The organism is Rhizobium sp. FG113, from assembly GCF_057809895.1.
This window is the reverse complement of record NZ_JBMDKV010000028.1, coordinates 1-50,565: the sequence shown is the minus strand read 5'-3', so window position 1 is coordinate 50,565 and position 50,565 is coordinate 1. Positions and strand designations below refer to the sequence as shown.

39 protein-coding genes and 1 pseudogene are annotated in these 50,565 nt (G+C 56.9%); 23 read left to right on the top strand and 17 right to left on the bottom strand.

Features of this window, described 5'->3' with window-relative positions:
* Positions 1–36 precede the first annotated feature (36 nt).
* The 5 genes from ACODTZ_RS33340 to ACODTZ_RS33320 all read left to right on the top strand — a co-directional run bounded on the left by ACODTZ_RS33340 (position 37) and on the right by ACODTZ_RS33320 (position 5,281).
* Complete coding sequence (locus ACODTZ_RS33340) at positions 37–591, top strand: YoaK family protein (protein WP_489031275.1); 555 nt, start codon at positions 37–39, stop codon at positions 589–591.
* 144 nt (positions 592–735) lie between these two features.
* Complete coding sequence (sufB, locus tag ACODTZ_RS33335; protein WP_489031273.1) at positions 736–2,205, top strand: Fe-S cluster assembly protein SufB; 1,470 nt, start codon at positions 736–738, stop codon at positions 2,203–2,205.
* Between the two features lie 52 nt (positions 2,206–2,257).
* Positions 2,258–3,013 carry a Fe-S cluster assembly ATPase SufC gene (sufC, locus tag ACODTZ_RS33330; RefSeq protein WP_489031271.1) on the top strand — a complete coding sequence of 252 codons (756 nt, stop codon included), beginning with the start codon at positions 2,258–2,260 and terminating at the stop codon, positions 3,011–3,013.
* Positions 3,014–3,024: 11 nt separating this feature from the next.
* Positions 3,025–4,296: a Fe-S cluster assembly protein SufD gene (sufD, locus tag ACODTZ_RS33325; RefSeq protein WP_489031269.1), complete on the top strand. Its 1,272-nt coding sequence runs from the start codon at positions 3,025–3,027 to the stop codon at positions 4,294–4,296.
* A gap of 61 nt (positions 4,297–4,357) precedes the next feature.
* Positions 4,358–5,281 (top strand): LysR substrate-binding domain-containing protein, encoded by a 924-nt coding sequence (locus tag ACODTZ_RS33320; protein WP_489031267.1) that lies wholly within the window; start codon positions 4,358–4,360, stop codon positions 5,279–5,281.
* A 32-nt stretch (positions 5,282–5,313) separates the two neighbouring features.
* Here ACODTZ_RS33320 and ACODTZ_RS33315 read toward each other — a convergent pair whose 3' ends face one another.
* The 6 genes from ACODTZ_RS33315 to ACODTZ_RS33290 all read right to left on the bottom strand — a co-directional run bounded on the left by ACODTZ_RS33315 (position 5,314) and on the right by ACODTZ_RS33290 (position 11,762).
* Entirely contained in the window at positions 5,314–5,826 is a 513-nt protein-coding gene (locus ACODTZ_RS33315; protein WP_489031265.1) for a Dps family protein, read from the bottom strand.
* Between the two features lie 247 nt (positions 5,827–6,073).
* Positions 6,074–7,045 (bottom strand): hypothetical protein, encoded by a 972-nt coding sequence (locus ACODTZ_RS33310; RefSeq protein ID WP_489031263.1) that lies wholly within the window; start codon positions 7,043–7,045, stop codon positions 6,074–6,076.
* A 39-nt stretch (positions 7,046–7,084) separates the two neighbouring features.
* Positions 7,085–7,534 (bottom strand): DoxX family protein, encoded by a 450-nt coding sequence (locus ACODTZ_RS33305; RefSeq protein WP_489031261.1) that lies wholly within the window; start codon positions 7,532–7,534, stop codon positions 7,085–7,087.
* 39 nt (positions 7,535–7,573) lie between these two features.
* Positions 7,574–8,788, bottom strand: a complete 1,215-nt coding sequence (hemA, locus tag ACODTZ_RS33300; protein ID WP_489031259.1) for a 5-aminolevulinate synthase — start codon at positions 8,786–8,788, stop codon at positions 7,574–7,576.
* Positions 8,789–8,999: 211 nt separating this feature from the next.
* On the bottom strand, positions 9,000–10,067 hold the full coding sequence (gene hemH / locus ACODTZ_RS33295; protein ID WP_489031257.1) for a ferrochelatase: 1,068 nt from the start codon (positions 10,065–10,067) through the stop codon (positions 9,000–9,002).
* A 222-nt stretch (positions 10,068–10,289) separates the two neighbouring features.
* Positions 10,290–11,762: a catalase gene (locus ACODTZ_RS33290; protein WP_489031255.1), complete on the bottom strand. Its 1,473-nt coding sequence runs from the start codon at positions 11,760–11,762 to the stop codon at positions 10,290–10,292.
* A 401-nt stretch (positions 11,763–12,163) separates the two neighbouring features.
* On the opposite strand from ACODTZ_RS33290, the gene ACODTZ_RS33285 reads away from it, so the two are divergent.
* Positions 12,164–13,132, top strand: a complete 969-nt coding sequence (locus ACODTZ_RS33285) for a helix-turn-helix domain-containing protein (protein WP_489031253.1) — start codon at positions 12,164–12,166, stop codon at positions 13,130–13,132.
* A 9-nt stretch (positions 13,133–13,141) separates the two neighbouring features.
* Here the strand turns inward: ACODTZ_RS33285 and ACODTZ_RS33280 are convergent, their stop codons facing one another.
* Positions 13,142–15,925 (bottom strand): winged helix-turn-helix domain-containing protein, encoded by a 2,784-nt coding sequence (locus tag ACODTZ_RS33280; protein WP_489031251.1) that lies wholly within the window; start codon positions 15,923–15,925, stop codon positions 13,142–13,144.
* Between the two features lie 267 nt (positions 15,926–16,192).
* Here ACODTZ_RS33280 and ACODTZ_RS33275 point away from each other — a divergent pair, with 267 nt between their 5' ends.
* From ACODTZ_RS33275 to ACODTZ_RS33260, 4 genes are all read left to right on the top strand, one after another.
* Positions 16,193–17,542 (top strand): MFS transporter, encoded by a 1,350-nt coding sequence (locus ACODTZ_RS33275; protein ID WP_489031249.1) that lies wholly within the window; start codon positions 16,193–16,195, stop codon positions 17,540–17,542.
* A 237-nt stretch (positions 17,543–17,779) separates the two neighbouring features.
* Positions 17,780–20,632: an ATP-binding protein gene (locus tag ACODTZ_RS33270; protein WP_489031247.1), complete on the top strand. Its 2,853-nt coding sequence runs from the start codon at positions 17,780–17,782 to the stop codon at positions 20,630–20,632.
* A gap of 111 nt (positions 20,633–20,743) precedes the next feature.
* On the top strand, positions 20,744–21,646 hold the full coding sequence (locus tag ACODTZ_RS33265; protein ID WP_489031245.1) for a helix-turn-helix domain-containing protein: 903 nt from the start codon (positions 20,744–20,746) through the stop codon (positions 21,644–21,646).
* 253 nt (positions 21,647–21,899) lie between these two features.
* The gene (locus ACODTZ_RS33260) at positions 21,900–23,132 is read left to right on the top strand and encodes a hypothetical protein (protein ID WP_489031243.1); all 1,233 of its coding nucleotides are present in this window, start codon (positions 21,900–21,902) and stop codon (positions 23,130–23,132) included.
* Between the two features lie 15 nt (positions 23,133–23,147).
* On the opposite strand, the gene ACODTZ_RS33255 is transcribed toward ACODTZ_RS33260, so the two are convergent.
* The gene (locus ACODTZ_RS33255; RefSeq protein WP_489031241.1) at positions 23,148–24,206 is read right to left on the bottom strand and encodes a LysR family transcriptional regulator; all 1,059 of its coding nucleotides are present in this window, start codon (positions 24,204–24,206) and stop codon (positions 23,148–23,150) included.
* A 303-nt stretch (positions 24,207–24,509) separates the two neighbouring features.
* Between ACODTZ_RS33255 and ACODTZ_RS33250 the strand changes: the two genes are divergently transcribed.
* From ACODTZ_RS33250 to ACODTZ_RS33220, 7 genes are all read left to right on the top strand, one after another.
* Positions 24,510–25,475, top strand: a complete 966-nt coding sequence (locus ACODTZ_RS33250; protein ID WP_489031239.1) for an agmatinase — start codon at positions 24,510–24,512, stop codon at positions 25,473–25,475.
* A gap of 21 nt (positions 25,476–25,496) precedes the next feature.
* On the top strand, positions 25,497–26,354 hold the full coding sequence (locus ACODTZ_RS33245; protein ID WP_489031237.1) for a transporter substrate-binding domain-containing protein: 858 nt from the start codon (positions 25,497–25,499) through the stop codon (positions 26,352–26,354).
* Between the two features lie 12 nt (positions 26,355–26,366).
* Positions 26,367–27,026 carry an amino acid ABC transporter permease gene (locus ACODTZ_RS33240; protein WP_489031235.1) on the top strand — a complete coding sequence of 220 codons (660 nt, stop codon included), beginning with the start codon at positions 26,367–26,369 and terminating at the stop codon, positions 27,024–27,026.
* A gap of 2 nt (positions 27,027–27,028) precedes the next feature.
* A complete protein-coding gene (locus tag ACODTZ_RS33235) occupies positions 27,029–27,736 on the top strand; it encodes an amino acid ABC transporter permease (RefSeq protein ID WP_489031233.1) in 708 nt (235 codons plus the stop codon).
* A gap of 162 nt (positions 27,737–27,898) precedes the next feature.
* Positions 27,899–28,738 carry a hypothetical protein gene (locus ACODTZ_RS33230; protein ID WP_489031231.1) on the top strand — a complete coding sequence of 280 codons (840 nt, stop codon included), beginning with the start codon at positions 27,899–27,901 and terminating at the stop codon, positions 28,736–28,738.
* Positions 28,738–30,933, top strand: coding sequence for a UvrD-helicase domain-containing protein (locus tag ACODTZ_RS33225; RefSeq protein WP_489031229.1), 2,196 nt, complete (start codon positions 28,738–28,740; stop codon positions 30,931–30,933). The genes ACODTZ_RS33230 and ACODTZ_RS33225 overlap by 1 nt, the downstream gene beginning before the upstream one ends.
* A 370-nt stretch (positions 30,934–31,303) precedes the next feature.
* Entirely contained in the window at positions 31,304–32,035 is a 732-nt protein-coding gene (locus tag ACODTZ_RS33220; RefSeq protein ID WP_489031277.1) for an alpha/beta hydrolase, read from the top strand.
* 63 nt (positions 32,036–32,098) lie between these two features.
* Here ACODTZ_RS33220 and ACODTZ_RS33215 read toward each other — a convergent pair whose 3' ends face one another.
* Positions 32,099–33,040: a VOC family protein gene (locus tag ACODTZ_RS33215; protein WP_489031227.1), complete on the bottom strand. Its 942-nt coding sequence runs from the start codon at positions 33,038–33,040 to the stop codon at positions 32,099–32,101.
* Between the two features lie 216 nt (positions 33,041–33,256).
* On the bottom strand, positions 33,257–33,982 hold the full coding sequence (locus ACODTZ_RS33210) for an HD domain-containing protein (RefSeq protein ID WP_489031225.1): 726 nt from the start codon (positions 33,980–33,982) through the stop codon (positions 33,257–33,259).
* 77 nt (positions 33,983–34,059) lie between these two features.
* Here ACODTZ_RS33210 and ACODTZ_RS33205 point away from each other — a divergent pair, with 77 nt between their 5' ends.
* Entirely contained in the window at positions 34,060–34,671 is a 612-nt protein-coding gene (locus ACODTZ_RS33205) for a TetR/AcrR family transcriptional regulator (RefSeq protein ID WP_489031223.1), read from the top strand.
* Between the two features lie 32 nt (positions 34,672–34,703).
* Here the strand turns inward: ACODTZ_RS33205 and ACODTZ_RS33200 are convergent, their stop codons facing one another.
* On the bottom strand, positions 34,704–35,600 hold the full coding sequence (locus ACODTZ_RS33200; protein WP_489031221.1) for a LysR family transcriptional regulator: 897 nt from the start codon (positions 35,598–35,600) through the stop codon (positions 34,704–34,706).
* A gap of 109 nt (positions 35,601–35,709) precedes the next feature.
* On the opposite strand from ACODTZ_RS33200, the gene ACODTZ_RS33195 reads away from it, so the two are divergent.
* From ACODTZ_RS33195 to ACODTZ_RS33185, 3 genes are all read left to right on the top strand, one after another.
* Positions 35,710–36,861 (top strand): alpha/beta fold hydrolase, encoded by a 1,152-nt coding sequence (locus ACODTZ_RS33195; protein ID WP_489031219.1) that lies wholly within the window; start codon positions 35,710–35,712, stop codon positions 36,859–36,861.
* Between the two features lie 370 nt (positions 36,862–37,231).
* Positions 37,232–37,399 (top strand): hypothetical protein, encoded by a 168-nt coding sequence (locus tag ACODTZ_RS33190; protein WP_489031217.1) that lies wholly within the window; start codon positions 37,232–37,234, stop codon positions 37,397–37,399.
* Positions 37,400–37,633: 234 nt separating this feature from the next.
* Positions 37,634–38,284, top strand: coding sequence for an HD domain-containing protein (locus ACODTZ_RS33185; RefSeq protein ID WP_489031215.1), 651 nt, complete (start codon positions 37,634–37,636; stop codon positions 38,282–38,284).
* An 88-nt stretch (positions 38,285–38,372) separates the two neighbouring features.
* Here ACODTZ_RS33185 and ACODTZ_RS33180 read toward each other — a convergent pair whose 3' ends face one another.
* The 5 genes from ACODTZ_RS33180 to cas13a all read right to left on the bottom strand — a co-directional run bounded on the left by ACODTZ_RS33180 (position 38,373) and on the right by cas13a (position 48,386).
* Positions 38,373–39,302: a 3-hydroxyacyl-CoA dehydrogenase NAD-binding domain-containing protein gene (locus ACODTZ_RS33180; RefSeq protein WP_489031213.1), complete on the bottom strand. Its 930-nt coding sequence runs from the start codon at positions 39,300–39,302 to the stop codon at positions 38,373–38,375.
* 223 nt (positions 39,303–39,525) lie between these two features.
* Positions 39,526–40,485, bottom strand: a complete 960-nt coding sequence (locus ACODTZ_RS33175) for a GlxA family transcriptional regulator (protein WP_489031210.1) — start codon at positions 40,483–40,485, stop codon at positions 39,526–39,528.
* Between the two features lie 632 nt (positions 40,486–41,117).
* A complete protein-coding gene (locus tag ACODTZ_RS33170) occupies positions 41,118–43,202 on the bottom strand; it encodes a hypothetical protein (RefSeq protein ID WP_489031208.1) in 2,085 nt (694 codons plus the stop codon).
* 466 nt (positions 43,203–43,668) lie between these two features.
* Positions 43,669–44,070, bottom strand: a complete 402-nt coding sequence (locus tag ACODTZ_RS33165) for a hypothetical protein (protein WP_489031206.1) — start codon at positions 44,068–44,070, stop codon at positions 43,669–43,671.
* A 263-nt stretch (positions 44,071–44,333) separates the two neighbouring features.
* On the bottom strand, positions 44,334–48,386 hold the full coding sequence (cas13a, locus tag ACODTZ_RS33160; protein ID WP_489031204.1) for a type VI-A CRISPR-associated RNA-guided ribonuclease Cas13a: 4,053 nt from the start codon (positions 48,384–48,386) through the stop codon (positions 44,334–44,336).
* Positions 48,387–48,543: 157 nt separating this feature from the next.
* Between cas13a and ACODTZ_RS33155 the strand changes: the two genes are divergently transcribed.
* Entirely contained in the window at positions 48,544–49,596 is a 1,053-nt protein-coding gene (locus ACODTZ_RS33155) for a hypothetical protein (RefSeq protein ID WP_489031202.1), read from the top strand.
* Between the two features lie 196 nt (positions 49,597–49,792).
* On the opposite strand, the pseudogene ACODTZ_RS33150 reads toward ACODTZ_RS33155, so the two are convergent.
* A pseudogene (locus tag ACODTZ_RS33150) lies at positions 49,793–50,004 on the bottom strand (CrpP-related protein).
* A 157-nt stretch (positions 50,005–50,161) separates the two neighbouring features.
* Here ACODTZ_RS33150 and ACODTZ_RS33145 point away from each other — a divergent pair.
* The coding region (locus ACODTZ_RS33145; RefSeq protein ID WP_489031200.1) for a hypothetical protein at positions 50,162–50,565 on the top strand (404 nt) is incomplete at its 3' end.

Below are 50,565 nucleotides of genomic sequence, written 5' to 3'. Positions count from 1 at the left end.
TCACGGATCAACTGATTTGGAAATCCCGAATCTGGTTTGGCGCGACACGCTTTAGGCATCAACGTCGCGACAGGGCAATGGTCGGAGGCCGTTCGACATCTCATGCCGATCATCGCCTTCTTTTTCGGCGTGCTAGCAGCATTCTGGGTACGAAACCTAGCTTCACCAAAGGGCGAAGAATGGATCGGCTTGATCAGCCTTGGGCTTGAAATTGCCGTCCTGCTCGCCGTTGCCTTTCTGCCGCGAGGCTTTCCGGATACACCGATCATCCTGGCGGTCTCGTTCGTGGCTTCGGTTCAGAGCTCAATCTTCACCAAGCTAGAGCAATGGTCCTATAACTCAGTGATCGCAACCGGGAATCTTCGTCGAGCCACAGAGTCGCTGTTCAACGGCTTCAGTCAGCACGGCGACAAAGCACATCTTGAGCAGTCAAGGAAATTTGCCGCCGTCTCGTTCAGCTTTTGTTGCGGCGCCGGCGGCGGCGCATTGGCGACTGCTTTTGCTGCAAACGGTGCGGCAATCGGAGCGGCCACCCTGCTGGCAATAGCGTTTGTAATGTGTGCTTACTCCTTCAACCTTCTCAGAAAGTAATTTCGAGCCTGCGGGCTTCGCGAACTGTGCCAATCCAATCTGTCGATATTATTAGGCTGTCTCTATTAATAGATTGCGCAATATGTATTTCACCTATTAATTGGCGTCTGGCATAAATCTCCCAACAGACAAGGGAGTTTAAAGATGCCAGCTGTTCAAGAGACCGTCGACCGCGTACGCGAGATCGACATAGACCAGTACAAATATGGGTTCGAGACCGTAATCGAGATGGACAAGGCTCCGCTCGGCCTCTCGGAAGACATTATCCGCTTCATATCGGCAAAGAAGAACGAGCCGGACTGGATGCTGGCAAACCGCCTGGAAGCGTACCGCCGCTGGCGTACAATGGACGAGCCCGACTGGGCGCGCATCGATTACCCCAAGGTCAACTTCGACGAAATCTACTACTACGCCGCGCCGAAGAGCACGCCTGGTCCGAAATCCATCGACGACGTCGATCCCGAACTGCTGAAGGTCTACGAGAAGCTGGGCATCCCGCTCCGGGAACAGGAAATACTTGCTGGCGTTCAGAGCTCGAAGATCGCCGTCGATGCGGTTTTCGATAGCGTTTCCGTGGTCACGACGTTCAAGGAAGAGCTGAAGAAAGCCGGCGTTATCTTCATGTCGATCTCGGAGGCAATTCGCGAACATCCGGAGCTGGTCAAAAAGTACATGGGTTCCGTCGTTCCCATGACTGACAACTACTATGCGACGCTCAACTCCGCGGTCTTCACCGACGGATCGTTCGTATTCGTACCAGAGGGCGTTCGCTGCCCTATGGAGCTGTCCACCTACTTTCGTATCAACGAGAAGGGAACGGGCCAGTTCGAGCGAACCCTGATCATCGCCGAGAAGGGGGCCTACGTTTCGTATCTGGAAGGCTGCACGGCACCGCAGCGCGACGAGAACCAGCTGCATGCGGCTGTTGTCGAGCTGGTCGCGATGGAAGACGCGGAAATCAAGTATTCAACCGTCCAGAACTGGTATCCGGGCGACTCGGAAGGAAATGGCGGCGTCTTCAATTTCGTGACGAAGCGTGGCGACTGCCGCGGGGACCGATCCAAGATCTCGTGGACCCAGGTGGAGACGGGTTCGGCCGTCACATGGAAGTATCCGTCCTGCATTCTGCGCGGCGATGAAAGCAGAGGCGAGTTCTATTCCATCGCCGTGTCGAACGGGCATCAGCAGATCGACAGCGGCACGAAGATGATCCATCTCGGCAGGAACACGTCGAGCCGTATTGTCTCGAAGGGCATCGCCGCCGGCGTCTCGCAGAATACCTACCGCGGAAAGGTCTCCGCACATCGAAAGGCCGTCAATGCGAGAAACTTCACCCAGTGTGACTCGCTTCTGATCGGTGATCGATGCGGCGCGCACACCGTGCCCTACATCGAAGCGAACAATTCCTCCGCGCAGTTCGAACACGAAGCGACGACTTCGAAGATATCGGAGGACCAGCTGTTCTACTGCCTTCAGCGCGGCATCCCCACGGAAGCTGCAATCGCTTTGATCGTCAATGGCTTCGTGAAGGAAGTCCTACAAGAGCTTCCGATGGAATTCGCCATCGAGGCCCAGAAACTTATCAGCATATCGCTCGAAGGCAGCGTCGGCTGAAGCCCGCGTCGTCGATGGCCAGCGCCGTCCCAAATAGTCAAGGAACACGAAAATGTTGGAAATCAGAAATCTGCACGCACGCATTGCCGAAGACGGCACCGAGATCATCCGCGGTCTGAACCTGACGGTCAAGGCTGGCGAGGTGGCCGCAATCATGGGGCCTAATGGCTCCGGTAAGTCGACGCTCTCCTATATCCTCTCGGGACGGGACGACTACGAAGTCACGGAAGGCGACATCCTCTATAACGGCGAAAGCATCCTGGAATTCGACGCCGCAGAGCGTGCGGCAAAGGGTGTTTTCCTTGCCTTCCAGTATCCGGTGGAAATCCCGGGCGTCGCCACGATGCAGTTCCTGAAGGTCGCAATGAACGAGCAGCGCAAGTCGCGCGGCGAGGAGGAGCTGTCCACGCCGGAATTCATGCGCCGAGTGAAGCAGGCGGCCGAGAAATTGCAGATCAACACGGACATGTTGAAGAGGCCCCTGAACGTTGGCTTCTCCGGCGGCGAAAAGAAGCGGGCTGAAATCCTGCAGATGGCGCTCCTGCAGCCGAAGCTCTGCATCCTCGACGAGACCGACTCCGGCCTGGACATCGACGCACTGAAAATCGTCTCCAATGGTGTCAACGCCCTGCGCTCGCCGGATCGCGCGACGATCGTCATCACGCACTACCAGCGCCTGCTGGACTATATCGTGCCCGACACGGTCCATGTTCTCTACAAGGGACAGGTCATCAAGACGGGCAACAAGAACCTCGCACATGAGCTGGAAGCCCATGGCTATGCCGATGTCATCGGCGCCGCTGCTTAAGGAGCGATAACATGAATATGCAGATCAGACCGCAGGTCACCGGAGCCGAAAGGGCTCTGGTGGACGCATTCAATCACCAAGCCGTCATGACCGTCGAGAGTGCCGATGTTTCCCAGGCCCGACGGACTTTGTTCGGCGAAATTGTCCAAAATGGCTTTCCCACCCGCAGGAGCGAATCCTGGCACTATACGGACTTGAAGAGGTTGCTGACGGTCATTCCGCCTGTCGCCGTCGAGGCCGTGCCAATCCTGGCTCCGCTGGTCGAAGGGTCGAGCTCATTTTCCATCTTCGGCGACCGGACCTTCGAGATCGGTATCAGCAACGAGATGGAGAGCGAGCCGCTCCAGACCGAGCTTCTCGATGGTTCTGCAAGCGGTTCCCTGTTCGCGATCGGCGACGACGACTTCATCGGGCAGGTCAACGGCAGCTTCGCAGGCAGCGGACAGACCATCTGGATCGAGGACTACACCAGGCTGACGGCCCCCATCGAGCTCCAGCATCAGCATGGAGGCGGGAGCTTTCACGCACGGACCCGTGTCGAGGTCGGCCGCGGCGCGCATGCCACCATTCTCGAACGCCACGCCAACGTTTCGGACGCCGATGCTTTCGTCACTACTGTGAGCGAGCTCAGGGTTCAGGAAGAGGCGGAAGTCGTCTGGGTCGTTCTCCAGCAACAGGGCGATAGGGATAGCCATCTGGCGCAGCTGCGCGTCGACCTTGGCAAGAATGCCAAGTTGACGATCTATGTGGTCAACGCCGGCGGAAAGCTTGTCAGACAGGAACTGCGGGTTCGAGTCGGCGGGCAGGGCGCAGATCTGCAGGTACGCGGTATCAATCTGTTGGCGGGCGACTCGCATTGCGATACCACGCTGATGCTCGACCACGCGGTTCCCAATACCACATCGATCGAGATCAACCGAAGCGTTGTCCTGGACAAGGCTCACGGGGTTTTCCAGGGTATGGTCCGCGTCGCCCCGGACGCGCAGAAGACAAACGCAAAGATGTCCTGCAATACACTTCTGTTGTCGGACGACGCCCAGTTCTCGGCCAAACCCGAGCTTGAAATCTTTGCTGACGACGTGCAATGCGGCCATGGAGCTACCGTGTCAGACATCGATGCAAACCACCTCTACTACCTTATGGCCCGCGGAATTCCGGAACGGAAGGCTAGGGCGCTTCTCGTACACGGCTTCGTCGCTGAAATGCTTGACGAACTGAAGGGCGAGGAGATTGGCGAGCGGCTGTCAGAGGTGGTTGAAAACTGGCTCTCGCGCCATGCATAGGGTATCCCTGCCTCGGCCTTCGGTCCTTCGGCCGATGCAGGGACTTCAAGGAGTATACAGGATGGCGCCGAATTCCATGAGCACTGGGAGTCTTTCGCTGAGAGACTTGGAGTACGTTGTCGCCATCGCCGACGAAGGGAGCTTCGTCAAGGCCGCAGACCGGTGCAACGTCTCTCAGCCATCGCTGTCGACGCAAGTCCGGAAGCTGGAAGACTTACTGGGTGTGTCCCTGTTCGAACGAACAACTCGCCGGGTACTGATCACTAAGCGAGGGCAGGCTTTCATCGAGCAGGCCAGGCGCGTGCTGGCGGAGGCCCGCACGATGTTGAACCTCACCAAGCAGACGTCCGAGCCTTTCACGGGCCCACTGCATCTTTCGGCCATCGCCACACTCGGCCCCTACTTGTTTCCTCGCGTTCTGCCTGATCTACGAAGAACGTATCCTGGTCTGTCGCTCGTTCTGGGCGAGGGGCTGACAGCCGATCTTCTGGCAAAGCTCGAGGACGGAGAGGTGGACGCGATACTGGTGTCGTTGCCACAAAACGAAAGCTGGATGGATTCCCGAGCACTTTTCCAGGAGCCATTTCTCATGGCGTCGCCTGCAGACAGGCCCGCGATTCGTAACGGTGGACAGACTTGGGAGACGATGCCCGCCAGCGAGCGCTTGCTGATGGAGGAGGGGCATTGCTTGCGTCAACAGGCCCTGGAGGCATGTGCGTTTACCGAACGCTCGAACCGCCATGGCACCAGTCTCGAAACGCTGAAATACATGGTGGCGGCTGGTGAGGGCTCGACGCTTGTGCCCAAGCTAGCCACTGCGAAAGCCGATCCGATTTCGTATTCGCCGCTCCCCGTCGACGTCTATTCGAGGACGATCGGGCTCGCCTGGCGGCGTAGCGACCCGAGGGGCGACCAATTCGAGGCGATCGCACAGACGCTATCCGGGATCGCCATGGATCTGAATCTTGGTCTCATAGCCGTTTAGGCGGGTCGCGAACGCAGCCCGCCTAAACGATATCATGCCTGGGACATTTCGAAGAGGAACCAGAGGCGTTCTTCGCCCTCGTCGATCCAGCCCTCAAGGATGCCGACGCTGGCGACGTCGCCATGATCGTCGCAAACCGAACGGGCGTCGCGAAGGGCCTGAACCAAGGCTTTGTTGTCTTCGAGAAGTTCGGTGAGCATCGCCTGCGGCGACATATGGTTCTCGTCGTTATCCGCAATGCGGGTCAGGCTTGCGATGTGGCCGATGGAGCGTAGGGTTGTGCCACCCACCTTCCTCACCCGCTCCGCAAGTTGATCCGTAGTCGCGAAGATCTCGGCACCCTGCGCGTCAAGCATCAGGTGATAGTCACGGAAGTGGGGGCCGCTGATATGCCAATGGAAGTTCTTCGTCTTCACATAGAGGGCGAACATGTCGGAAAGGAGCTGCGTCAAAGCTCCGGAGATCTGGCGAACCGCTTCGTCCGGGAAGCTCGAGTAGGTGCGGGCGCGGGCGGCAGGCCTTGCGGCGACTGCGGTGTCGGTCATAGCGATCTCCAATCGTCTGTCTGAAATTTCCGGTTTTACGATAGGCGGCCGGAAGCTCGCGACTAAGCGCCAGACACAAGGTGCCTTAACGGCATCCGACCGCCGTTTGCCTCTCGACGCTATGATCCTGGCTCTGATGCCGATTGTACGAAGCTGCGGTCCTTATAACATGATCACCGCAATCCGATTTTGATCGATGGAATAAGCTATGATGTGCGCGCACGCAGTCGCCGCTATGCATGGGTTCTCAGGCTTGCCGGACCGACACCACCGAGTTTCGCGCCAGATTCGTCATACATCCCGGCGATATCACCGAGAACCCGTCGACTTGATTTGTCGACCGTTTCCGAAGCCCCAGCCTTAGCTCGCGCTGCCGCGCGAAGGTGAAATCCTTTGTCGCGCTGACGGGCCTGCGGTCGCTTGAGAGCATCTCGTATTCGTCGATGTACTGGATCGGCAGCGCCGCGTACTGCCAAGTCGGGTGACTTCGCTGAATTGCTGTCGCCAGCCGCTCGTCGAACTCCTCCGGGTTCCAGATAACGATACATGTATCGACGCCAGTTCCGCCTTCCGCGAATTCTCCGATGAGGCGAAGGTCCAATTCCGTGGACCATGAGGACAGCCAGTACGGCATAGAAGTCCGAGTGTAGCGGAGGTCGCTTAAGGGGGTGATCGCCTCGCTCGTGGGACCAACCACGCTGACGGTCTGCCCCGGAGAGGACTTGTGGCGCCGAAGCTCGTCGTCCTTTCTGGCCCCGTTGAGGGCGGCATTATCGAATCCTTGCGCCGTTCCGAACCAGATCTCACCCTCGGAAAGAGTTCTCGCGAGATAGCGACGCTCGCCGACCCGGGCCCAATGATTGGATCTCGTCGCGCTGGCGTTGGTCAGCTCCGGAATAAGAGGGATGGGATCAGGAACGTCGGGCAGCTCGATCCCGGCTATCTCCCGCCGCCCAAGTTCCTGCTCGGTCTGGAAAAGCATCCTGAGCCACCACCACGAGCAGTTATGCCCCGCCTTTGTCGATTCCCCATCGCGGGTGGGGTTGACGAGCCAGACGATCGACGACGCGATCTCGCGGTAGCGTTTGACGAGTGCACCAGCATCGAGGTTCCTCAACTTCAAGGTCTGAGCATCGATGAGCGTCCACAGTTCGGTATCAAATGCCTTGTTGCCTCGTCTCTCTTCGACAAGGGCCGTCAATTTTTTCCTGGTGTCCAATTTCAGCCTCTTTACGCGCGCGCGATGTCGTCGCTGGAGCTACCACTTCGGACCCCACGCCCTCTGTTTGATGTCGTACCAAGCTACGAGGAAAAAAGCTCCCACCAGGCCGATATGCTCGAAAAATGCACTTGTCTCCGCGAGGCGCCCGCTTCCTGATGGCAGCTCCCAGTAGCGGAACGCGAGGAACGTCACCATGAGTGTGTACGTCGACAGAATCGCCGCCCCGACCCAACGCAGCCAGCCAAACACCACCATCGCCGACGCCACCAGCTGGAAGCCAATAATGACAGCAGCCATAACTGGCGCTGGCGACAGGCCAAAGCGGGTCATTTCGATGACCGCACCTTCGAAATCGAAGAGCCTAGCGATCGCAGCATGCAGATAGGCGGCGCATAGCGCGGACAGTGCGACCGTCAGGAAGGAGCGGCTTATGACCTTCTCGTCCGTCAATGTCTTTGGTCGATTGATGTAGGTGATCTGAGTCATGCGGCTCTCCTTTGTGCAGAGCACCCTCGTGATGGCGTTTCAGGCGACTTTTCGTGCCAAGGCACAGCGTGACCAGAGCGATCCAAGCGCGCGGCCGAGATGCTCGATATCCACGTCACAATGCACGGGGGTCGGCGTTATGCGCAGTCTCTCGGTGCCTTTGGGAACGGTGGGGTGATTTATCGGCTGCACATAGACGCCGAAGCTGTCGAGTAAGACGTCAGAGATCCACTTGCACTTCGAAGCGTCCCCGACCATGACGGGAACGATATGGCTCTGGTTCCTCAAATGCGGGATGCCAGACGCATCCAACATCGTCCGCGTCCTTCTGACCCTGTCTTGGTGACGATGGCGCTCGAAGGTGCTCCCCTTCAAATGTCGAATGGCGGCCGTTGCTCCCGCAGCGACAGCGGGCGGCAGAGCCGTCGAGAATATGAACCCCGATGCAAACGATCGCACGAAATCGCACAGGGCAGCCGACGCTGCGATATATCCGCCCATAACACCGAACGCCTTCCCAAGAGTGCCTTCGATGATTGTCAGGCGTTCCATGAGCCCGTCTCGTTCGGCAATGCCGCCGCCTCTTGGGCCGTACATGCCGACAGCATGGACCTCGTCGAGGTATGTCATCGCTCCGTATCTATCGGCCAGATCGCAGATCTCCTTGATCGGCGCGATGTCTCCGTCCATCGAATACACGGACTCGAAGGCTATAAGTTTCGGCGCATTGGGATCGGCTGCTGCCAGCTTCGCTTCGAGGTCGCCAAGGTCGTTGTGACGCCAGACCACCTTCGGACACTTCGCATAGCGGATGCCTTCGATCATCGAAGCGTGGTTCAATTCGTCAGAGAAGATGATCAGGTTGGGTATCCGGGCACCAAGTGTGCCAAGTGTCGCCCAATTGGAGATATACCCAGACGTGAATACGAGCGCGGCCTCCTTTGCGTGTAGGTCGGCCAGTTCCCGCTCGAGGAGGACATGATAGTGCGTCGTGCCGGATATATTCCGCGTCCCGCCGGCTCCTCCGCCGCAATGGTCGATGGCGTCTTTCATTGCTTCCACGACGACCGGGTGTTGACCCATCCCAAGGTAGTCGTTCGAACACCACACGGTAACCTGCTGCGGGCCATCGGGGCCATAGCGTGTCGCTCGGGGAAAGCTTCCGCGCTGACGTTCGAGGTCGGCGAATACCCGGTAGTTTCCAGCATTCCGGAGCTTGTCGAGCTCGTTGTTGAAAAATCGTTCGAAGTCCATGGCAGGCGTCCGTTGACTGGGCCTCGTGGCCGATTGTGTATGTCGGGGTGGACCTCGCCATTGAAGAGCCGATGGACCACCAGGATTAGGTCGGATACGTGCGAGTGCTTGCTGACAGTGGTGCTTTGCTTGGATTTAGAGCGGCAAAACCTTCTCCGGTCTTGTTACAAACCGGAGAATTTTTGTACGCTGTTTCCGCCACACACCACTGTCAGAGCCATCCGGCCAGTTCGCGCCGCACTACCGCGTCGATCACCGCCATCCCTGCTGCGGTATCGTTCAGGCAATCGATCCGCACGAACTGCTCGCCGCCGCCATCGAGGAAGTACTGGCAGTTCTCAATGCCGATCTCCTCGATCGTCTCGAGACAATCCGCGGAGAAGCCCGGAGTAATGACCGCCAAGCGCTTGACGCCCTTGGCCGCGAGACTTTTTATCGTGGCATCGGTGTATGGCTGTAGCCATTCGGCAGGACCGAACCTGGATTGGAATGTTACGAGCAGCTGGTGGTTGCGCAGGTTCAAGCGCCTCCTCAGCAGATTTCCGGTTTGGATGCATTGGTCATAGTACGGATCGCCCTTGCTGTGCGTGTCCTTCGGCATTCCATGGAAGGACGCAATGATGACTTCTGGATCGATCTGAGCCTGCGCTAGGCGGGTCTCGATCGACTGCGCGAGAGCTTCGATGTAGTCGTCATCGTCGTAGTACGCAGGCGCGACCCGCAGGACAGGCTGATGTCTCAACTTCGCCAGGGTCTCGAAAGCCTTGTCACAGGCAGTCGCGGAAGTGGCGGCTGAATACTGGGGATACAGAGGCACCAGCAAAATTCGGTCGCAGCCGGCATCGACGAGGTTCCGGATCGCGAATTCCAGCGAAGGATTGCCGTAACGCATGCCCCACTCGACCATAACCTCCATTTGTCCGGGTTCGTAGCTATCGAGGAGGGACTTGCGGAGCTGTGATGCCTGGTTACGGGTTGTGGTCTTCAGCGGGCTCTCGTTTTGCTCGAAGTTCCAGATCGTTTCATAGTCGCGCCCCTTCCTTTTTGGGCGGGTCGTCAGTACCACCCCATGTAGAATAAGCATCCAGAGCCACCGGGGTGTCTCGATAACACGTCTATCGGACAGGAATTCGCGCAGGTAACGGCGCATCGACCAGTAATCGGTGGCGTCGGGCGTCCCAAGATTGCTCAGGACGATGCCGATCTTGCCCTGCGGCATCTGCCGCTGTCTCGGCTGTATACGGCTGATGGGAAAATTGACCACGTTCAGGGTTTCCATCGTTTCTCTCCGTGTGCTGTGCACACCTGGTGTCGGCCGAGCATGTCGCAGCGGAGCCGCCGCGCGAGGCGCCGTGGTACGGTAGGCGTTCGAACTCTGCCGAAATGAATTCCGTGACCGCCCTGGGGTTGGCGTCTGGGAGGGGTACAGATTGCCAGCGGGGTAGGGCGGTCACGGTTGGTAAAGCCCCCGCCGGATGGCGAAGGCAATCACTCGCTGGCGCTATTCGCTGGCTTCCGAGTATTCAAATGTCTCAAGGCCGCGGATCTTGGCCACAGCGTTGGCGACGCCCCTGCCATAGGCCTCATCGGCCTTCGAGCAGTTGTCGATGTGTCGCTGGATAGTGCGATCCGTCGCCCCGTTGATGGCGCGTGCGGTATTATCGAACAGAACCTGCTGCTGTGCCGGGCTCATCATCCTGAAGAGGTTTCCGGGCTGGGAATAGTAGTCGGTGTCGAGACGGTGGTCGTAACGGGCGGCATTGCCGTCGATTTTCATCGGCGGTTCGGAGAAGTCGGGCTGAGCCTGCCATTCGCCGTAGCCGTTGGGTTCATACGACCTACGGCGCCCGCCGTTGCCGTCCACACGCATCGCGCCATCGCGGTGGTAGCTGTGATACGGGCACTTGGGCGCGTTGACCGGAATCTGCGAGTAATTCACTCCGAGACGATATCGCTGGGTGTCTCCGTATGAAAACAGGCGGCCTTGGAGCAGCTTGTCCGGGGAGAAGCCGATTCCGGGCACCACCGAGCTTGGTGCGAAAGCGGCCTGCTCGATTTCCGCGAAAAAGTTCTCGGGGTTCCGGTTCAGCTCGAACTCGCCTACCTCGATGAGAGGGTAGTCCTTCTTCGGCCAGACCTTGGTGATGTCGAACGGGTTCAAGTGATAGGTATCAGCCTCGATTTCCGGCATGATCTGGACAAACAGGGTCCATTTCGGGAAGTTCCCCGCCTCAATGTTGTCGAACAGGTCGCGCTGGCTGCTCTCGCGGTCGGTGCCGATCAGGGCCGTCGACTCTGCATCGGTCATTGTCTCGATGCCTTGCTGGGTCCTGAAGTGGAACTTGACCCAGAAGCGTTCGTTCGAGGCGCTGATGAAGCTGAACGTGTGGCTGCCGAACCCGTGCATGTGACGCCAGCTCTTTGGGATGCCGCGATCGCTCATGATGATCGTTACCTGGTGCAGCGCCTCAGGGAGGTGTGTCCAGTAATCCCAGTTGTTCTCGGCAGAGCGCATACCCGTACGGGGGTCACGCTTGACGGCATGGTTCAGATCCGGGAACTTGAGGGGATCGCGGATAAAGAACACAGGAGTGTTGTTCCCGACGATGTCCCAGTTGCCTTCCTCGGTGTAGAACTTCATCGCGAAGCCGCGGATGTCGCGTTCGGCGTCTGCTGCTCCGCGTTCTCCAGCAACCGTCGAGAAACGCACCATCATTTCGGTCTTCTTGCCGACCTCGGAAAATATCTTCGCGCGAGTGAAGCGGGTGATATCGTGCGTGACGGTGAAAGTCCCAAATGCGCCAGCACCCTTGGCATGCATCCGGCGCTCGGGAATGACTTCACGGTCGAAATGGGCAAGCTTCTCCAGCAGCCACACGTCCTGAAGAAGGGCGGGACCACGCGGGCCAGCGGTAATGATATTGTTGTCGTCGACGACCGGAGCGCCGAATGCTGTCGTGAGTTTGTTGCTCATCTCATCCTCCAATGGGGGTGACGGTCCTGCGACCGACCAGGCCTCGTGGGCTGGCGATGATTGATCTACGCTTTTCGCGTTCGGGTTAGAAAGACATATACCAAATCGAATTAATAGGATGGAACTAATAATTTCCGGAATCTATTTTTATTGATGAATAAATGCGACGCCTTTTGGTGATGCTTCCCGATGTTGGGGCAGCCGCCAACCAGAAGATCGCGTGCAATTGCAGGTGTCGGAGCCGTGAACTGTCGACACGCTGGCATTGGTGATTTTAACGGCGCGTCTAATTTTTAAACACTCAGCGCGCCGTTTTAACAGTTTTTAACACCTGGTAACTTGGCCAACCGACCCCTTTTTCGCAGGCTACCCCTCAATTAATGGGGATGGCGAAGATGGGAATGGCATTGCGTGCCAGCACTGATGGAATGGGTCGCCTCAAGGCGGCTCCACATGGCCCGTCATCCTTCCGGGACGTTTCGGGCATATCGCACCGTCGCGAGGAAAAGTTCAAGATTGTCGAGGGCGGACGACTGGTCCAGCAGCATCGGCGAAACTGGACCAACGCAAACGCCACCGTCTACGATATCGAGTGCGAAAATGCCCTCAACATCGATTTCAATCCAGTTCGGCCCATGATCCTCTGGGCCGCCGAAGAAATCGGTGGCAGGTTGGAAGTCGTATCCGCCCCACAGATTGCGCTTGCCGATAGGGGAAGATCGAAGACAGAACCGATGAGCGTCATACCGGGTGGGTTCAAGGCAAGAGCCCGGAGCCACTCAATGCGCTACTGCAGACTTTTCTCGCTGGATCTGGAGGAGAAACACCTTGGCGCGTTCGTAAGGGCTGGCGTAGCGAGCAATGAAAAAGTGTCGCCACGCCTGATGTTCCTCGACACACGCATGGCAAAAATATGCCAGCTCCTGATCCAGGAATGCGTCGAAAGTCAATCCAACGGGATTGGCTATTCCGACAATCTAGTCAATGCTTTACTTCTAGCTCTTGCCAATCTGACAGAAGTCGAAGACGCTCCGGCCAATCTCGGCGGTCTCGCGCCCTGGCAACTTCGTCGTGTTCAACGCTATATGCTCGAAAACATGACGCGGCGCGTGGGCAGCGGCGAGCTGGCGGAACTCGCCCAGCTGTCGGTCACGCACTTCCATCGGGCTTTCAAGACCTCGGTGGGATGCGCGCCGCACCAATGGCTGATCAGCGCTAGGATCGAGGAGGCCAAGAAGCTTCTGGTATCCGGCGAATCTGCCATAGCCGAAATCGCGCTTTCGTTGGGATTTTGCGACCAGGCCCATTTCACACGGCTATTCACCAAGGGGGTCGGGGCGACGCCTTTGGCTTGGAAGAACTCCCTTTGACCGCTACGGTCAACACATCTCCAAGAGCGATGTCGCCCGCCTGTAGTCTACGCTGCCAAACCCTTCAGTCAGATCCGGAAGGACTGCTTCGATCGCCGCCCTGGCTTGCTGATGCTGTCCGGTGTTCAGGTGGAGCCGAGCAAAGCTGATCGCCGTCCGCAGCTGCCATGCCTTCGCTCCTTGAACGAGAGCGAGTTCCCGGCTCTGTCCAAATAGTTTTAGAGCGCTGTCGAAGTTTCCCTTCCGAGCTTCGATCTCTCCCGTAGCCCTGATCAATTCGGGCTTGCTCCAGCTAAGTTCCGACCTGCGTGGCCTTCTGATCATCCACTCTTCGGTGAAGCCGTCACCAAGGACCGACATGAAGTCGAGTTGGACACCGCGGACCCAGTGCGTTTGATCGTCTGCGCGCAAGTTGATGCTATCGATCACTTCTGCGCTCATTGGCTGCATTTTAAGCTTGTAGTATTTCGCGTAACTCCCCCAAGCAGCTAGGGAATGACGTTCCGTCAACATAAGCAGTTCGTCTACCAGAGGCATTGCGGCTGAACTGCCGTATGTCATGAAAATCAGCGGACAGGCGTATGCGGCGAGTAATTGGCAATAGGATACTGCATTGTTCATGACACGGGCATCAGCGACACACTCGCCGATTTCGGACATTGCCCGATCGGTCTTGCCCATCAGCCATTCGCATAGGCAGTGCGCCGCTCTCAACACGACTTGGTGTTGATCGTAGCTTGAGCCCGCATTGCGAACATCCTGACGCGCGTCGAAATTTCCCATAGCCGCCCTGAAATGCATGTCGCACTGTTCCAGTTCGCCTGCGAAGAGAGAGCTGTGGGCGAGGGTCCTGTGTTCTACGAAGCTGCCGGGCCCACCGGGAATGTGTTTGAAGCGCTCACCTAACCGAAGGGCGAGATCATACTCACCTTCACTGAAATGCGCAGGTCCCAGCGCCGATGTGGCCCTCATCTCCAACGCCGAGTCGCCGACCCTTCGTGCAATGTCGGCCGCCTTCAAGAGAGCTTGTCGCGCCCCGCTTTCCGGAACGTTGCCGCGCATGTGCCACAGTACCAATCCGAGCGAGCAATAGAGGCTTGCATCAAGGCGCTCGTCCTCGACGTTGCGATTCAGTTCGATGGCGAAATCAAGCAGATCACGGTATTCCGATATCAGCCCGACGGTCAGGAAGAGTATTGCACCTGAAACTATGAGTCTGATCGCGAGGTGTGCGTCGCCTTGGGGCGATCCGGCCCAGCGAATAGCTCGTCGAACGTCCGCGATTTTATGCCCGTACATCTCTCGCCAGCTGGGCCCGGCTCCATACGGCCAGTTGACCTCGGCTTCCTGCAAGACTGCAATGCAATCCAACGCATGTCGACGTGAGACCTCGTTCGTCAACTCTGTCTCATCGAGCCTTCCCTTTGCGAATTCGCGCGTCATCTCCAGCATTCGAAAATGCTGCTCGTCGCCGATAATGAGAGTCGATAGAACCGATTTCGACGCGAGGCCTGCGATGTGTCGTGCTATCGTGGTGCCATCGTCCCCGTCGCGGCTTGCCACTCGAACGGCTGAGGTCAGTGTGAAGCTATCGGAAAATACGGATAGCGACTCCAGAATTGTGCGCTCGTGAGCTTCCATGAGGGCATAGCTCCACTCGATCGTGGCCCTCAGGGTCTGATGCTTCGGTAGTGCCGTCCGCCGCCCGTTCGTCAAAAGCGAGAAGCTATCGCCCATCTTGGCCGCCAGATCGACGAGCCCGAACTCATGTACGCGCGACGCGGCGAACTCGATCGCCAATGGTATGCCGTCGAGCCTGCGACAGAGTTCGGCGACTATCGACGCGTTGTCTTCCTCGAGAGCGAACCCGGAGACATTCGTCCTAACTTTATGGATGAAGAGCTCGACAGCGGGATTCTGCGAGACGGTAGCGAGTGATACCTCATCCAGGGCGGAGGGTGTCGGCAAGGGTTCCAGCGCATGGACAGTTTGACCACGGACCTGGAGCAGCTCTCTGCTGGTGGCCAGCACGGTGGTTTGCTGAGTGGATGCGAGAACCGAGCCGATCGCATGGGATGCCTCGCTGAGCAGATGCTCGCAATTGTCCAATATTAGTAGGCTCTGGGTGCCCTGAAGGTGCGAAATCACTTTGGAAAGCGGGTCAGCGGCGCGTACGCCGATGTCCAGAGCAATCGCGATGTTGGTGGCAATAAGGTCAGGACGATCGATGGCCGCGAGGTCGACCCAGTACACGCCATCGGGAAAATCAGCTGCGGCCTCCGCCGCAGCGGCTTTCGAGACCGTTGTCTTCCCGACGCCCGCGAAACCGATGACGGTTACAAAACGGTTCTCACGAATTTTCTGAGCGAGCGAGGCGATCTCCTGATCCCGTCCGATTATCTTCGCTATGGGAGCTGGCGCAGAGTGTCTGGGGCGCAAGACGCTACCAGCCGGCCGAATTACGCTTTCGGTCTCGGTTCGGCTCATCTCGCCTTCGAACAGATATCCTTCACCGGGCACAGTCGCTATGAATTCGGTATCAGGGAATGCTTGCCGCAGGGCCTTCCTGAGGCCTGACACGTGAATTCGCAGGGAACTCTCGTAGACGTGCCGTCCTTGCCAAACGACTTCAGAGAGCTTTGCCTGTGCGACGACCTCTCCAGCGCGCTCGATCAGCGCGACCAGGATGTCGAACTCGCGCGTCCCGAGGACGATCAGCTTCCCCGAAGTCTCGAGCCGCCGCCTTAAGGGAAGAAGGCGGAAGGGACCGAATTCGAAAATGACTTCCTTCATTGCCATCCGTTTTGCGGTCGCAAGTTAAAAACTGCCGCGTACTCGCTGATAGGTCTGCCTTGATTCTTATTGGCTCAGAAACTGTCAAGCTTATTGGCAGCCTTCTTGGTCTGCTGCGATGACAATTTCGTCGCCCGGCCGCAGTCTCGTTCGATTGCATAAAGATGTAAATCGGCTGCTTTAACAGAACTTAACTTTGCGGACTCGCTGCGCTGCAATAACCGGATGAGATCGCTAAGCGGGTCGAAGTCACGGCAGGGTCCTCGAATGAATTTCACTCAAACTGAGGCCGAAGACGCCCGCGAACCGTTGGAGCAGCTTGATCGGTTGCCGCTCACAAAACTGCATGCCTTCATCCTGGTCGGCTGTTGCGTGGGATTTTCATTCGACCTCGCCGAAATCGCTTTCGGCAACATTCTTTCGGCAGTGTTCTCGGCGACATCCCACTCGGACTGGGAATTATCGCTGCTTCTTTCGTCGGTTTACGCGGGAGCAGCGGTAGGGGCGCCGCTGCTAGGATTTTTTGCCGACAGGTTTGGACGTCGGGTCATTCTCTTTTTGGCTATGGCGTTGTTATCCGTCGTCTCCCTCACGGCGGCACTGTCCTCCGGTATAGCAGGCTTGATCGTGTCCCGTCTTGTCGCGGGGATCTCCCTTGGCGCGTACCCTCCACTGATGTTCGCCTATCTGACCGACATACTTCCCCCTGGTCGACGAGGGCCATTGGTGGTGTCGGCCACCGCTATTGGCTACCTTGGCCCTCCGGCTCTGATCTTTCTCGTACGGGGGCTCTCGTCCTCGCCTCCGCTCGGAATCGAGGCGTGGAGGTGGGGTTTCCTCGTAGCGATGGTCGGGGCGGCGGGATGCGCCTTAGGCTTCCTGGCGATGCCGGAGTCACCAAGATGGCTGATCGCGAGAGGTAGGATCGCCGAGGCGCGTGCCGTTATCTCTCGCTTCAGAAAGTCGGCAACGGTTCTTGCGACTTTTTCGCCAATGCCAACGTTCCAACCGGACGCGGCTGGCGACCGATCTGTATCCAGATCGCGAAGCCTGTGGCGTGAAGCAATTTTCCTCTTGGCTATCTACGTCCTGACGCCTTGGGCAACCGTCGGCTTCCCCCTGCTAGCTGGTGCCGTGCTGGTTCAGAAGGGAGTAAACGTACAAGATTCGCTGCTATTCATTGGGATATCGACTTTCGGCCCAATTCTCTGCACCTTGGCTGGCGGTCTCTGGGTGGACCGGATCGAGCGTCGAACATTTCTGATCGTGAATGCGGTGGGGATGGGCGCTATGGGGCTTGCCTTCGGTGCGACAGACGCTTCGATCGGTCTCGTCGGTACGTCCCTGCTGTTCAACATCATCTTGGCATTCTTCATGCCCATACTGATCCTGTACGCCGCCGAGGCGATTACGACCCGCAACCGAGCGAAACTCACGTCGTGGGCGTGGGCGGCAAACCGGGTGGGTTCTGCTCTCGTCCCGATAGCTCTGCTGCCGGTCCTCCACAATTACGGCCCTCTGCCGATGTTTGCGATTGTGGCCGCGACCTTGGCACTTTTTGTAATCGTGCTGCTCCTCTTCGGTGATCGAGGGTCGGCCGGGCGTGTCGTTGGCTAGTGTCGTATGGCGCCAGCCCACAGTCACGTCGCAGTATGCTTCTAAAAAGGTTCCGAACAAAAACCGCCGTTTTTGAACGCCATTACCATAATCGATCATTGAACATGATCCGAGGCCGTCTCGTCGAACCAGCGCACTTGCGAATCCGATTGCAAAAATCGATACGGTATTCGTATTATAAGCCTCCTACATTTTTTTATGGCGCATCAATGCCAGTCTGTAAGATGGATGAGTTCATTGAGCGAGACTGCAGAAAACATATTTGCCAGCCCCATAGAATTGAGGGGGGCACAGGTCGCCTCCGCTTCGACTGGGAGCGGCTATGAGTTCGGACGTTTCGTCTTCTTCCCTGAACGCAAGGTCCTCATCGGCGATGGCCAGGAAACACGTCTCGGCAGCCGCGCAGCGATAATACTCACGCTACTTGTGGAGCGTGCGCACGAAATCGTCACGAAAGAAGAGATATTGGCAGCCGCTTGGCCGTCGACGCGGGTTGAGGAGGGCAACCTCCGGGTTCAGATCGCAACACTGCGAAAGATGCTTGGCGATAGTTCCGATAGGCCGGAATACATTACGAATGTGGCTGGCCGAGGCTACCTTTTTCTAAGCCCTGTCGCCCAGAGGAAAGACTCGCGATCCGCGACCATTCCTCGCCTTCAGAGGGCCAATTCAGGACAAAACTCCCTTCCAGCGCCTATGGGCAAGGTTATCGGACGTAGAGATGCGGTCGAGGACATAACAAAGCTCGTGGGAGAGAACAGGCTCGTGACAGTGGTCGGTCCGGGCGGTATCGGAAAGACGACTGTTGCTCTGGCAACAGCACAACAGCTTGCCATGGCATTCGAACACGGAATGTTCTTCGTCGACCTTGCCGCGGTCACGGATGCGGCAGAGATGCCCTATGCCGTTGCAACCGCTCTCGATGTCTCGGTGGAGGCCGATGATCCGTTGGGCAGCCTTGTCGCCTATCTTCGAGATCGGCAGGTCTTCATGCTTCTCGACAACTGCGAGCACCTCATAGACGAGGTCGCGCTTATGACCGAAACGCTGCTCAAGTCCGTCCCGGATCTCCGCGTCATGGCGACGAGCCATGAGCCCCTTCGAGTGGAAGCCGAGTGGCTGTTTCGCTTGCCGCCCCTCATGCTGCCAACAGACGAAGAGATCGGTTTGAAGGATGCCCTTCGGTATCCTTCCGTGCAGTTGTTCGTGGAGCGGGCGACAGCAAACAATCAGGATATCATGCTCGATGATAGCGATGCGCCGTTCATCGTCGAAATTTGCCAAAAGCTGGATGGCATCCCGCTTGCCATCGAAATTGCCGCGTCCCGTGTAGGTGTGTTCGGGATAGAGGGTCTGGCGGGACGATTGGATGACAGCCTTGATGCGCCAAATGTCGGGCGCCGGAACGCTGCGCAACGTCACCAGACAATCCGGTCGATGCTCGACTGGAGCCACGAGAATTTGACGCAAGTCGAACGAAATCTCCTGAGGCGCCTCGGCGTGTTTGCAGGCTCGTTCTCGCTCGAGGCGGCTACCATGATCGTTGGAGATGAATACCTCAGTGAAGCGGCCGTGACCGAAGGTGTCTCAAGTCTCGTGCGGAAGTCGCTGCTTCACCCCAATCTGACATCCAAATCGGTGACATATCGACTGCTTGAGAGCACGAGGCTATATGCTCTCGAGCGCCTAACCGAGGCGGGCGAAGTTGTTCGCCTACGCCGTCTTCATCTCCAATACGTTGTTGATATGCTGGAGCGAGCGGAGATCGACTGGATCAGTTCGCGCCGGCAGCCGTGGATCGCGAAATACAGGATCCTCCTTGATGACGTTCGCCAAGCTCTTTCCTGGGCCTTCTCCGCTGATGGCGACGCTGCCGCAGGCGTTCGACTGACGGCGCTCTCGGTGCCGCTTGGGATACAAATCGGCCTGATCGACGAGTTTCGAGAACGTAACGATGTGGCGATCGCCCGCGCGGAGGAGTTGCCCGAGCCCGAGCTTGTAGCGGAGATGCGCCTGAACATCTTCACGGCGTTTCTCAATACAAATCAGAGCCAGCCTGTCAAAGGTACAATGTCCGGGGTGCGGAGAGCCGTGGAACTTGCGGATCGGACTGGGGAAGACCGATATCGGATTCAGCCGCTTTTTCAGTTGGCGGGTTTCAGCATGGGGATGGGCGCGTATCGAGCGGCGCTCGATTACGCTGAGGACCTTCTCGAACTCAGCCAGGTGATCGGCGACCCACACGCAGAACTCGGCGCAAGGAGAATGTTGGCTCAGACCTCGCATTTCAACGGGCTTCACGACAGGTCGTCGGAATTGGCAAGAGAGGTTCTGGCCAGTCCAGTCTTGAACATTCCGATCGCCTTCGGCAGCGTGCAGGTCGATCGCCGGGTTTCGATGCGGATCGTCCTATCCCGCTCCCTCTGGCTGCAGGGCCGCCCCGATCAGGCCCTCGCGGTGATGGAGGAAGCCCTCGCAATCGCGCCGGAGGATGGCCCACATGCCATCTGTCATGCTCTGTCGCAGTCGGCCTGTCCGATCCTGTTCTGGCGTGGTGAATGGCGGGCGGCGGAGGAGCATGTCGAGAGGCTGCTCTCGGTGTCTTCGCGTTATACCCTGCGTCACTGGAATTCCTGGGGTCGAATGTATTCGAAGGTCATAGAGAACTTCGTCGGTTCTGGCGCCGCCCCCGAAATTGCAACGGAGGGTGATCTTCAAGCCCATACACTCGCCACGATCACTGGGCAGCTTGCCGGAATTGATCCGGCCGACGGCTCTTTCGAAGAGACAGGCGGGTGGGCGTCTCCCGAGATACTCCGAAGACACGGATTGCATCTCCTAGACGTCGATACCGATGCGGCCGAAGGGTTTCTGTTGCAATCGCTGGAGATAGCGCATCGTCAAGGGGCCGAGGCTTGGAAGCTCAGGACGATGACCAGCCTCGCCAAACTTTGGCAACGAACGGGTCAATTCCAGCAGGCGGCCGACAGGCTCTCGGCCGTATACGCTAGCTTTCACGAGGGAGCCGGGACGGCGGACATCGAGGCTGCGGCTGACATGATAAGGCTGCTCGAAGCCCCTGAAGCCTAGCATGTGTCTTCACCGATCATCTGTACCCAAATCCGCAACTAAAACGCTTATTGCTGGATCACCCTCGTAGTCATAAGATTTTGCCTGTTGAGAAGGATGGACTTAGATCACATGCTTGCCGAACGCGTTTCAAGAGCAATTGGCCAAAGCTTCAAGCTACCGTCAGTGCCCACAATTTCGGCAAAGCTGCCCGGCTCCCGGGAGATCGCCTTCTCGCATTTCAAGAACCTCGAGTCGAAGCCGGGGCTGTCGACTCCGTCTCCCCACGACGAAGCGTTCGTTTTTAACGTTCCGCTCATCTCAGCCCGATTTTCGACCGTGTCAGTTGACGGGCGCAGTCAGTCGGTGGTCCAGTCGCCGGGCAAGGCTTACCTTTTCGACCTGACTTCTAAGAACGAGGTCAGTCTCGACGCGAAATACGACAGCATCCGCTTTCATATTCCGCAATCTGCCATCGAGTATCTCGCCTATGAGATGGGCGCCGGACAAATCCGCGGCCTTCACATGAAGCTGATGGGTGAAGACGATCCCGTCCTTCACGGCTTAGCGATGACATTGCTACCCATCGTCTCCAAAGGCGTCCCGGTGACAACCGCCTTCATGGAATGCATGGCGGTAGCTTTTCATGACCACGTGGTTCATACGTACGGCAATGCTCGCCGCCGGCAGCAGACCCAAGGCGGCTTGGCTCCCTGGCAAATCCGCAGAGCCTGTGAATTTATCGAAGCGTTCCTGGCGGAAGACCCATCGATAGCGGCGATCAGCCAGGAGTGCGGGCTTTCCATCAGTTACTTCCCACGGGCATTTCGGACGTCGATGGGGATGAGCCCGCATCAGTGGATAATGAAACGCCGGGTAGAGCGGGCGAAGGCGCTCATGGCGACCTCGCAGCATAGCCTCGCCGAGATATCGCTGATCTGCGGTTTTGTGGATCAAAGCCACCTCGGTCGGCAGTTCCTCAAGCAGGAAGGGGTCAGTCCCGCCCAGTGGCGACGTCGGCACTGGAGCCACTAGGCTAGGAGCCTCTTGGCCGGATCGGTCACCTCTTCGTTCCTTGTGTAAGGTATCGTACCAAATAGCACATATGTCTCGCTTCAGCATGAATATCCCAACAAAGACGGTTTCCTACCAGACCGGTCGGTAGTTACTCGCTACATCAAGCCGAGTATTTTCCCGCGTGGAAAGATGGGGCTTACAGCGGGAAACGGGGCCTCCGGCCTCACAGATAATCGCCTCACGTCGAGTCTCGCTGGAGCGCGGTATCACTATGAGTATCGTTCAAAAAATTCGTAGCGGTTTCGACATTGACGTTGATCGCCTGGTTAGCTGGCTGTCCGAAGTTGACGACACCAGAAGCTGTGGTCAGACAGCGCAGAGCGCGGGTACTGCGAAAATCTCAGAGCTTGTCACAGAATGGCTGGTAGACGCTGGCTTTCAAATGCGTGGCGACGGATCGAACGGCATTTTCGGGGTTTTACGCGGTTCTGATGATGCCCAAGACCCGATCGTTGTTGGTGCTCGGATTGGACAAGGCAGTGACGACAAGATCTTGAACGGCTGGCTAGGTGTCTTCGCGGCCCTGGAAGTGGCCGAGAAGCTGAAAGGGCGAACTCCTGAGCGAACCATCGTTGTCGGCTGTTTTGAAGGTGAGTCGAGAAGGCTCACCAAAGTTACCGCAACAACTGGGACGGAGTTTGCTGATGCGAGTGCCATTCCGCTCAAGGCTCCGTTAAGTGGTGCGGGTATGTATTTCGCGAACGCAGTTCGAGACCAGCTTTCCACGAGCAGCGCCATCATGGCGAACTTAGCCTCTCCGAAGGTGGATTTCCGGGCACTGCGCATGCAAGTAGTATTTGAGACCGACATCCCAATTGGGCATGTTACGGGAATACAGGGCTGCCGACAGCTCAAAATCTCGGTTCGAGGCGACACGGGCCACGCTGGTCTAGTACGCATGGACGATCGGCACGACTCCTTGATTGCTGCTGCTGAGTTGACGCTCGGCCTCACAAACAGGTCCAAAGCCCATGGCCTACCCGCTTTGGCGACAGTCGGGAGGTTCGAGGTCCTGAACGGCGATGTTGACCGGGTTGCTGGTCACGTGGAATTCACGGCCGACATCAGGGATACGGATGAAAGAATATTGGATCGGGTCGAGATGGATTTTCGACAAGCCGCCACGCATATTGAGCAGAAGCACGGAGTCTCTGTCGACATCCGGGTAGACTACGTGTCTGAGGCTGGCGGAAACAGCGCTCCTCTTGTCGATGAGGCCAACCTACTTGCGAACAGTGTCGGCATGCCCACAATGACGCAGATATTTGAAGAGACTGCTGTCTCGATGTTCGTCCGCCCTACAACTGTGATCCAATCCTGTTACTCAATGAGCGTGGCTAATTTCATTGACGATGAAGCGGCGCTCTCAGAAGTCGGTTCCGCAATAGGGCTGGTCGCAGGCATCATCGCCGATCAGGCCTTCAACCACGCACCCACCAGTTAGCACGGCGAAGGCCGATCAGTAGCTGAGGCGCCGGCCATGATTGACGGAAGTCTGCCCATGAGCCGATAAAACCAGGTCAGTGAAAAGCTTGGTTTGAGCAGCCATCGCACGTTTGCTATCTCGGGCGAGGAAAAAGTCGATCTCATAGCTCAAGTCGCTAGCGCCACTAACCTCCACTAGAGGGTACAAACCTTTTAGGCTGCCTGCATAATGTGTGGGCAGAAAGCCCGCATAGCGACCGCTCGAGATCAAAGTTGCGACGGCCTCGAGACCCTCCGCCTTCGCTACGTTGGTGATGCCTAAGCGGCTGGCGACGCGGTGGCTGCGAGACTCGAATTCGCGCACGACCATTCCGTAGCGCATCCGCACTAGATCGCCGATGGACAGAGAAGATGTCGTGGAACCTGCGCTCACATAGAGTTTGAACTGCTCTTTGAATATCCGATCTGATGCGATCCGTTCGCTATACTGGGGTAGTATGCAGGCTCCGGTGATACAAAGTTGCAGTTTCCTGCTGATGACATCCTCGAGAAGCGAGGCCGGGGAGCCGATCGATAGATTCAGAGTGACCTCCGGGGCGATCTCACGCAATTGCGCGATTGCTTCTGTTATGCGGAGCTGAGGATTGGTGAAGCAGTTGTCCGCGATGCCGACATGCAAATCCCCGGACACAACCCCGTTTGCGAGATTTAGGACCTCCTTGACCTGATTGAGTGCCTCAGAGGCTACGACAGCTGCTCGAAGAACGTGACGACCGAGATCCGTCAGCTCGAACCCGGAGGGTCCTCTCACGCATACAGGTCCGCCCAGCCTCACTTCGAGAGCTTGGATATGTCGGCTTATGGTAGATCGCTCCATGTTTAGCTTGAGCTCCGCCGCGGTGAGTCCTTTCGATTCCGCGACTGCACGGAATATCCTGATGAGGCGCAGGTCGTTCTCATCGACGTTGCGGACTAAGGCATTGCCCGGCTTTCCGGGGAGGGCGGTCTTCAAAAGCTCGTAGGCTTCGGGCTCGAGTTCTTCGTCGTCAGATGGATTGTTGGCTCGGGTCTGAAACTGAGACGATTCCGACATATGAATTTCCTACCCATCGATTAGATCAAGTGCCGAAGCAAGAGACATACCAATGTCGAAACTACAGCTTCGCCCTGTCAGCGTTTAGCAACGTTGTTCCAATTTTCGGCTGAAGCTTGGACATCTGTTCGGTCAGCGTCAGACCAAGGGGCGAGAGCGCTTTGTAAGGTTGCGTCTCCTGCAAGCGTGCGTGGTGAAAATGACTCTGGCGCTGCTCAGCTGGCCAAATAGGCTTGCCTTACCGAGGAGAGATTGAGGCGGCGGCACCTCCTCCATGCAACCATCGCCGATGCAGGATCGACAATGACCCTTCCTTTGACAATTCCACCCAAGGTATCCACGGATACATTTTTCGGCGCGCCGCTGGTTACCGACCTGGATGCCATCGACGCTGATATCGTCATCATCGGCATGCCTTTTGGGAACGCCTACGAACCCCAAGCCGTGTCGAACGACCAGATTTACGCACCTGACGCTGTACGTCGCGTAAGCAAGCGCGTCGTCCGGATGCCGGAGCGGTATGATTTCGACGTCGGCGGCCCCATCTACGACAACCGTGACATAAAGCTGGTAGATGCGGGGAACATTCCATTCGACATCGACGATCATCGCAGTCATTTCGGCCGGGCTGAGCTAGCCATCCGCAAAATTCTCAAAGCAGGCGCGATGCCGATTACCATCGGCGGAGATCACGGCATCCCGATACCGATCTTCAAGGCTCTCGATGAACATGGACCGGTCACCCTTATCCAGATCGATGCCCATATCGACTGGCGCAACGAAGTGAATGGTGTTCGTGACGGCCTCTCAAGCCCCATCCGTCGGGCTTCGGAAATGGCGCACATTGATCAGATCTTCCAGATCGGCATCCGATCTCAGGGTAGCGCCCGAACAGAAGAGGTCGAGGCGGCGCTGGCCTACGGATCCAACATCATCCCGGCCTTCGAGATTCACGACAACGGGATAGACTCGGTCCTTGATCGGATTCCCGCAGGAGGGAACTACTATATTACGATTGATGCCGATGGTCTCGATCCGACCGTGATGCCTGCAGTCGAGGGACCTGCGCCCGGTGGACTGACTTTCCACCAAGTAAGACGCCTAATCCATGGGATTGTTGCCAAGGGGCGCGTCTTGGGCCTCGATATCGTGGAGATAACTCCGGCGATCGATCTGAACGACATCACAAGCATCACGGCCGGACGCCTGATAACGAACCTTATCGGAGCAGCCGTACGAGCCAACTATTTCGACGCCCCCACCAAGTGAACCTAAAGCGGAGACAACATGATGATTGAGATCACACGCAGAGGGTTCGGCAGTCTGATTGCAGGAGCAAGCATCGCGGCCTCCAGCACGAAGGTATTCGCAGGCGAAACGACGCTTGAGAAGATCCGCAGAACTGGAAAAGTGACGGTGGCGACGGAGGCCGCATTCCAACCGTTCGAGTTCATACAGGACGGAAAGATAGTAGGTTTCGGGAAAGATCTGTTGACGGAAGTCGTCGCCGAGCTGGGGAACCCCGAGCTCACGCAACTCGACCTCCCATGGCAGGGTATCCTACCTGGTCTGCTTGCAGGTAAGTTCGACTTCGTGGCGACCACCGTGGGCATCAACGCAGATCGGGCAAAGCGCTACGCCTATACTCTACCATATGCCGACGGACAGGACTTTGTCTTGATAAGGAAGGGCGATGCAATCGCCGGCGTCGGAGACCTCAATGGCAAGGTCGTCGCTACGCAATTGGCATCGGCAAACGAGCCGCTCGCACGCGCCCTCGACCAGAAGCTTAAGGCGGATGGAGGGAGCGGTTTCAAGGAGCTGAAGCTTTATCCGGCCTTTCCAGACACCTATGTCGCGCTCGCCAACGGCGAGGTCGACGGTGTGATACAGGGCAAGACCAGTCTGTCGCTGTTGATCCGCTCCCGGCCAGGCATCTTCGATCTCGGCCCCCCGGTGGAGATACCCGGTCAATATACGTATCTGAGCTGGGTAACGCGTCCCGATGACACCGATCTCAGGGACTTCATTTCTGGCGTCATCCGCAAGATGCGCGATGATGGACGCCTTGGGTCCCTTCAGGAGAAATGGCTAGGGTCCAAGATGGACATACCCGACACGGGCTATCTCCCTCCGGGCGCGATCTGAGACCGCAAAGCCGTGGGGTTCGATGCTGGCTACTTTGTTTCCATTCTGCCGACCTTGGCGAAGGCCGCGGGCGTCAACTTGATGCTCTCGGTCCTGATCCTCGGCTTGTCGCTCATATTTGGTGTCCTGCTGACGATAGTTCGCGCGATGAAGATCCGCACGGTCAACGCCATCGTCAGAGCGGTCATAAGCTTCGTCCGCGGAACACCGGTCCTGATCCACATCTTCATATTCTATTATGTGCTTCCGGCGGCAGGCTTAGACCTGTCTCCGACCGAGGCGGGTGTGGGAGCCCTGTCGTTCAACAGCGGCATATTCGTCACGGAGATACTGCGAGGCGGTCTGTCCGCCATCCATCCCGGTCAGGTAGAGGCCTCGACTGCGCTCGGGCTAAGCCGAATGGTAATCTGGCTTCGGATCATCCTCCCTCAGCTGGCACGCATCGTTCTCCCTGCGCTGATCAACGAGGGCACGATCATCGTCAAGGCCACTGCTTTGCTGTCGGTAATCACGGTCGTAGACGTGTTCAGGAGCGCTCAGCAGCTATCCGCCATTAGCTTCCGACCGTTCGAAACACTGTTTGCCGCTGCCATTGTGTTCGTCGCCCTCAATGCGCTGCTGGTCACAGCGGGCAGATATATCGAGCGGGCAACGAGATTGAAGGTGGCCTGAAAATGAACTTCGATTTCTCGGTCATCACCGGAAACTTGCCCCTCTTGCTCGAGGGTGCGTTCCTAACGCTTGTCGTTACTGCGGTAAGCACAGTATCGGGGCTACTGATCGGTGGGCTTTTCACAGGCCTAGCGCTCTCGTCGTCGAAGGTCGCCCGATCCATAAGCACCGCGATTGTGGCTCTGTTGCGTGGTTTCCCCTTCATTGTGTTGCTTTTTCTAGTGCACTATGGTCTGCCGTTCGCAGGCGTTAGGACGAGCGCTCTGGTGGTAGGAGCCGTGGCACTGTCCGTCTACTCGGGAGCATATTATTCGGAGGTCATTCGCGGAGGCCTGCTCGCCGTACCACCTGGTCAGTATGAAGCTGCTCGGGTTCTAGGGTTGTCGGCGTCCAAGACAATGCTTCTGGTCGTTGGCCCGCAGGCCGCCCGCGCTGCGCTACCGCCAGCGACGAATGTTACTCTGAGTCTTCTTAAGGACAGCGCGATCCTCAGCTCGATAACTGTTCCTGAGCTAACTTATCAAGGGCTTATCGTCCAAGGCAACACGTTTGCGCCATTCGAAGTCTTCGCTGCTCTCACGGTAATCTATTGGGTGATGAGCTTCCTGATAGCTTCGATCGGCCAGTTCGGAGAGCGACGGCTCGGCCGCTCCGAAAGAGGGAGCGCACGACAAAGCAAACTTGTGTCAAGCTATCTGGTGTTGGATTGATTTTAACGGCCCATGAATGTTGACACACCATCTCTAACTGGCAAACAGCGAGTAAGAAGCTCCACGCATTATTTCTTCTCCAGATTGCGTTTCTGTTGCCACAGTCGCGTGTTTCTGCGATGCCGTGCTATCAGGTGGTGATGTCGGAAGCCGGGGCGCGACGTGGTGGAATACGAGAATATTGAAGACCTTGATGCGGTGTCCCAAGGCGATGTTATCGAATGGACAGGCGACAGTCGAAGTTCGCCTTGGAGCACGTTCGGAGTGGTCGTAACCGCCGACTGCGATCTCTTTCGCGATAAGCATGGTGGTTTCATTTCGTATGTCCCGGCTTGGCTGGCGGAAGATTTCCTTTGGTACCATTGGAGGCCGAACACGTTCGAAAATGCCCGAAACCAGGCCATGGGCACGGTTGCAACGCGCATGTCGAAATGGCGGGAAAGTCGTGGCGGCGGTGAGATCTCGGCCGACGCGGTCCGTGCCTGGCTGCGCCGCGCCGGCGAAGATAAAATGCTTGATGAACTTGGCGTCACGGACAAAGGCCAGCGAAACACCCTCTCCGGCGTGATCAAGCCAGCATACGAGCTAGACTGTATTTTAGAGGCTACGGAGGTCGACCACGAAGCGTTACTGAAATGCTATGCTCGTTTGAGAGGAAAGTCGGAGGACTTTGGCTGGTTTGCAAAAGAGCTGCAGAAGCAATGGGATACTCTACCCGGAGATATATTCCACCTGCCTTCAATGCCGGGTGACGTCCCGGGAGACCTGTTCCTCCGTCTTCGGCACATTCGACAAATCCCAGCTGAGGATTTGACCGCGAGACCTGACGACATAAGGACGGGTAAGGCAAAGGCCAAGCGCATCGCGAGAGTCACGGCGCCATACCGGTATGCGATAACTCAGAACCTTGCGAAGGTGTTTTCCGATATCGGCCTGCCTGAGGCATACGAAGCCCGCCGAGGCGGCACCGCTGCACGCCTGTTCGAATCGAGGATGAAATAATGAAATCGATCGTCATCACTGAAGACGCTTTCGTGTCAGTCTGCCATCCGGAGTTTCCACTTGCCGCACTGATTGCTGGCTCTCCGCCGGAGGTGTTCCAAAACGCATTCATATTGCCGGGCAGGGACTCTATTGTGATTGCGACAGAGCGCGCAGTGGAAGACAGCAAATTGCTCGTTATCGGGCCTGGAACATCGGGCTTCTTCGAAAAGCTCCCAGATGAAGAACGCTTGACGGCATTTGAGAGATGCGTCCGCATCGCACTCCGTAGCCTTGATAAGAAAATCGCCCTCAATCCAAAGTGGATGCCTTACAGGCATGCTAACCGTACGTCGATTTTTGCTTCCAGTAACACTGATCTGCGTATCCTGGTCGAGGTCAACTTCGAGTCTTCCAGTAACACCTATGTTTACGACGTGCTTCAATCGTCTCTAGTGCAAGACCTCTCCAAAGCGCATCCACTCGCTGAACCGTATCACGCTGCAATTAGAGAGCTGCCGGAGTTGTTGGCCAATCGGGCCGCCACCAAGATCGACGAGCACGCGCCGATCGTGTTGGATCGGCTCGTGGAGCGATCCGTTGGGAAGGGATTTTCGTTCGACGAGTGGTTGCCTCTCCTTTCCGCCGAGCAACGAAACTTCGTCGACCGTCCGATCAACGGCCCGCTGCGTGTCAGGGGGGATGCTGGTACTGGCAAGACCCTGGCGATGGTGATGAAGGCGATAAAAATCGCCAAAGATGCCGGGGACGATCCAAAAAAGATCCTGTTCCTGACCCACAGCTGGGCAATGGCAAGCCAAATCGACGAGATGGTACGCAGTATCGGTCGGGACATCCCGGGTGCGTTGCTGATCGAGACATATCCCCTTCTGGAGATATCAAGCCAACGAGACTACAGCGCTATCGGGCGAAGCCCCCTTGGCTTGGATAGCGACAGCGGCAAACGTCTCAGTCTCAAGATGGTGGAAGACCTAATCGAGGAATTTGCGGGCAGCGATTGGGTCGCTTATCGCGGCGGGTGCTCGGAAGATTTCGTCGCGACATTCGAGGCCCAGCGCTCCTCGCCAAGGCGCCGCAATTTATCGTGGGACATCCTTATTGAGTTTGGCTGTGTACTAGCGGCACAAGGCATGCTAGGCCGAAATACGGACCGAGAGAGATATATGCGGGTTCGGCGTGTCGGGTACATGATGCCCCTTAGCACGGCCTCTGAGAAGGAGGTCGTATTTCGTCTTTGGGGAATGTTTTTGGACCGATTGAACAAAGAAGGCCGCATCTCTACTGACCAAATCATAAGCGACCATCTAAACGATCTGCAGACCTTTTATTGGGAAGCAAAGCGAGCACGTGACGGTTACGACTATATTTTTGTTGACGAGATGCATCTGTTCAACGCGCAAGAGCGGCTGATCTTCCATAACCTGCTTGCGGATGGCGACAGCGTGCCTCGCGTGATCATGGCCTTGGACCCCAAGCAGTCGCCGCGAGAAGTCTTTACCGAGATCGCCGACGACCGTGATACGAGAAACAGAAGCATCTACGAGAGGGCTAGATTGCCCAATCCAGAGAAAGTGGATTTCGTTAAGGTCTACCGTTACACCAGTGAGATTGCGGCACTTGCCAGAGCCGTCTTGGACGCCGTTCCTGCCCTGGATATGGATGACGATTGGAATCTGCCAGGAGGCGGCAGTGTAATTGGGAGCGGAGAGGTCCCCACTTACTACGTTGAGAGCGATAATAAGGCTGTTTTTAGAAAGGGCGTAGATCTCGCCCTGAAAATGCAAGTCCAAGCCCGGCGAGATGGCGGGCAGGTTGCAGTCCTTTGCATGGATTTCGAGAATTTTGCCACTTACAGCAGGGCTGCCGCTGGCCAGCATCCGGCAGACGTGTTCGTGTTGCAGTCCCGTGATGACGTTGATCAACTCCGGTATATGACCAAAAGAGTGATATTCAGCACTCCCGAGTACGTCGCGGGTTTGCAGTTCGACTCGGTGGTACTGCTGGACGTCAACGCAAATCTCGTACCACTCAACACCTACAAGGGCCATCTGGAAAGAAGATTTCTCTCCGAACTTTACCTGGGGATCAGCAGGGCGCAGCGAAACGTTGTTATATTCGCTTCGCGTGAAGGCGACGGCATTTCGCCATATCTTCAGGTTGCCGAAGATCAAGGCAAGATTGTAAAGGCTCGATAGCATAGGCGTGGCTGCCGCGACGCTTCACGATTGACCTCAGCGCTGCACAGTTTCAGCGGCGTTGGTAGACGCCGCCTAGTGATTATTCGACAGCAGTGGATGCTCGTCGGTTAGTCCAGGCTGGCAACAATCATAAAAAATTTCGGTTCCAGCCTGCGTCTTGACCGGGGGGACCCGTCTTCAGCACGCAATGCGCGACAGTGGTAAGATCGTCTATCGGGCGCTAGTCCGGTACAATACCACCGAGTTTCGTGCCTTTAGGGAGTAAGAGCGACGCCGGACGGACATACCCTTCCGACGTCTTTCAACCCTTTGGAAGGAATTTCTTATGTCGATTTTGCAGACTGCTTACGGTCTGGCCGCACTTACTATGGCGGCCGCCACATTTGTCCCAACCATATCGGATGCGGCTCCCGTGAAGTCCGTAGTGCTTGTGCATGGTGCGTTTGTGGATGGATCGGGTTGGCGTAAGGTTTACGACATCCTGAAGAAAGAGGGATATGAGGTTTCCGTCGTCCAAAATAACACGGCCACTCTTGACGGCGACGTCGCGGCCACAAAGCAAGCAATCGAAGCGGCTTCCGGCTCGGTCGTGCTCGTCGGCCATTCATATGGCGGCGCTGTAATCTCCGAAGCTGGCAACGACCCAAAGGTGGCGGCTCTCGTCTATGTGGCGGCCTTTGCTCCGGACACGGGTGAGTCGGTGGGCACGCTGATCGCAAATCCTCCTCCTGGTGTCGTTGGACCTCCGATCCTTCCGCCTAAGGATGGCGCGCTTACCCTCGATAAGGAGAAGTTCGCGGCCGCGTTTGCGGGCGATGTTGGCCCGCATGAGGCAGCGTTCATGGCGAACTCCCAGGTTCCTTGGGGTCTGGCCGCGGTGAACGGGAAAGTCACTCATGCCGCTTGGCACGACAAACCGAGCTGGTACCTGCTGACCAAAGAAGACAAGATGATCCCGCCGCCGGCACAGAAGCAGATGGCCGAACGCGGTAAGATGCGGATCGAGGAAGTCGCCGCCAGCCACGCTGTTTTCTTGTCTCACCCGAAGGCCGTTGCAGACCTGATCGAGGCGGCGTCGAAGAAGACTTCGACCCACTAAAGGCGGACGCGGAAAGCCCGGACTGCAAAAGCTGTCCGGGCAGATGACGCGGCGGTAAATGGCTCAGCGACCCTGCGTCCGCGACTTGGCGCGCTGCAACCTGCGCTCAATCTGCTCTCTCTTGCTTTCCAGCCATTCGGGGAGGTCGATCGATTTGTCGTCTGGATCACGTTTTCTTGGTGGAAAACCGGGATGGGCGACAGCGGCTCCAAAACATATGCCCTCAGGTCCCTCGAAATAGACAGCGGTGAAGTATCCCCGGTCGATCGCAAGTGTGGTGTCGTATCCCGCTGCAACCAAACGCTTGCGGAGAGAGTCCAGGGCGGCCAAATCCTCGACCCGTAAAATCACACTGGCGGCCAACGCGGTGCCCCTCTCGATCTTCCGTCTCATGGGCACTGACAGAACGTCGATCTTGAAAGGGTCGGAGGCGACGTCGGTCGAGAACCTGACGATCTGTCGGTCTCTTCCTTCCTCCACGAGACCGAGGACGTCGCCGAGAAGGTTGGAGGTGTATTCGAAGTTTTGAAGGTGGAGTTCGACAGAGGCAATCCTGCCCACAGCGAGCGGGGCGCCGTTGACGGCGGTGCCGTGGTCGCCCTCCGAAGGATGCTCTTCCACCAGCGCCAGCGGCAGCCCGTCGGGGTCCTGAAGGCAGATATACTCGCGCCCGAAATTCCATCCGGTGCCGTCGATCTTGATCCCATTGGCCAAGAGCTTATCGCGCCACGCATCCATCGACCCTCGAGCTATCAGGAAGACGATGCTGCCGATGGCTCCAGCGCCCGAGTGCGCCTGGATGAGCTCGGGATATTCCAATAGCGATATGATCGTGCCGGGCGTCCCGTCAGCATCACCGCAATACAGTTGGAGAACCGAAGTCTCGTCTGGGTTGATCGTTCGCGAGACGATAGTCAGCCCCAGGTCACGACAATAGAAGTCTGCCGAACGCTCAGCGTTCGACACGAGACAAGTCATGTGGTGCAACCCCAAGACGGCGGACATCTGTTACCTCGGCTAATTATCGAGATGGCGAAATGAGCGTTAGCACGAGGGCCAACGTGTCGCGACATGGCGCGAAGCGCTCGTATCCGATCTCGGTATTATTGTTCAATTCCCGCAGGATAGCACAAGCGAACCCCCTGCATTTCTTTGGCTATTGCACATCGGTGCCGCGTTGCGGCCCTCGTGCAAATGCTTGATCGTCTTTGCCGTGAGCAGCTACGTCGGGGCTCTTCTTCCCGACAGCGCGGTCATGACGGCAGGCCTGCTGCCCGACCTATGATTGGCCGTCCCGAACTGAAGCGCCTCGATCACGCCATTCCTTGGATACCCGGCCTCAATGACATCAAGTGTCGAGGCGGCAACCCTGCGTCGTCCGGCACCGAAAAGATCGCACACGGCCCCGCGAGAAAGCAGATGTGCTTCTGCACCATGCAGGCGCTTCGCGACCCATCCGTTTAAATGCAGCGCGATGTCGTTGCCCACCTTGGACGCGACGCGATCCGGGTGGCCCTTGCTCCGCAGGAAGCTTTCTACGCGCCGCCCTCCGCTGAGAGCGAAGCAGCATCTGCAAAGGTTCGGCTCGTGCCCGGCAGTGAGGCCGATGTCGTGAAGGATTGCCGCCGCGAAGAAGAGGGGACGGTGATATGGGATTTTCTCATGAGCGGCGAAAATCGACCCGTAGAGATATGTCCTCCAGCTATGCAGCAACAGAGCGGATTCATGCGTCTCTTCCGCCAACGCAAGGCAGTCGTCTACCAATGCCGACCTGCGTGGCATGAGCTCATCGAGCCCGATCTCGATCGGCTTTCGTATCCCGAAACCGTATATGGCACTGTCTGTCACCTCTCGAATACGGACGTGCACCAGATTGCTCAATAGTCGAATTTTCTCGAGCGCAGCGAGTTCGCCGTCCCCTTCTTGCCCCCAGGCGATCGTGCCCATCGCCTTCGCTGGCCAACGCCGCGCAACCATCTTCCAATTACCCGAATAGTTTTGTACCATTCCGCATAAAATAAACGGTGGGGAATTTTTTTGCAAGTGAGTACAAAATGACAATTCGACGCGGGCGTCCGCCCGCTTACGATCGGGAACAAGCACTCCAGTCCATCGTGAATGCGTTTCTCGATGGCGGCTACTCCGGGACATCGCTGGACGACTTGTCCAAAGTGACGGGGATGAATCGTCCGAGCCTGTTCGCGGCATTCGGAAACAAGCATGCCATGTATCTAGCTGCGCTCGACGCATATCGCGAAACCATAGTCCGCACGGTCATGTCGACGCTGGATGCGTCTCAGGATCTGGTCGAGAGCCTGGAGGGTTTTTTCGAGGCCGCCATTCGGTTCTACGGCGACGGCCCGGCGCGCGGATGCCTGATCCTATGCACGGCAACCGTCGAAGCGCCTGCAGATGAGACCATCGCTGCGATATTGGCGAACGCGGTGACAGAGATCGAGGGCCATTTCGCCAGACGACTCCAATGGTCCCAAACCGAAGCCGATCCGGAGAAACTGGAAGGGCGCGCCAAGCTGCTTACGGCCCTCTTGATCAGCGTCGCCGTGCAATCAAGGACGAAGGCTTCGCCGCAGGTCCTCATGAAGCAGGTGAGGTCAGCCATCAGCGTCCTCGTTTGACGCTGCGACCCATCGCGCAGACCAACAGCACGTCAGAGCGAGGCTCTGCCGAACTTCTCTTCCAGAATGTCGACAAAGCAACGTATCTTGGCTCCCAGCATCCGCGAGCTTGGATAGAGGGCGTGGATACCAAGGCTCTCAGTGGTGTAGTCCGGTAGAACCTGCTCCAACGCGCCGCTGGCGATATGTGCGCCGAGCACGAATGTCGGACCATAGACTATGCCGCCACCGTCCAGGGCCGCAGCTAGCAACATCTGCATGTTGTCGGCCTTGAGCCTTATGGGACCGGTCACCGTGAAGGTCTTTCTCCCGCGATCCGTGAAGCTCCAATCTCCGCTCGATGTTGCGCGGCTGAACGCCAAACGGTCGTAACGGCGCAGATCACCGGGTTTGGTTGGACGGCCGTGCTTGTCGAGATAGGACGGTGCCGCGCATGCCGCCATCCGGCTTTCTCCGAAGCGCCGAGAGATCAGGCTCGAATCCGGCAAGGTGCCGATTCGGATAGCCATGTCGAAGCCTTCCTCAATCAGGTCGACATACTTGTCCTCCAGGCTCATCTCGACGGAAACGTTCGGGTATCTCCTCGTATACTCTGCAACGGGCTGGCCGAGATGCAGAGCGCCGAATGTTGTCGGCGCCGAAACCCTCAGAACGCCCTGCGGTTGTTCCTGTTGTTGAGAGGCGCTTCGGTCAGCTTCATCAAGAGCGTCGAGGATCGAGCTGCTGCGTTGGTAGTAATCCTTGCCGATGTCGGTGAGGTGCAGCTTTCGCGTTGTGCGTTGGAGGAGCCGAACCCCCAGAGCCGTTTCGATTGCCGCAACGTGCTTGCCTGCCATCGCAGGCGTGATGCCATGCACCCTGGCAGCCGCGGCCAGACTTCCGTTGTCGACGGCGGCAACAAAGACAGAAAGTCCGACAAATCGGTCCACTTATTCGATCCTCTGATTATCGAGTGTGCCAACGAAATAGCGGATTATCTACCCAAAGGGAAAACCTTATTTTCGGTTTCATCGATATGAAGACCGAAAGGACAGGACGATGGACATCAACACTAACGGCATCAATATCCACATCGAGGATCACGGCGAGGGCGACCAGGCGCTGGTCTTCCTTCATTATTGGGGCGGCACCTCGCGGACGTGGGAGAGCGTTGTCAAGGCACTCAGGTCCGATGTCCGCTCGCTGGCGTTGGACGCGCGTGGCTGGGGGAAATCCGACCGACCTGAAAGCGGTTACGATATCGTATCCATGGCCAACGACGTCGAGGCTGCCATCGCAACACTGGAATTGAAGAAGTACGTTCTGGTCGGGCATTCGATGGGCGGCAAGGTGGCACAGCTCTTGGCATCCAGACGGCCAACCGGATTGACAGGGCTGATACTCGTCGCGCCGTCGCCCGCACAAGGCAAGTCGCTCCCCGATGACGTCCGGGAAGGAATGAAGGGTGCCTACGCTGTGCCGGAATCGACATCGTGGACGATCGATAACGTCCTTGCGGAGCTTCCGCTGCCGCAGGCAGTTCGAGATCAAATCATTGAGGACAGTGTCGGCGGCGCAATCGCGGCCAAGCAGTACTGGCCAGCAGGCGCGATTTCGGAAGACGTCAGCGCGGACTTGGATCGCATCGAGGTTCCGGTTCTCGTCATCGGTGGCGAAAAGGACAAGGTCGACAGTGTGGACCTGCTTCAGTCGGTGGTGGTCCCCTCCTTGCCCGACGCAACACTGACCATCATCCATGGTGTCGGCCACTTATCTCCTTTGGAAGCTCCGCAGGAGGTCGCTTCCCGGATCGACGCCTTCTTGGCTGAAGGGGCAGGGCGCACGCCACGACCGGAAGACGTCGCCACCGTCTTCGATGCGGCCTTGAACAGTGCGGACGTTGATGGGGTCATGGCGTTGTTCCATCCCAAAGCTGTGATGCGGATGACTGATGGTTCTGTGATCGAGGGTGGTCCGGATGCCATCCGGGGCGACAACGAAAAGCTAGTCTCGTTGCAGCCGATCCTGAAGAACACAGTCCGCCGGGTAATGAGGAGCGGGGACATCGCGCTTCTTCTGCTTGATTGGACGATCAGCGTCGCCCTGGATGGGCATTCCAGCGTCCAGCGCGGGATCGCGACGCAGATCGTGGAGCGGTCAGCGCAGGGGAACTGGCAGCTTCGCGTCTCCAACCCGCTCGGGATCGCCTGATGTTCGATAGCGAAGCCATCTAATTGTTGATGTTTCGGCGGGGCGTCTTGTGCAGGTATGAGGCGCCCCGCCGACATCGAATGCTTCTTTTGGCACGATCGGTCAGCGAACCTAGCAAGTCAAAAGCACATAAATGGTCGGACACCGATGCTGTAAGGGTCGCGGTTTGGTGGGCGCCTCTCCGAGGGATGCTTAAGTTCGAGGTCCGGGCGCGCCACCTGAGATTTCATATCTGCTTTGCAGAATAGTTGGTATGCGTGTGCCCTGGATCGGCTCATAAAGCGCGCAGCTTCATCAAAATGATGGTCTTGTTATGGATTGGGTCCCGATAGTTTTCATCATATTCAAGGTTCTCGCCTTAGGCGCGGGAATGTTTTTTGCCATCAAGTGGCACTACGACCAGGATCCGCAGACAAGGAGCGCAATGTTGCGCGCGGGCGGGAAAATGGCCGCAGTCTTCGTGCTGGTGCTTGGATGCGTCGTGCTCCTGGCCTTTCTGCTCAGCAGGGCGCTCGGGTTGGACTTGGTCATCGGGTGACCCTTCGCTGATGATCATGGTCCTCGAAATCGACGTCTTCTTGGCTCTACTCGCACCTCCATTGGCTCAAATCGAACCCTCCGAACATTTGATCGAACGTGTCTGAAGAGCGATTATCGCTCTCGTTCAGACGGCATTCCGGCGAGTGTTCGTGGCAAGTTCTCCCCTCGGTCAGAGAACGTTTGCCGCATGCTGTCTGACGCGTTTGCAACAGCCAGCGGATAGGAGCGGCCAATGACCACTAAACAAGAAATTATCGCAGGCATCGCGATCCCGGACAGCAAGATGGCTCAGGCCGCTACGGAACTCGTCCGAGATACCGAGACCGATTTGCTCTATCATCACTCTCGCCGCGTGTTCCTGTTCGGAGCCCTGACGGGGGAACGCAAGGGTCTCAAGTACGACCCTGAGCTCCTCTATATCGGCGCGATGTTCCACGACATGGGCCTCATGGACAGCTACGCCAGCGACACTGAACGTTTCGAAGTGGACGGTGCAAACGCAGCGAAGAGTTTCCTGGAATCCTATGACGTCTCCGAACGTGATGTAGACGATGTCTGGGATTCGATCGCTCTCCACACGACGCCCGGCATTCCGCAGCATAAGCGGTCTACGGTCTCGCTGGTGACTGCCGGCGTGGAAATGGACGTACTCGGTATTGCATACGACGATTTCACCGCCGAGCAGCGCCACGAGGTTTGCAACTGCCATCCGCGTGGTCTCAAGTTCAAGCACGGTATCGTGACGTCTTTCTGCATGGGCACGATCCAGAAGCCCCAGACCACTTTCGGCAACGTCAAGGCCGACGTGTTGGGCTACATGGACCCGACCTACAAGCGTGAAAACTTCGTGGACCTGATCCTTGGATCGAAGTGGGAAAGCTGAGCCAGATAGGCGGGGCCCCGAAAGGGGTCCCGCCTTGTCTCGACGCCTTGCCATCGGAGTGAAAATCGAGGTTGCTGACGATCGGGCGTCAGGACTGCCTCAACGCCAACAGACCCATCAAGGTCGCATCTCGCTCCGCAGCAAGGTCGTCGATCGACCGAGACCCGGCGAGCTGCTTTACACCGTCGATTATCCTGTGCCTTACCTCGGAGCTAAGCTCCGGATCTCCCATGACCTTCCACAAGGCGGCCAAAGGCCCGGTGAGCTGATCGAAGAAATGCTCTATGCCGTTCTGCCCGCCGCCGAGGTGATACAGGAGATTAGGGCCCATGATGCCCCACCGGAGGCCCGGTCCCCAGCTGACGGCAGCATCGGCATCAGCAACACTCACGACCCCGTCTGCAATGAGATGGACTACCTCCCGATAGAGGGCCGCCTGTAGTCGATTTGCGACGTGACCGGGCACCTCCTTGAAGAGCCGTATCGTCTTCTTCCCCAGTCCGTCATAAAAGGACTGGGCTCTGACGATCGTTTCCTCCGAGGTCTGCGCGCCACCAACGATCTCGACGAGCGGGATGAGGTGGGGAGGATTGAATGGATGGGCGATCACGCAACGATCGGGAAATCTGGTACAGGCCGTCTGTATGGAGCCCATCGTGAGACCGGACGAGCTCGAAGCAATGACCGTTTGCTGAGGTAGCATGTCGTCGAGGCGCTTATAGAGGTCTCGCTTGAACTCCACCCGTTCCGGGCCGTTTTCCTGGATGAGATCGCTTTCCTCGACAGCCGCAGTCAGATCGGCCGTGAATTTCAGTTTTGAAGGATCGGCCCCAGGAGCGAGCCCGCTTTTTTCCATCGCGGGCCATGCGCTGGCGACAAAGTCCGCCAGCCTCCTTCCCGCGTCCGGGGCTATGTCCGTCGCGGTCACATCGAGCCCTTTAGCCAGGAAGAACTTGGCCCAACTCGCGCCTATCGTACCTGTCCCGATTACCGTCACGCGTTCGATCGGCTTGTTCATTGCAAGGCTCTCCAATACGCAGGATTAAGTTATGATCGTCCTGTCTGCGTCGCGCGGTGAGCTGATCTGCAGGCCATGCGAGATCAAACAAAAACACGCCGCCGGGATTGGATGGTGAATCGTCGCGTTGTATCGCATTGCCGTTAAATGACCCCGTCCAGTTAGGCTGAGACAGCAGGTCGAGAGGCTTGAGTTTGGGCAGGTTATCCGCAACTTCCGGGGCTTACGGTCTCTTGAACGATGCCCTGTATTGCCCCGGGGTTACTCCCAAACGCTTCGTGAAGACCTGACGCATCCGATGGGGTGTCTTGAAGCCGCATTCAAAGGCGATCTCTTTTAGCGCAAGAGGACTGCCTTCAAGCATGTTGCGAGCGGCGTCCACCCTGGCTTGTTCCACGAATTCGGCGGGCGTAGTCTTCGCTTCCTGCTGAAAGAACCTCGCGAAATTCCGCTTGCTCATGCCAAGCTCGTCGGCCAGATCGTTGACGGCCAGCCTCTCCCGCAGGTTCGACATTACAAACCTGTAGATGTCGGCGAGCGGCGAACGGTCGTCGGAGGGGGCGGCGATGTAGGGGCTGAACTGGGATTGGCCGCCCTGACGCTGCGCGACGACGACGAGGCGTTTCGCCACAGCAAGCGAGACTGCACTGCCGTGATCCTCGTTGACGATCGCGAGCGTAAGATCGATCCCCGCGGTCACACCCGCTGACGTGAACAGGCGCCCGTCCCGTATGTAAATTCGATCCGGATCGACCTCAGCTGCCGGGAACTGGTCGGCAAGCTTCGCGGCGTTCTGCCAGTGTGTTGTAACCTTCCTGCCATCCAGCAGGCCCGCATGGCCCAGGATGAAGGCACCCGTGCAAATGGAGCCGTAACGAGACGCATTCGTCGACAGTCTCCGCACGCAGTCAAGCAGCGCGTCATCGGGGCGCGACGTCGGGAGGAGGGGGCCTCCGGCGACGAGGACGAGGTCGAAATTGTCCCCGACGCTTTCATAATCTTGATGACCAGCCATCGGCATGCCGTTCGATGCCCGGAAAAGTCCCATCGACGGCCCGACTACGGTCATTTCATAACGGTCTTCGGGAGGAAGAAAGCCGTTGGCCTCCTCTAGGACGTCCATAGGTCCCGATACGTCGAGCGACTGCACATTTGCGAAGACGATGATCGCGACTGAACGCATGAGCTGAAACCTTGCCGGATCCTGTTGTCAGAACGGTGCGATCATTTAGGTCACAGTGGTCGGCGACGCAAGTTGGACCTGTTTGTGTAGACTAGCCATGCTTCCGGAGAAGCCTGCTGCGACAAGCGCTATCGACGCTCTCGCTGTGTCGATAGCCGAGAGCGCTTAGTCCGTAATCCAAGGGGCATCGCGTGATCCCTCGAGCCTGTCCCAGGCGGACTCTGATTTCCGGGTATTGCTTAGCAGGTGATTTCAAACCATACGGCGGGGCAGTGCGTACAGAGTTCTTTACGGGCGAGGTTGGCGCCAGCGCGGTATTTCATGAGACGTGAAATCCGCGGATACGTTTGGCCCTCAAGGCTGTTGAAGGAGCGCTTGCGGGCGGTTCTAGTGCTGTCCGGGCGATACTTTCGTCGCGCGTTTCGGTCGAGCCCAATCTCGACCAGTATGTCCGCGAGATACAGTTGCTGTCTGACCGCTTGGGACGGGTCACCGTGCTGGAAAAGCGTCCCGCACTAGCAAAAGGGCCTTCTCGTCGATTGGCAAGGCGTGGGAGCGGCCGAAGACCATCTCGATTACGGCGATCCATTATAACGCAGACATATCGTCCATTTCTGAGTCTCGCGCGCCGCTCAGGTATCGATCCGCCAGCTCGTGTTTTCGCGTTTCCATATTTGACGCACAACGAAAACGCCGACGATACTGAGCGTCAGGTAAACAGCAAGCACCCCTAAAGAAAATCCATTGACCTTCCCCTGCTCATTGGTGAGCAAAAAACCTCCGAGAAGATTGCCGGCGAGGGAGGCCGGAAGACCATAAATGGCGAGATTGTTGAGAATGGTATTGGCGCGGACTTCGCTCGTCGTAAGGACCATGTCCTCCAGTTCGTTGATTTCTGTGAGGGCGTTTTCGAACTTGGCCTTTGCCTGCCAGCGCTTTTCGCAGATTTCCCGGAAGCGCCTAACGAGATCATTGGTCTCAAGGCGCGTTGCGTTTTCCCATGCTTCCCTGACGCGTAATTTCGAGCTGTAGATTGCCTTCAGGGCATCCCGCTTGTTTTCATTCTCTCCTTCGTTGAGGGCGTTGATAACGAGGCGTCGGATGTCTTTTCTGATTTTCTCTTCCAGGTCGTTAGCCACGGCTACCGTCTGGGCAATCTCGCTGGCAGCCTTCTTCAGTTGGTCTGCCGGAAATTCCCCTGTGGTTGACATTTCTATCAGCGCAAGGCCGCTTTCCGTGACGATCAGCACGCCGCCGCGCGCTTCGATCACGTCGAATGTATCCTGCGATGGAAGGTCATCTATGTGGGAGCCGCCGGTCGCAAGAATTGAAGCGATGATCGCCGAGAGGGTAGGCGACCACAAGACGACGTCGTCTGCTTCGCTGTTGGTTCGGATCATATCTGCGATGTATATGCCGCTCCCGACAATCAACGGCTTGCGTAACGCAGCGACGGCCACGGTGTTGTCCGAGAGCTTCAGCGCCTCCCTGGAATTGCTGTCTCTCGAACGGACCCGCAACCCCATGGTTGGTGCGTAACAACGCCATATTGCCTCCTTCACATCGGACCATGTGAGAAGCGTACCCGGATGCCACGCGTCATTGAAGGGAACACTGCGGGGAGCGGCAAGCAGCGTGCGCAAACCGCCTTCATCCCACCAAGGCTGATGCGATGCCGACCCGGTGAAGCCCGGCAGGCCGTGGCTTGTAAGTTTGCGATCCTTTTCGCCTCCCCGTGGGCGGGGAAAGCCTTCAGCAGACTGTTCAAATCTCAACCATTTTTCGTCCTCCATCCGTTCGAGTTCCAGCCACAGGGCGCTCATGTCGAGGCCGGCCGACGGCTTGGTCGAGATGGTGATGTCGTTTCCTGTCCCCGAGAGAGCTGGACGATATAGACCCATGAATGAAAAGCCCTGGCCCGTGAAAGTATTCGCTTCCGATCTTGCAAAGCTTTTCAGTGTCCCGGTCAGCAATGTCTCGCTGAAGAGAATAGCGTCGAGGAGAGCCTTGCGACGGCTTCCCGCCAGATGGATCGCAAGTTGGAGCCGGGGCGCGGCCTCGGCTAGCCGCTGGTAGGTCAATTTCTCGTAGTTGAGCCTTGAGCGAGCCTGCTGGTGCAGGAGTTGGATATCCGACCGCCCGCTCAGCAGAGCATCGGGAATATTGAAAGGCGACACGCCCAGTACAAGCAGACCTTTGGCATAGGCCGCGCCCTTTGTCACTGCGCGGAAATATGCCTCCGCGCCGTCTCCGCAAATCGCGCCGGCGCCGTCTTGCAGTTCGACGTGAACCAGAGACGAAAGAAGCGCTCCAAACGACTGCTCGGGCAGGCCCGTGATCTCGGTGTAGCCTTTTTCCCAAAGGCTTGCATAAGCGACCCATTCGTCCGGCAGCTTTTCTCCGTTCAGGCGCATTGAGAGCGCGACCATGGCAAGGCACGTATCGACCGAAGCATCTTCAACAACGATCGTCTGCCCGCGGAACGGCGACTCGCCCGGCGCCACCAAATCCAGGGTCGTGCGCCAAAGATCAATCGCTTCATCCGCTTGCGAGCAGACATATTCGGTCGCTGACGAGACCGTCGAATCTACTCCCTTGTGATTGAGAGACAGCCTGCCGTCTTCCAGTCTCGGCGTATCTTCAATGCCGACGAGAATAGTCCCAGATGTTGCTCGTTCGTCCCGCCTGCCGACAATTGTCGCCCCTGAAAACAACATACTGAAATTCCCTCGAGTTGCATGAAGACGATTTTTAATACTTGGCAGAGCGTTTTCAAGTGGCGAAGTCCGCTGTGAAAGAAGCGGTCACTTTGAACCTACTTCGCCCATTCCGGGCCATTTGTTGGTTCAGTCCGCTGTGAAAGAAGCGGTCATTCTGAACATCGAATTGCGAACAAAGGAAAAAACGCGGGTTCAGTCCGCTGTGAAAGAAGCGGTCATGCTGAACATCTTCACAGTTTCGCGCCCGTTTTGGGGCGAACGGTTCAGTCCGCTGTGAAAGAAGCGGTCATGCTGAACTTACTCGTGGTAACCCAATGTGAATGCTGGAGCAATACAGGCTCCGATCTGCAGACGATGGCGAAGTTCCAAAATATTGGATTGTCTTTTTGATCGATGGCGCCGGAGATATACCTTTATTCAATGTTTTCGTTGCATTACCTGCGATCCGAAGCTGATTTTAAACCTAGAGAAGCCAGAATTTGGCATCATCGAAACCATGCTTGCGCCAGGTTTCGATCCGTTCCACCGCCTGCACGACGTCGCGGTTCGGCCGATAGGCGAAAGAACTGTCCTCGAACAGGGCCTCGAAGATGGGCGTGAGAGCGGTCGCTATGCTTGTGTGCAAAACGCGGTCCCGGATGCTTGGGATCGTCAGGATGCGGTAGCCCGGTTTCTTTTTGGGTATGCTGACCTTGCGGAACGCGCCGGAGCGATAGGTTCCGCCGAGTAGCTCGGCCCGAAGCTGCGTCAGATTTGCGAAGAGATTCTCACTGAAATCCCGGATGGTCACCAGATCGCCGCCGGGCGAGCCCTCATTGTCGGCGACGCGATACCACGCCGCGCGCAACGCCTCCAGATCGGTCACCTTTTCCCATAGGTTTTGTGGTTCTTCCGTGATCATTCGATCCCTTCGGCTCTCATGTTTTAAGTGTCAATGGACCGCACGATGTGCGTTAGCCGCTGTGAAAGAAGCGGTCATACTGAACTTACCTTTGGTAACTGATTGTATTTGCGGGGGCAATACGCGCTCTTTCTGAAGCCAAACAATAAGATACCGGATTTGAGCGACCTGTTATTTGCAAGTCGCGTCAATATTTGGATTTTGATCATAATGTTCAAGGAAGTAGGCTACTTCTGAAGCAAATTTCGGTACTCCAGAAACATCTCTTGGGGCACAGTTTCGCGGTGGCGGCCGGTAAACGGCGCCGGGTATCGCAGTTCACCCTTCGCTTTTTTCTTTCCGTCGACATCGTCAACGATCGCCCGATAACCGCCAGGGTCGAACTCGAAAAGCGCCTTGACCATCGATGTGAAGCGAACCGAATTCTGCGGCAGTTCGAACGACGGATCGAATTCTTCCGTCGCCCTCACCATGGCAAGATGTGTTTCGACGCGCGGCATGATCAATGGCTTTCTCAACCGATCCTCGTCGAAACGCCAGTCGATGTAAAAACCCTCGTCATTCAGAATCTCTATGACGGCCTGGCTGACGGCGTTTTTCATTTTCCTGTCGTAGCTCAGAAGCGATCTTACCGCATTGACGAGATATGAAAGTTTGAGTGGTTTCCGGATAACATTGAAATGGGCGAAATCATTGCGGATTTGTGCCTTGCCTTTGAAAGCTTGGGACTTTCTTGCAAGTTTGTCCTCCGCCTTCTGCCTTCGCGCGGCAATGACATCCTTGAGATTTTCCGTCTCGACAGTGCCGAAATAGCGGTTGAACATAGCGCCTTCCGCTTCAGGCAATAGCGCGAGCTGCAGCCTTCTGTCATCAAGCATGAATCCGTTGCCGGGATGCCATAGAGGCAGAAGCCCGGCTTTAAGGTCTTCCAGATCAAGCTTCAGCTTATCCAGCTTTATATCCGGTCGGCTGGCCAATCTCGAGATGACGGCTTCCGTGGGTCGCCAGTAAATCGCGGGACTTCCTTCACGTAGTGCGACGATGAATTTCTCTCCTCGTTTCTGCATGTCCGCGAACAGAATGCCAAGAAAGAGGTACTGTCGGTCTCGCTCCCACATAAGCGTGAAATCGGTCAATCGGCCGAGTATGCGCATCATCAGGTGATGCAGGCGGGCGTGTTCGCTAAGTCGGGCGGCGTTGATGCGGAAATTATACAGGGAGGTGTCGGTGGCTGCGCGCCGATAGTCATCACATATGCCCTTTAGCCGAGACTGATCCGCCTTCCGGTCCCGTGAGAGCGTGATGATCTGTTCGCGCAGATGGTTTTTCTTCTCGAAAAGCGTTTTCGTTTCCTGCGAGTTCAGCGCGGTAAATGCGGCCACCTCTTCGCTGGTGACGCGATGTCTCTCGAATATTCCCTGAAGCGCTGCGTAGTGGCCGAAGCGCAAAATCTGCCGGAGGCCGCGACGGGTGCCGGGCAAGGACATATGATGGGTCTCGTTTTCGTCCGAATAGACAAGGTTGAACAGCTTCTCGTCTTCGTAAAACAGGGCGCCCAGATTGCGTTTTTCCAGATGTTCGCGGCCGCTGAATCCAGTGGCCTGCACCGCCGTATATAATCCCATCAATCTGTCGATCTCACCAAGATCGGACAGCAGTTTGGGGTCGGCTTTGTCATTTCCCTTCGTTTCGAGCGCGGAGGTTTTCTTGAACTGATGGCGCAGCAGAGCGACATCGTCATTCGGGATCAGATATAGCCAGGCATAGAACTGCGAGTGCCACGGCTTGATATCCCATCCCGCAACCTTGACCGCGTCGATGGAAACGGGCGCCGGAGTCTCATCCGCTCCCAAGAGGTCGCGGACCGCCCAGAGCCAGGAAAGATCAACTTCCCGAATGTACAACCCGAAGAGATGTGCAAATAGATCCTGTTTGAGTTCGTCGATTCGACCGGAAGCGCGACGCTGTTTCATAGCATTTGCTTTATAGCTCTGCCTGATACGCTGCTCGGCGGAAGATTGTGCAAGAAGTTCGGCGAGCAGATCGTTGAGACCTGCGAAATCGGACACGTCCAGATCGTCGGAAAGGGAACGGGCCCTGGCGTAAAAGCGGCCGGTATCCTTATTAAATTTCTCGGCTCGCTGCTGCTTCTCGGATATGATCTGCCGCAAGCTGTCCCGCAGCAGTCTCTCATCGCTTTGTCGCCGGCCGAGCCAAGTCACAAAGCCGCTTGCATAGAGTTGTCGAAGGACACCGACCTGGAAATTGTTCACGCCCCGTTGAGTCATCGAAAGGTTGTCCAAAGACAGTTTCTCGAAGTCCTCCATGGCTCTGTTGCGGAGATCGGGTTCCCCTGCCGCCACATTTTTGATCCGGCGCATGACCGACATGAACTTAGGTAGCGTAAATTCCAGTGCGGATTTGTCGGATGCGAGCTCGTCAAGCAGATGCGGAAGCCGCTCCGGCGAAACATAGCGGGTGATCTCGAGGCGATTAACGTCATCGGCGATGGTCCGGCTCTGTAGCGCGATATCGCAGGCGAGCAACTTGTCGAACAGTGCAAACATGTCCGGATGGATGCTGGCTCCCTTCCGGTGATCAAACTGGACTTTCTTGGGGTCGGCTTCCGGGGAGAGGATTCCGCTTGTGACAACCGCCACCAGGCGCTGCTTCGTGTTGTAGTGATTTGTGCGATTGCGAACTTCCCCGGCCAGCCGGAGGAAAGCCCATTGAATTTCCTTCCACAACTGGCGGTTTTCAGGGAGGAATATTGAGGATCGGCTGACGGCGCCGTCCTGCTTGATCTGCTTGCTGCCGAATATAAGTGGCAGGTGCTTGGAAAAATGGTCGAAGTCAAAATTTCTGATCAGCTCTTTTGCATAAACGACTGATGCGACATCCAGATTCTTGTTCCCAGCCGTTTTGTTCATTGTCTCCTGTTCGGGAGACGAGGCCCATGTCTTCAACGTCTGCAAGGACAAGCCCACGGAGTTGCGCCATACTCTCGTGAAGGACTCGTTGCGTTTGATCTCATGTTGGCCGGCGCTGGTGACGAGATATTCCATGCGCTCATCGAAGACTGTCTGAACGTTTTCCGTTCCCGGAGGAAGGTCGCTGGCATGCGCGACAAGTTTGCCAAGGCGGATCAATTCATTGATGTCGGCGTTCCGATCCTTCGCCGCAAGGATCGAGACAAGATGCGTCTTGTCTCGGGGCAGCATGGATTGAAGCTTTTCTGTCTCCTTCTCGCGGTCCCATTTGTTCGTAGACAGTTTGGAGGTTTTCAACGCTCTGAGGAAATGTTCCGACTTCGTAAGCTTCTGATAGAATTGTCGGATGACGTTGTGTAGCGCCCAAACGCCTTTGCGATTATCGGGACCATCGAAGCTTCCGAGAACCTTGCCGAAATGCGCATAGAGCACTTCACCCACCTGAGTTGCGATCAGCTTTCCGTCCGGCTGTTCCGTTGCGGTAATGCTGGAGAAGATCTGAGCCGCGATATCGTTCTCAAAATATGTCTGTTCGTCCGACGTGGACCACTGATTCTGTCTTTCACGCCTTCTGTCTCTCGGATCGTTTGCGCTGCTGGCGATACGGATCCCTCTGGCCTTCATCAATCCGACGCCGGTAGCCTCTCGATCCCGCCCCTTGTCTTTTCTCGGAGCGCCGTCGATTTGTAATTCTTGATCAAAGAGGTGCGCCATAATACGCGCGGCAACAACTTTATAGTCAGACTTTCCGGATTGATCTGTTACCCAGAGCGCCTTATGCCAGCGTCCAAAATGGCTCTCCCGCGTTGCGGTCTTATCCGCATATTCGCGTATGAACTTGGCATTTTCGTCTGTCTCGGGCCTTCGTGAATCGACTTCCCTTTTCGCATAGGGGTGCGCTTTCCATTTCCAATCCTCTTCAAAGCGCCTGAAGGCTGCTGCGCCTTCTGGAAGAGCCAGGATCGCAGCCTTGTACCGACGGCTAAGCTCATCCCAGAGAGCTTCGGCCAAGTGGACCCGGTCGACGTAGGCGGATAGCTCAAATTGCCGTAATCCACGTTTGCGGATGACTTTGTCTAAGACTGAAATTGTCTGCCTGAGAATTAGCGCATAATCCTCTTCGACAAATGCTCCCATTCGTGATGGGTCTATAGTCTGGTTGCGGTAGCTTGCTGGGGTGAGCATTTTTTCAGCTTTCGGAGCAAGTCCCCGCGAAAGCTGCAATTTTTCTTCCGAAGAAATAATTGAAACTGTAGTGAAACTCCGACCCTTGGAGCGTAGAATCTTCATGTATAACTCCCAGAAATAAACAATTTCACATGACCAAGTTCATTTTTCTATCTCATGTTTTTTGAATTCGCCACCTCAAGTCGTTGGAGGCTGTGGGAACACCGTGTTAATGATTTCGCGTCAAGTCTGCGGCTCTCGTTCAGGTGGTGGAGTTCCCTTGTTAGACGTTGTTGCCGAGATCCTTAAGACGCGTGTTGCCCATAACCAACCCAGCGACGAAGGGGCTATCGCGGCCTTCATCGACACGCTCGCGGGCCTCGAGGAAGGGCGCAAGGCAGTCAGCCTCGCCGTCGAAACGTCTATCCGCGAACTCATGTGGACATCCGGTGCCCACAATCTCGACGAGGAACATCAGACAGCAAGCCTAATGGGTCATCTGACCAGCAATCTCACCTGGCACTATCTCCTTGCTGGAGCGAGAGATGGGGTGAGCAATTTCCCACAGATCTCTTGGGGTCATCTGACAAGGACGCGCGAAGCAAAAGTGGGTGCTGATTTTGGCATCCTAGCCCGGCCACAAGAGGGAGGAAATACTAGGCTGATGCTCTTCCAGGCGAAACGAATGAGGGGAGTGACAAGCCAGACCATTGATGTCGGTCACGTGATCAACGATGGTCGCGAAGAAACACTTCTTCCAGCTTTCCGCGCCTGCCGGACCCTCTCGCCGCAATCGACGATGGCGGACATCCTCGGAACGTCGAAAGTAAAGACAGCGGCTACCGTTGATCAGAAATTCCAGCTGGAGGCATTCTTTAAGACGTGGTTGCAGGGTTGGGAAAACTGCCGCAAAATGAACCCATGGTGTTTCTACGCAGTATGGCGTGACGGCCCGAGCGGCAAGCCCGCATTGGAGCCAGTCACGATCCCCGTTCGTGACGTCTGGGAGAAGGTCACTTCGCTTGAGAAAGGCAACCCAGGTACGTTTCATGTTCCAAGCACAGCGGAATCACTTTCCTCGATCATTCGACAATCGCTCAATTTTTCTGAAGAGAGCGCGGTCTATTTGACGATTAAGGATCATGAGCTGCCGAGCCTGCTTAGTGCGATTACATCAATGACGCCTGGTCTCCATTTGCTCGGAATCGATGAAGAGGGCGAGGGTACAGTAATAAATGCGCTGGAAACCGCGCAGTTTGCTGTTACGGTCCAGCACCCCGGCGGGGTGCAAAGATACGAGCCAGCTCTTAAAGCAAAAGGCTATGGCATGTAGGGCTGCTACTTAAAAGTTGCCCCATTGGGCAGCAGATACCACCAAACCGCTACCACTAATCTGGTTCAGAGATCAACGCGGGTTTTGACCGTTGACCCTTTCAATCAAGCGCAAGCGCGGGCGGTTTCGAGGCATTAGCGTGTCATAAATTTCGGACAGCTCGAGAGAAGCGCCGATTTCTGACATGTCGATAACGCTAGCGGGGGCATGGTTCTCCGAGGACACTGCTCAGCTCGACGAACATGATGAGTCGGACCGCCGGATGTTCCCGGTGAGATGCGGCCTTCCCGGCTCGCATCTCCCAGCCGAACTTCCAAGCATCGCGCCGAGCGAGCCAGTCTCCTAGCGCCTATGTGTCTTCGGTCGGCATGCGACCCGGCGCAAGGTACGGATTTCGTGCGGCGCCATACCAAGCCCCCGCGCTCGTGCCCCAGCGGGACGGCAAAGGACCGCTTCAATGGCAAGAGCGGCAGACGTGAACCTATCTTAGTCACAATTGAGAAGTTGACCAGGACCGCAGACGCGCGCTTCCTTTTTGAACTCACAATTGTTGGAGGATGCCGTGATGCGCAAAGCCATGTCGGTAGTGGTCCTGGCTGGAAGCTTGTTGCTATGCGGCAATGCTTTGGCGGCTTCTGACCCAACATCAATCAAGATAGGCGAGGGCGAGCGGATCAAATCGGCGGACATCGCGACTGGCTGGCATCTTCGCCGCCAGTACCACTACAAGGCTCCGCCATACGGCGTGCAGTTGGTGACAGCTCCCGAACCAGTCAATGGTGGGAAGTATTCGTTGCGTATGGAACTCCGCCGGGGCGACTGCGATGTCGTCACTAATGGCTGGAGCGACTGCCAACACCTAAACGAACGCAACGAGATCATAACCTCTGGCGATGACTTCATGTCTGTCAATATGAATAGCCCCGAGTTTCGTAGACACCCTCGGGTTACGTTTTCTGCTGCCTTTCG

What these genes read in the sequence shown, in the direction of transcription:
- sufB (WP_489031273.1), top strand. Translation starts at nt 736, where the DNA reads ATGCCAGCTGTTCAAGAGACCGTCGACCGCGTACGCGAGATCGACATA.
- sufC (WP_489031271.1), top strand. Translation starts at nt 2,258, where the DNA reads ATGTTGGAAATCAGAAATCTGCACGCACGCATTGCCGAAGACGGCACC.
- sufD (WP_489031269.1), top strand. Translation starts at nt 3,025, where the DNA reads ATGAATATGCAGATCAGACCGCAGGTCACCGGAGCCGAAAGGGCTCTG.
- ACODTZ_RS33320 (WP_489031267.1), top strand. Translation starts at nt 4,358, where the DNA reads ATGGCGCCGAATTCCATGAGCACTGGGAGTCTTTCGCTGAGAGACTTG.
- ACODTZ_RS33315 (WP_489031265.1), bottom strand. Translation starts at nt 5,826, where the DNA reads ATGACCGACACCGCAGTCGCCGCAAGGCCTGCCGCCCGCGCCCGCACC.
- ACODTZ_RS33305 (WP_489031261.1), bottom strand. Translation starts at nt 7,534, where the DNA reads ATGACTCAGATCACCTACATCAATCGACCAAAGACATTGACGGACGAG.
- hemA (WP_489031259.1), bottom strand. Translation starts at nt 8,788, where the DNA reads ATGGACTTCGAACGATTTTTCAACAACGAGCTCGACAAGCTCCGGAAT.
- hemH (WP_489031257.1), bottom strand. Translation starts at nt 10,067, where the DNA reads ATGGAAACCCTGAACGTGGTCAATTTTCCCATCAGCCGTATACAGCCG.
- ACODTZ_RS33290 (WP_489031255.1), bottom strand. Translation starts at nt 11,762, where the DNA reads ATGAGCAACAAACTCACGACAGCATTCGGCGCTCCGGTCGTCGACGAC.
- ACODTZ_RS33285 (WP_489031253.1), top strand. Translation starts at nt 12,164, where the DNA reads ATGGCATTGCGTGCCAGCACTGATGGAATGGGTCGCCTCAAGGCGGCT.
- ACODTZ_RS33280 (WP_489031251.1), bottom strand. Translation starts at nt 15,925, where the DNA reads ATGAAGGAAGTCATTTTCGAATTCGGTCCCTTCCGCCTTCTTCCCTTA.
- ACODTZ_RS33275 (WP_489031249.1), top strand. Translation starts at nt 16,193, where the DNA reads ATGAATTTCACTCAAACTGAGGCCGAAGACGCCCGCGAACCGTTGGAG.
- ACODTZ_RS33265 (WP_489031245.1), top strand. Translation starts at nt 20,744, where the DNA reads ATGCTTGCCGAACGCGTTTCAAGAGCAATTGGCCAAAGCTTCAAGCTA.
- ACODTZ_RS33260 (WP_489031243.1), top strand. Translation starts at nt 21,900, where the DNA reads ATGAGTATCGTTCAAAAAATTCGTAGCGGTTTCGACATTGACGTTGAT.
- ACODTZ_RS33255 (WP_489031241.1), bottom strand. Translation starts at nt 24,206, where the DNA reads ATGTCGGAATCGTCTCAGTTTCAGACCCGAGCCAACAATCCATCTGAC.
- ACODTZ_RS33250 (WP_489031239.1), top strand. Translation starts at nt 24,510, where the DNA reads ATGACCCTTCCTTTGACAATTCCACCCAAGGTATCCACGGATACATTT.
- ACODTZ_RS33245 (WP_489031237.1), top strand. Translation starts at nt 25,497, where the DNA reads ATGATTGAGATCACACGCAGAGGGTTCGGCAGTCTGATTGCAGGAGCA.
- ACODTZ_RS33235 (WP_489031233.1), top strand. Translation starts at nt 27,029, where the DNA reads ATGAACTTCGATTTCTCGGTCATCACCGGAAACTTGCCCCTCTTGCTC.
- ACODTZ_RS33225 (WP_489031229.1), top strand. Translation starts at nt 28,738, where the DNA reads ATGAAATCGATCGTCATCACTGAAGACGCTTTCGTGTCAGTCTGCCAT.
- ACODTZ_RS33220 (WP_489031277.1), top strand. Translation starts at nt 31,304, where the DNA reads ATGGCGGCCGCCACATTTGTCCCAACCATATCGGATGCGGCTCCCGTG.
- ACODTZ_RS33215 (WP_489031227.1), bottom strand. Translation starts at nt 33,040, where the DNA reads ATGTCCGCCGTCTTGGGGTTGCACCACATGACTTGTCTCGTGTCGAAC.
- ACODTZ_RS33210 (WP_489031225.1), bottom strand. Translation starts at nt 33,982, where the DNA reads ATGGGCACGATCGCCTGGGGGCAAGAAGGGGACGGCGAACTCGCTGCG.
- ACODTZ_RS33195 (WP_489031219.1), top strand. Translation starts at nt 35,710, where the DNA reads ATGGACATCAACACTAACGGCATCAATATCCACATCGAGGATCACGGC.
- ACODTZ_RS33190 (WP_489031217.1), top strand. Translation starts at nt 37,232, where the DNA reads ATGTTTTTTGCCATCAAGTGGCACTACGACCAGGATCCGCAGACAAGG.
- ACODTZ_RS33185 (WP_489031215.1), top strand. Translation starts at nt 37,634, where the DNA reads ATGACCACTAAACAAGAAATTATCGCAGGCATCGCGATCCCGGACAGC.
- ACODTZ_RS33180 (WP_489031213.1), bottom strand. Translation starts at nt 39,302, where the DNA reads ATGAACAAGCCGATCGAACGCGTGACGGTAATCGGGACAGGTACGATA.
- ACODTZ_RS33175 (WP_489031210.1), bottom strand. Translation starts at nt 40,485, where the DNA reads ATGCGTTCAGTCGCGATCATCGTCTTCGCAAATGTGCAGTCGCTCGAC.
- ACODTZ_RS33170 (WP_489031208.1), bottom strand. Translation starts at nt 43,202, where the DNA reads ATGTTGTTTTCAGGGGCGACAATTGTCGGCAGGCGGGACGAACGAGCA.
- cas13a (WP_489031204.1), bottom strand. Translation starts at nt 48,386, where the DNA reads ATGAAGATTCTACGCTCCAAGGGTCGGAGTTTCACTACAGTTTCAATT.